General features: G+C 64.8%; 29 protein-coding genes, 1 tRNA gene, 1 other RNA gene and 1 pseudogene. 22 read left to right on the top strand and 10 right to left on the bottom strand.

The window, feature by feature from the left end:
- Positions 1 to 480: 480 nt before the first annotated feature.
- Both FJ222_02790 and FJ222_02785 read left to right on the top strand, forming a co-directional pair.
- Positions 481 to 557, top strand: a tRNA-Pro gene (locus FJ222_02790).
- Positions 558 to 580: 23 nt separating this feature from the next.
- Positions 581 to 1,171 carry a 2-dehydropantoate 2-reductase gene (locus FJ222_02785; GenBank protein MBM4163354.1) on the top strand — a complete coding sequence of 197 codons (591 nt, stop codon included), beginning with the start codon at positions 581 to 583 and terminating at the stop codon, positions 1,169 to 1,171.
- On the opposite strand, the gene FJ222_02780 is transcribed toward FJ222_02785, so the two are convergent.
- Genes FJ222_02780 through FJ222_02765 form a run of 4 tightly spaced genes read right to left on the bottom strand, consistent with a single transcriptional unit; the run spans position 1,163 to position 6,074 of the window.
- Positions 1,163 to 2,314 (bottom strand): PAS domain S-box protein, encoded by a 1,152-nt coding sequence (locus FJ222_02780; GenBank protein ID MBM4163353.1) that lies wholly within the window; start codon positions 2,312 to 2,314, stop codon positions 1,163 to 1,165. The two genes, FJ222_02785 and FJ222_02780, sit on opposite strands and share 9 nt — an antisense overlap.
- Before the next feature lie 43 nt (positions 2,315 to 2,357).
- Complete coding sequence (locus tag FJ222_02775; GenBank protein ID MBM4163352.1) at positions 2,358 to 3,443, bottom strand: hypothetical protein; 1,086 nt, start codon at positions 3,441 to 3,443, stop codon at positions 2,358 to 2,360.
- A gap of 39 nt (positions 3,444 to 3,482) precedes the next feature.
- Positions 3,483 to 5,624 (bottom strand): prepilin-type N-terminal cleavage/methylation domain-containing protein, encoded by a 2,142-nt coding sequence (locus FJ222_02770; protein ID MBM4163351.1) that lies wholly within the window; start codon positions 5,622 to 5,624, stop codon positions 3,483 to 3,485.
- A 30-nt stretch (positions 5,625 to 5,654) separates the two neighbouring features.
- Positions 5,655 to 6,074: a hypothetical protein gene (locus FJ222_02765; GenBank protein ID MBM4163350.1), complete on the bottom strand. Its 420-nt coding sequence runs from the start codon at positions 6,072 to 6,074 to the stop codon at positions 5,655 to 5,657.
- A gap of 174 nt (positions 6,075 to 6,248) precedes the next feature.
- Between FJ222_02765 and FJ222_02760 the strand changes: the two genes are divergently transcribed.
- The 5 genes from FJ222_02760 to FJ222_02740 all read left to right on the top strand — a co-directional run bounded on the left by FJ222_02760 (position 6,249) and on the right by FJ222_02740 (position 11,094).
- Positions 6,249 to 7,256, top strand: coding sequence for a hypothetical protein (locus tag FJ222_02760; protein ID MBM4163349.1), 1,008 nt, complete (start codon positions 6,249 to 6,251; stop codon positions 7,254 to 7,256).
- A complete protein-coding gene (locus FJ222_02755) occupies positions 7,253 to 7,897 on the top strand; it encodes a hypothetical protein (protein MBM4163348.1) in 645 nt (214 codons plus the stop codon). Before FJ222_02760 ends, FJ222_02755 begins: the two co-directional genes overlap by 4 nt.
- Positions 7,894 to 8,493 (top strand): hypothetical protein, encoded by a 600-nt coding sequence (locus FJ222_02750; protein MBM4163347.1) that lies wholly within the window; start codon positions 7,894 to 7,896, stop codon positions 8,491 to 8,493. Before FJ222_02755 ends, FJ222_02750 begins: the two co-directional genes overlap by 4 nt.
- An 11-nt stretch (positions 8,494 to 8,504) precedes the next feature.
- On the top strand, positions 8,505 to 9,167 hold the full coding sequence (locus tag FJ222_02745) for a hypothetical protein (GenBank protein MBM4163346.1): 663 nt from the start codon (positions 8,505 to 8,507) through the stop codon (positions 9,165 to 9,167).
- Between the two features lie 91 nt (positions 9,168 to 9,258).
- The gene (locus FJ222_02740) at positions 9,259 to 11,094 is read left to right on the top strand and encodes a hypothetical protein (GenBank protein MBM4163345.1); all 1,836 of its coding nucleotides are present in this window, start codon (positions 9,259 to 9,261) and stop codon (positions 11,092 to 11,094) included.
- A 282-nt stretch (positions 11,095 to 11,376) separates the two neighbouring features.
- Here the strand turns inward: FJ222_02740 and hemC are convergent, their stop codons facing one another.
- Both hemC and FJ222_02730 read right to left on the bottom strand, forming a co-directional pair.
- A complete protein-coding gene (gene hemC, locus FJ222_02735; GenBank protein MBM4163344.1) occupies positions 11,377 to 14,043 on the bottom strand; it encodes a hydroxymethylbilane synthase in 2,667 nt (888 codons plus the stop codon).
- A gap of 30 nt (positions 14,044 to 14,073) precedes the next feature.
- Positions 14,074 to 16,215, bottom strand: coding sequence for a nitrite/sulfite reductase (locus tag FJ222_02730; protein ID MBM4163343.1), 2,142 nt, complete (start codon positions 16,213 to 16,215; stop codon positions 14,074 to 14,076).
- A 65-nt stretch (positions 16,216 to 16,280) separates the two neighbouring features.
- On the opposite strand from FJ222_02730, the gene FJ222_02725 reads away from it, so the two are divergent.
- The 11 genes from FJ222_02725 (at position 16,281) to FJ222_02675 (ending at position 40,138) form a co-directional block, all read left to right on the top strand.
- A complete protein-coding gene (locus tag FJ222_02725) occupies positions 16,281 to 17,483 on the top strand; it encodes a hypothetical protein (GenBank protein ID MBM4163342.1) in 1,203 nt (400 codons plus the stop codon).
- Between the two features lie 6 nt (positions 17,484 to 17,489).
- Positions 17,490 to 19,742 carry a hypothetical protein gene (locus FJ222_02720; GenBank protein ID MBM4163341.1) on the top strand — a complete coding sequence of 751 codons (2,253 nt, stop codon included), beginning with the start codon at positions 17,490 to 17,492 and terminating at the stop codon, positions 19,740 to 19,742.
- 60 nt (positions 19,743 to 19,802) lie between these two features.
- Entirely contained in the window at positions 19,803 to 21,284 is a 1,482-nt protein-coding gene (locus FJ222_02715) for a hypothetical protein (GenBank protein ID MBM4163340.1), read from the top strand.
- Between the two features lie 64 nt (positions 21,285 to 21,348).
- Entirely contained in the window at positions 21,349 to 25,278 is a 3,930-nt protein-coding gene (locus FJ222_02710) for a hypothetical protein (GenBank protein MBM4163339.1), read from the top strand.
- Positions 25,279 to 25,298: 20 nt separating this feature from the next.
- Positions 25,299 to 27,677 carry a hypothetical protein gene (locus FJ222_02705; protein ID MBM4163338.1) on the top strand — a complete coding sequence of 793 codons (2,379 nt, stop codon included), beginning with the start codon at positions 25,299 to 25,301 and terminating at the stop codon, positions 27,675 to 27,677.
- A gap of 87 nt (positions 27,678 to 27,764) precedes the next feature.
- Positions 27,765 to 28,772: a MoxR family ATPase gene (locus tag FJ222_02700; protein ID MBM4163337.1), complete on the top strand. Its 1,008-nt coding sequence runs from the start codon at positions 27,765 to 27,767 to the stop codon at positions 28,770 to 28,772.
- 95 nt (positions 28,773 to 28,867) lie between these two features.
- A complete protein-coding gene (locus FJ222_02695; protein MBM4163336.1) occupies positions 28,868 to 29,794 on the top strand; it encodes a DUF58 domain-containing protein in 927 nt (308 codons plus the stop codon).
- The gene (locus tag FJ222_02690) at positions 29,791 to 31,908 is read left to right on the top strand and encodes a VWA domain-containing protein (GenBank protein ID MBM4163335.1); all 2,118 of its coding nucleotides are present in this window, start codon (positions 29,791 to 29,793) and stop codon (positions 31,906 to 31,908) included. Before FJ222_02695 ends, FJ222_02690 begins: the two co-directional genes overlap by 4 nt.
- A gap of 3 nt (positions 31,909 to 31,911) precedes the next feature.
- Complete coding sequence (locus tag FJ222_02685) at positions 31,912 to 34,527, top strand: hypothetical protein (GenBank protein MBM4163334.1); 2,616 nt, start codon at positions 31,912 to 31,914, stop codon at positions 34,525 to 34,527.
- Positions 34,527 to 38,726, top strand: a complete 4,200-nt coding sequence (locus tag FJ222_02680) for a hypothetical protein (protein MBM4163333.1) — start codon at positions 34,527 to 34,529, stop codon at positions 38,724 to 38,726. The genes FJ222_02685 and FJ222_02680 overlap by 1 nt, the downstream gene beginning before the upstream one ends.
- A gap of 2 nt (positions 38,727 to 38,728) precedes the next feature.
- Positions 38,729 to 40,138 carry a terpene cyclase/mutase family protein gene (locus FJ222_02675; protein MBM4163332.1) on the top strand — a complete coding sequence of 470 codons (1,410 nt, stop codon included), beginning with the start codon at positions 38,729 to 38,731 and terminating at the stop codon, positions 40,136 to 40,138.
- Between the two features lie 20 nt (positions 40,139 to 40,158).
- Here the strand turns inward: FJ222_02675 and FJ222_02670 are convergent, their stop codons facing one another.
- Complete coding sequence (locus FJ222_02670; GenBank protein ID MBM4163331.1) at positions 40,159 to 41,034, bottom strand: prepilin peptidase; 876 nt, start codon at positions 41,032 to 41,034, stop codon at positions 40,159 to 40,161.
- A gap of 216 nt (positions 41,035 to 41,250) precedes the next feature.
- Between FJ222_02670 and FJ222_02665 the strand changes: the two genes are divergently transcribed.
- Positions 41,251 to 42,789: a metallophosphoesterase family protein gene (locus tag FJ222_02665; protein ID MBM4163330.1), complete on the top strand. Its 1,539-nt coding sequence runs from the start codon at positions 41,251 to 41,253 to the stop codon at positions 42,787 to 42,789.
- 44 nt (positions 42,790 to 42,833) lie between these two features.
- Here FJ222_02665 and FJ222_02660 read toward each other — a convergent pair whose 3' ends face one another.
- Complete coding sequence (locus FJ222_02660) at positions 42,834 to 43,358, bottom strand: thymidylate synthase ThyX (GenBank protein ID MBM4163329.1); 525 nt, start codon at positions 43,356 to 43,358, stop codon at positions 42,834 to 42,836.
- A gap of 227 nt (positions 43,359 to 43,585) precedes the next feature.
- Here FJ222_02660 and FJ222_02655 point away from each other — a divergent pair, with 227 nt between their 5' ends.
- Both FJ222_02655 and ssrA read left to right on the top strand, forming a co-directional pair.
- A complete protein-coding gene (locus FJ222_02655) occupies positions 43,586 to 45,925 on the top strand; it encodes a glycoside hydrolase family 95 protein (protein MBM4163328.1) in 2,340 nt (779 codons plus the stop codon).
- 102 nt (positions 45,926 to 46,027) lie between these two features.
- Positions 46,028 to 46,382: a transfer-messenger RNA gene (gene ssrA, locus FJ222_02650) on the top strand.
- 382 nt (positions 46,383 to 46,764) lie between these two features.
- On the opposite strand, the pseudogene FJ222_02645 reads toward ssrA, so the two are convergent.
- Positions 46,765 to 46,848: pseudogene (locus tag FJ222_02645) on the bottom strand (RNA 2'-phosphotransferase).
- A 281-nt stretch (positions 46,849 to 47,129) separates the two neighbouring features.
- Here FJ222_02645 and rpoN point away from each other — a divergent pair.
- Entirely contained in the window at positions 47,130 to 48,629 is a 1,500-nt protein-coding gene (gene rpoN, locus FJ222_02640) for an RNA polymerase factor sigma-54 (protein ID MBM4163327.1), read from the top strand.
- A 22-nt stretch (positions 48,630 to 48,651) separates the two neighbouring features.
- On the opposite strand, the gene FJ222_02635 is transcribed toward rpoN, so the two are convergent.
- A complete protein-coding gene (locus tag FJ222_02635; GenBank protein MBM4163326.1) occupies positions 48,652 to 49,884 on the bottom strand; it encodes a hypothetical protein in 1,233 nt (410 codons plus the stop codon).
- Between the last annotated feature and the right edge of the window lie 273 nt (positions 49,885 to 50,157).

The following is a 50,157-nucleotide window of genomic DNA, read 5'->3' as shown; positions in this document are numbered from 1 at the left end:
GGGTCGTGGGGGGTTGGGGGCGGGGGGGGGGGGACTGTGACCGTGTGCGGGTGTGTGGGTGCGTGAGTGGGTATGTGGCCGCGCGAAAGCGGGTAGGGCGGCGGCGTCCCGCCGCGCCGAAAGCCAAAGGTATGCGCGAGGCGGGGTGGGTGAGTGGTCAGAATTCCCTTGAGGCTCTTGCATAACCCACCGTGGCACGGGCGTCCCGCCCGTGAAACACGGGCAAGATGCCCGTGTCACGCCCATACTCGCGAGGTTTTGCAAGAGCCTCTTTATCCATTCGCCTGCGGCGTGGCGGGACGCCGCTGCCCTACCTCGCGCTTCGCGCAGACACCTATCCCACCCACCCACACACTCACACGCACTCACGCACCCCCACACTGTCCCACACCCCCGTCGCTAACCGATTACCAGCGGATCTGTCATTTCATTTGACCCCGCGCGCAATCACTGGTATCTTACAACCGTTTTCTTCCCCGTCGGGGCGTAGCGCAGCCTGGTAGCGCGTTTGCTTGGGGTGCAAAAGGTCAGGAGTTCGAATCTCCTCGCCCCGACCATTTTCCAGACGATGCGCATTTACGTGGATTTTGACGACGTGGTGTGTGAGACCGCCCGGGCTTTGTGCGGGCTGGCCCGCGCGTTGTTCGGCGTGTGCGTGAGGTACGAGGACATCCGCTGGTTTGACCTGCGCCGCTCGTTCGATCTGGACGCCGGGCAATATGAGCGGCTGATGGAGCGGGCGCACACGGATGACGCGATCCTGGGTTATGCGCCGACGCCGGGCGCCATCGGGACGCTCATCCGCTGGCGGCGTCTCGGCTGGGAGGTGGCGATCGTCACGGGGCGCCCCGTCGCCTCGCGGGACGTGTCTCAGCGCTGGCTGGAGCGCCACGGAGTGGGCGACGTGCCGCTCGTCTTCGTAGATAAATACCAGCGCGAACCGCCGCCGCAACCGGGAGCCGCCCGCGCGCTGACGCGCGCTGACTTGCGCGCGCTGTCGTTTGACGTGGCGCTCGAAGACGCCCCTTCCGCTCTCGATTGGCTGGGCACCCACACACCCGCCCGCGTATTTGTCTTTGACCGTCCCTGGAACCGGGCCTACACCCCGCCGCGCGGGACGGTCACGCGGGTGGGCGACTGGCCGGCCTTTGAGCGGGCGCTGTCAGATTGACGCGTCGAGCGCGATGATCGCCGTCGCGGGCGCCTCGGTGGCCGAAGCGAGATAGGGGACCGCCTTGTAGACGTCCATTTCGTTCAGCTTGCGGAGGATCTGGCGGATCTCTTCGGCCGCGGTCATGCTCATCTCCAACAGGGACTTGACGAGGGCGGGGTCTTTGTTGCCGGCCAGTTGCAGCATCTCGATGCTCGAGAGCAGCACCGTGGTGGGCTGTCCGAGATGGTGGCAGACGGCGCCGAGGCTCTGCGCCATGATCTGGTCGCGTTCGCGCAACCGCTCGATCGCATCGGCGCGGAAGCGGTCGCTGACATCCACGAACGACAGCACCACGCCGGTCGCGACATTGTCGGGGTCGGTGTTGGCCGCCGCGGAGATCTGGATCCAGCGGGGGTCTTCGGTGTCGTGATGCACGGGAAGCTCGTGCGTCCAGGTCGGCGGCGCGTCCGGCTGGACGACGGTCATCACCGCCTCGGCGACCGGCTCCCCCAGCAATGCGGCCAGGGTGAGCGTCGGCGCGTCGGCGTCGGCGATCCGCCACATCCGGCGCAGCGCCGGGTTGGTATGCACCAGCCGGCCGTCCAGGTCGGCAACGGCGATCCCCGTCCCCGCGTTCTGCATGGCGTTGTGGACGGTGCGCAGAGCCTCCTCGTCCCGGCGCTTGACCGTTTCATCGCGGATGAAGAAGCACAGCCAGACCTCGCCGGCGTGCTCCAGGCGGGTCACCGCGATCTCCGCCGGGAACGGCTCGCCCTCGGAGCGGGCGCACCAGGCCGTGATGCGCATGAAGCGCGCGGTCTGCAACCCCGCGTTGATCGAGGCCAGGACCGACTCGTCCATGCCGGAGACGATGTGCTGGACATTCATCTCCTGGAGGGTCTTCTCGTCGCAGCGCAGCAGCCATTCGGCGCGGGCGTTGGCCACGATGATCCGGCCGTCCTCGTGCGTCAGCAGGGTCGCGTCGTAGGCATTCTCAAAAAGAAAGCGGTAGTCCGCCACGTTCAGCAGGGTGCGGCGCAAGGCGCCCGCATCCCGGCCCTTGTCGCCGGAGGCGTCGGTGTCGGAAAACCGGGGCAGGATGTCTATGCGGATGGTTTGGGCGAGGTTCCTGGCGGAGGGGAGGGGGGTCGCTGTGCTCACGAGACGATCTCCAGGGGGTGGGATGACGGGGGGGCGGGGTGTGTCACTGCCAGGCGACCACTTCCACGGTGTCGCGCGCGTCGGGGGTGTCGGGCGGCCGGATCTCGAGCGGCAGGTAGTTGATCTTAACGTTGCCGCTGTCCGGCAGCCCGCCCATGATGAAGAGGCTGCCGTTGATCGTGGGCGTTCCGGCGGCCTTGCCCATGGGGGCGTCGCCGCTGAGCGACACCACGAACCCGTTCACCTCCGGCGTGCCGGTGATCGTGATCGAGCCGTTCAGGCTCACCAGCACGGGGTAGGTGCCCGGCCGCAGCAGCCTCGCGTTGCCCGATATACGGATGTTCTTGGCGGAAATGATCATGCATTGAATCGTGCCGCCGCTGATGGAGACGTCATTCGGACTGTACACGATGGTGTTGGCGGGATAGCTCGAGAACGCCCGGCCGTCGTGGGTGACGGCCTTGGAGGTGTACTTGTCCATGGAGAGCACGGCGCCCCAGTTGATCGAATAGCGCGACGGGTCGCTGGTGTTGACGCCGCCGGTGAACCGGTTCGCACGGCCGCTGAAGTCCGGCGCAAACCCCGTGCCGGTGACATTGAAGGCGTTGCCCGATGTCGAGATCCGGGTGGCCGAGGCGATGTCGCCGACGACGGTCGGGTTGCCGTTCAGCACGATCTGCTTCTGACTGGTCAGGGCGTTGACCAGGACCTTGTCGAGATCGGGATTGCCCGAGGTGTTCGTATTGTGGATGTGGCGCACCGCCAGGGACGCCCGCGCATCGGCGATGCCGCACCGGCCGACGCTGGTGAGCCGCAGCAGGCGGGTCCGGCCATCGGCGGAGGTGCTGACATTCGTGATGGTCACCGCATAGGTTCCGTCGCCGAACGCCATCGGGGCTCCGTTGTACCCCGTCACGAGATCCACATCCCCGCGAATGTCGTTGAAGGCGATGTTCAGCCCCGTCTCGGCGATCACCTTGGCCTTGAGGTAATCGCGCGTCCGGCGGGCCGCGTGCATCTGCTGCTGGCCGAAGGCGAGCACCCCGGTGGCCACCAGCACCATCAGCGCCAGGAATGAAAGGGCCACGATCATGGCGAAGCCCTGCCGGCCCTGTTTTTGTTTTCTCATGGCATCCCCCTTTCCCTGAATCGCGTCGCGCGCCTGCAACTAACGTCCCGTGTTGCGGGGTTCGACCTCGGCCACCATGGACGAAGTCAGCCGCTCGGATTTGTAATTGATCGTTGGAATATCCCGGAACAGGGTCAGCTCCACGCGGACCGACCGCACCAGCGGCTGGCCGTCAACCAGGAGTTCGAACGCGCCGCGGTCGGGCCCCTTGTACAGCACGCCGCTCAGGTTGACCAGCGCGGGCGGCGCGTCCCAGCGCAGGCGCACGTGGTGCAGGATGGGTGAGAGCGAGGAGAGGGCGTCGCTGGCCAGCGTCGCCCGGAACTGGACATAGCGCCCGCTCGTGGCGAGCGCGGGCGCCGTGTCCCTGGCGACGGCCGTCCAGGCCACGTTGGTCAGATTCGGGGACGCGCCCGACCGGAGCCAGAGGGCGAGGGCGGCGTTGGTCGTGGCGACGGTCGTGTAGGCGGTGTTGACGACCGCGTTGGACCACGTCACGTTGGTATAAGCGGGGTTGGCGAAACCCGTGTCATAGACCTGCGAGCAGAATTCGCCGGCGGGCGCGAACGACGTGACCAGCCGCATGAGGCCCACGACCTTGGCGCGCGTCGTGTAGGTCCCGTTGGACCACGAAGCAGCCAGCAGATTCTGCGCGTTCGGCAGGTCGTTGGTCGTCAGCGTGCGGATGCGGGTCGGGGGCAGGCTCTTGTAAGAGGGGTGGGCCCAGTTGGCGCACCACGGGTCGGAGGCGGTCGGCTTCAACCAGAAGCTCACGACATAGCGTTTCGCGGTGGAGATCGGGTAGGTCGCACCGCCGACGTACCACCCATAGACCATGTAGCCGCTCCCCGACGTATTTCCGGCATGCGTGCGGCTCAGGAAGATCGTCCCCTGCGTGCCGGGCACGATCTGTCCATCGCTGTCCACTTCGGCGATCACGGCGTTGGTGCCGAACGTCGTATCGTAGTAGATGGCCATTTCCAGGCAGCGGGTGCTGATCGAGCGTCCGGCTGCCGCGGCGGCGGCGGCTCCGGGAACGCGATAGAGCGAGCCGGAGCGGACGAGGGTGCCGACATTCGTTCCGCCGAACTCGACCCCCTCCAGCGGCACCCGCACCAGGATGCCGTTGGCCGAGCGCATGTCTTCCCAATATCCGGTCACATCATCGGTGTGGTTGCCGACGGTCCACGTGTCGCCGACGCCCTCCAGGACCACCGAGTTGTCGAGCTTGGCGCCGAAGGCGGTGTAGACGGTGTTGCTTTGGCGCACGTCGGCCGCGCGGAAATTGGATTCCACCCATTCGTCATTGCGGAAGGAGACGAGCATCGTCTGATTGGTCGAGGTGGCCGGGAAGTTGAGGTAGTTGTTGCCGCTGCAGACTTCGGGAACGGTGGTCACAACCGTTGCGGCGGGGGTGGCGCTCGACACCGTCAGCGCCTCGGCCTCGATCTCCCCGCCGCTGAACGCGGGCCGGAGGGTGTCCAGCGCCACCCGGTAGCTCGCGGTCGTGTTCAGGCTGTTCTTGTCGGTGGTGCGGAACGACAGCGTGTGCGTTCCGGGCGCCAGCACATAACTGCCAAAGGGCGTGGGCACACGCTCCTCGGCCGGGCTGTAGCCGTCGAACGCCGTGCTTTTGGACGAGAGATTCCATTCGAAGAAATTGCTGAAGATGCGCGTCGTCCCCTGATACGGCTCCAGCTCGTAATCGGCGCCGTGGTCGGGCTGCTCGACGACCCGCCGGAGCTGTTCGGCCCGCTGTTCATTGGAGAGGGTCTTGTTGCGCGGCTGGAACGTCGTGCGCAGCAGTTGGTAGGGCGATTGCTGCCAGATGTGATAGACCACCGTCTGCCCCCACAGCACGTTGGTGCCGCCGGGTTCGAGGTCCACGAGGCCATTCCGGTCCCAGTCGACCACGGCGGGGTAGCTGATGGCCCGATGGGGCGGGGTGTTTGGCGGGTAGAAGACCACCTGGTCGATCGTGGTGAGCCGCAGTCCCTCGCGCAGGATCTCGATCGCCTTGCGCACGTCCATGTCGAGCTGCGCCACCTCCGATCCCCGGCGTTCGGCGTGGATGAAATGCAAATAACCCACGGCCGCCATGGTCATCACGATCAGCAGGATCGTGATCGTGACGATGAATTCCGCGATCGAAAAGCCCGCTCTGGATCGGTGTTGCCACACAATGGATATCCCGTCTCTCTCGCCAATCGCTTAATACGACGTGTAGGCCATCATGGTATTCTGTTGCGCGCCGATAAAACCGCCGCGCCGGCGGTCGGCGATCTCGACCGTCACCGTGACCTGGGTCATCCCCGCAGAGGGAACATTCTGCTGTACCACCACCGAGCGGCGGAAGTGGCCGTCGGCGGTCGGCAGCCCCTGGTCGTTCACGACCCGCCCCGTGACCGCGAGGAGGGGCAGCAGCCCCACATCGAGATTGCGCGCCTGCTCCAGCGTCGCGAGAGCGATCGTCGTCGCCACGTAATGATCCCGGCCGAGGCGGATGGCATGACTGGCCTGGGTGATAACGGGACTTGCCGAGGCGAGTCCGATCAACACAACCATCAACGCGATCATCGTCTCAATCGTGCCAAACCCTGCGCGCCGTGCCTGAGCAGAGGAAATTTTCATGGTTATTCTCCTGGTCCTCTTCCGGGGTCCCGCAGACGCCGCCTGCGCCCCGTGCGCCGTCTTATAATTGCATGGAATATGCCAAACAATCACGGCGCCGTAAAACACCGCTTCTTTTCGATTCTCAAAGCAGAAAGCCATTGCAACTGGCACCATTTCTGCTAAAGTACCCGTATGGATTTTTCGGGCATCAAGGCGGCGTTGTCCCTCGGTGGCGGCTTTCTCAGAGATGTGGTGGGGATTGATTTTGGCACCACTGGAACCCGTGCGGTGCGGGTGTCGCGCATGGGGGGCGGGGCGTGGTCAATTGTGCGCGTCTGGAGCGGGCCTGCGACGGGTTCCGGCGCCTGCGTGTTGCCGCGCGACATGCGCGCCCCTGCGGGTGCCCTGGCGGTGTCGCATCCGGGAATCGTTTCGAAGCTGCTCTCCATTCCGAGGCCGTCCAACAAGCTGGACGATGTGCCGATTGCCGAGTTGCTCGGCATTACCGACCCCAAAGCGTTTCGCATAGCGATTGAAATTCAGGACTCCACGGCGGGCGAAACCCACGCGCTGCTCGCCGCGCTTCCCGATGCGGTGGCTCGGGCCACGCTGAGCGCGTTCGTTCAGGGCTTTCCAGCCCCCCAGTCGCTCGAGGTCGCGGGGTTGGCTGCGATCAACGGGATGGTCTTGAGCATCCCGGGCAACCGTGATCAGGGTGTCATTCTGCTCGACCTCGGCGCCGAGACCGCCACCGTTGCGATCATCGTCGCCCGGAAACTCGCATTTGCGAGACAATTTCGCATTGGTGCGAATGCGATAATGCGAAAGCTTGGGGAAAGCCTCGGGATGGATGCCGAGACGGCTCTGGGAGCCGTCGGTGAAGGCATCGTTGACGCCGAGGGTCAGACCGGGGCCGCATTCGAGCCCCTCGCCCGCCAGATCATCCTCGGCCGTGATTTTGTTTCACGGCGCCACAACGTCCGGCCCGGGCGTCTGGTCGTCTCGGGCGGCCTGTTTCAGACGCCGTGCTGGGCGGAGCCGCTGGCAGCCGCCCTGGGCGTCGAAGTCACGGTTTGGAACCCCCTGGCCGTCCTGCCGGCGGCGCCCGATGCGATCACACCGGGGCTTGCCGCTCAAGGGTGCCGTTTTGCCGCCGCCGCAGGCGCCGCCGTCGCGGCCTTGGAGGCCAAAAGACCATGAATCTGCGTGTCAATCTGATTGACGAACACGAGATCCGTGACTGCAGCGTCATCACGTCCCGCTTTCTCATCTTCGTTCTGGCCGGTCTGGTCCTCGCCGTCATCCTCTCTGTTCTCGGATGGGCGTTTTTCACATCCCAGCGTAACGCTACGGCGCTCAAGGAAGAAACGTGGAAGTGGGGGCGGATTGAGGCCGATTTCAAGCGGGCGCAGACCCTCGCCACACGGCGGCAGGCCATCGAGCGCGTGGCGTCAGATCTGGACGGCTGGCGGAACGCCCGGATCAGCTGGCGGGATGAGCTGACCGCCCTCGCTACCGCCATGCCCGAGACCTTGCAACTGACCGATCTGAGGATGATGAGCGAGATCAGCGTTTCGCCTGCCGCCGCGCCCGGTGCCGCGCCCGCGAAGCCGCCCGAGCTCAGCGCATCGCTGCGGCTGATCGGCAAGACGTCAAGCCCGACCGCCGAGGCCGATGTCGCCCGGTTGCGCGATGTCTTCTCCGCACACCCCTTCACCAACACCGTCGACTCGGCCGTCATTCCGCAGGGCGCGTTCCGCCTGGATCCGGCATCGAACGCCGGTCTGGCGGGGCGTCTCTTTGAAATTGTCTGCACCTATCGTGTCAAAACACTGAAATGAACAAATCATTCACACCCAAAGAGAAGCAGCAGCTGGCCGTGATTGGCGCGCTGGTCGCGGTCGCGGTGATTTATGGCCTTTGGGCGCTGGCCTTTGTCCCAATGCGGAAGGACGCGAACGAGCAGGCGGCAAAATGCGCCGAGATGGTGAAGACGAACGCCCTGGCGCAGCAGGCCGTGGCCGAGATCCCGGCGCACGAGGCCCGCATCCAGACGCTGAATGCCACGCTCAGGCACATCGCCGAGACCTATGCCTTGCGCCCCGCGCTGGGGGCCTCGTATCAACTCGGGATGCGTCCGCGGTTTGATCCGCTCGCGGCAGCGTCCGGCTTCGAGGTGCAGAGCATGACCGTCCAGGATCCTGTGCCGCTGCCCTGGAACCGCCCCGGTGCGCCCCTCTCCCGCTGCTCGGCTGACATTGTCGGCTCGGCATCCTACCAGCAGATCCGCGACTTCCTCGCCGCGATCGAAGCCGACAACCCCTATGTTTACGTGACCGGCCTGACCCTTTCAGCCAATCCGGGCGATGTCCGTCGCCACCGCGTCACGATCCGCATCGAGTGTATCAGCGCTCCCACCGAAATCACCCCCTTGTGAGGTTCGCCGTCATGATCGGTCTATCCCCATCCACCAGGCCAGGAGCCCGGGTTCGCGGTTCGATGCCCGTCGTCGTCGTCGCGCTCGCCCTCGCCAGCGGCCCGGTGCGTGCCCAGGATGCCGTGGAGACGCCCCCAGCAGCCGAGATGCCCGCCGCCGGGATCGCCCTGGCTCTCGAACCGGTTGCGCCTGTCCCGGTGGAGGCGGAACCGGCCGCGCCTGCCCCGACACCCGCCGACACGGACGCGCCCGACACGCCCGACACGCCCTCCGCCCTGACCCCCATCGTTCGTGATCCATTCTGGCCGCCGGGCTTTGATCCCAATCCCCCGGTCGTGGACGCTGCGGCCCCCCGGGTCGAGACTCCTACCCCCTCCGGACCGCCGCCCGTCAGGCTTCCCGATCCGGGCCCGGCCGACTGGGCTGCGGCCGTTGGTCAGATCAAGCCCCGCGTTGGCCGCAGCGTGGATCCCGAAGGTAAAGAGGTGTACTTCGCGCTGTTGAACAACCGTCTGCTGGCAATCGGGCAGACCGTTTCGGCCAGCACGTCGCTGTTTGCCTGTTCCTGGCGCGTCGGCGGCATCACCGCCGCCGGCGTTGAATTGATCCCGGCCGAGGCCCGGCGTCTCAGCGACGGCAAACGGTTTGGACCACCCAAGCGAGAAACAGATTGACAGGTATCCAACCTTAGCGTTATCTTCCCCACAATCATACAACTGTCCAGTTGGCGAAATCCGCCCCAAACAAACCCGGAGAACTCAAACCATGAAACGTTTACTGCTGCTCGCGTGTGCTGTTGCGGCCGTTATGGTGTCGACGGCTGTCCGTTCACAGAATGAGGGGGCCCCCATTGAGCCGCTCTTGAAAGATCTGGCTCCGCCGGTGACTCCCGCTCCGGCTGCGATAGCGGATCCCGCCACTCCGGTCGCCGATCCCCATGCCACGGCCCTTCCGGCCGCGCCGGCCCCTGCCGTCAAAGAAACCGACCCGGAGCTTCCGGCCGCGCCCGCGCCCGCCGTTCAGGAAGCTGCCCCGGCTCTTCCGCCCGCGCCCGCCGTCAAGGCGCCCGCGCCGGCCCCCGCCGTCAAGCCCGCCGCCCCGGCAGTCGCGAAAGCCGCCCCAGCCGCAGTCCCGGTCACGGTTGTGGCCGCCTCGGAGGAGATTCCAGAAGGCCTGACCGAAACGGCGGATGGCCTGATCAGCGTGCGCTTCGAGAACCTGCCCATCTCCGAAGTGATCAAGCTGTTCTCACAGCTCTCGGGCGCCAACATTATCGCCGCCACGACCAATCTGGGCGGCTCGGTCAGCGTGAGTCTCAAGAACGTCGGCTGGAAGCCCGCCTTTGAATCGATTCTCGGCCGCTGCGATCTGCTGCTGATTGAGAAGCCGACAGGCTCCGGCATCTTCATCATCGAATCGGGCGTCGCCGGCCAGGAGCCCCGCGTGACCGAAACGATCCAGCTCCGCTACGCCAAGGTTGACAAGATGTCCGAGCTGATCAACACCATGCTGGAGAAATCCGGCACGGCCACCCCCTTCCCCGACGGCAACGCCATCCTCGTCCAGGCCCCGTCGAGCCGGATCCCCGAGGTCAAGCGGATCGTCGAAACCCTCGACATGCCGCGCGGCCAGGTCTACATCGAGGCCCGCTTCGTGGAGCTCTCCGCCGCGGCCAGCCGGAAGGTCGGGGTCAAATGGTCGACGTTCCAGGGCGACAGCCTGATTAATTACAATATCGCTCCGGGTAATTATGCGGCAGCGTCGACGCTGGAGAACGCCGTGAGAAATGACACGGCCAACCCGATCAATCTCGACAAGTTCTTCAAGAATTGGGGGGCGTTGACCAGCACCCAGTTCAAATGGGTGATTGACGCCTTTGAGGGGGTGGACGGCGTCTCCCTGATCTCCAACCCCAAGATCATCGTGGCCAACGAGGAGACGGCCATCGTTGACATGACCGTCAAGGAACCCTATGTTGAAGTTAAATCCGAACCCACAAGCCTGCCGGACGGCAAACAAGGCAATCCCATCGTAACGACGCAACTCCAGACCATTCCGGGCAAGGATGGCGGATTTTGCGTGGGCGACGCATTTTTCAGTTACGGCGTGAACCTAAAAGTCACACCTCGGGTCAGCAGCTCGGGCGTTATCACCGTGAAAATCGAGCCTTCAATCAGCGAACTGGATACAACCAGGGGCGAGGGTGGCTATTACAAAGTCGAAGAGGCGGTGAATCCGGATGGCAGCAAACAAGCCCGGACCAAATATCCGATCATCAGCATCAAGAAGATCAACACGATCTTCTCCATGCTGGACGGCACGACCGCCGTGATCGGCGGTTTGACCACGAGCAAAGAGAACAACACCGACAACGGCATCCCGCTGCTGCGCGATATTCCGTGGGTCGGCCCGCGCCTCTTCGGCTGGAAGAGCCGCGCCAAGGATCAGAGGGAGGTCATCATCTTCGTCACCGTCGGCATCGTTGACGCGGAGGAGGCGATACCCGAGAACGTCGGCCTGCCGAAGAACGCCGTCCTCACGCGCGATTTCGACGAGCCGGGCGACCGGCCGGCTGCAGACCTGATGCGCCTGAAGAAGTAGGGGCAGGGGGCAGGGTTCAGGGAACAGGTTTCAGGGTTCGGGTGTCAGGAAGAAACGCCTGCAACCACACAGTATTGCGTCTTCCTGAAACCTGAACACTGAAACCTGAAACCGGCGCTTGCAGGGGTTCTGCAAGCGCCTCAGTATTCAGAATTCAGAATTGGAACTCATGTTCTCATATTCTGGCTCCTGTATTCTGGCTCCTGACTTCTCTCTTGCAAAAACCAAACCACCCCACGGAGAAAACCAGGAGCACGCTCGTCGTCCCGTCAGCCCCCGAGCTCACGGCCCAGGCGGTGTTTCCGTCTCTTCCTCCATCGCCCGACGCACGTCGTGCAGGGCGAGATCGCCGACGCAGGCCGCGACGGTCGGTTCCGCAGCCACAACATCCACCGGAATGCCGGCTTTCGCCAGTGCCGCGCACGCCGATCCCGGAAAGGCCGCCACACGCTTTCCCGTCAAGGCCTCCCGCCCCCACTGCGCGAGCAGCGATTCCACCGCCGCTCCGCTGGCGAAGACGGCCATGTCAAATCGCGGCTTGCGTGCGTAGACCATGGGCTCATTCCGGTACAGGACAACGTCATCCACGCGCAGCCCGCATCCCCTCAGCGCATGCGCCAGGCCGGCGCCGGCCCGATCCGACCGCAGGCGCAGCACCCGTTCGCCAGTTGTCAGATGGCGGCGTACCCATTCCAGCACGCCCGCACAGCCGAAGTCCGCAGCCGGCTGCGCATCGGCCTGAATACCGTAAGCCTCGAACCGCGCGGCCGTTCCAGGGCCCGCAACCAGCAGCCGCGGCAGGCTTCGCAGGTCGGTCATCGTCTGGCGTAACGTCTTCATCAGACAGTCCACCGCCGAGGGCGACGTGACCACGCTCCAGTCGTACTGTCGCAGATCGCGCAACCAGCCGCGTTCGTCCAGGCGGGGCGAGAGACAGACCATCGGCCTGGACACGGGGACTCCTCCCCAATCCCGAACCTGTTGCGCGGCATGCTTGAGCAACGCCTCGCTGAACGTGAGGAGGACCCGCTGTCCGCGCAAAGCGCCCCCACCGCCTCGAAACCGATACCCGGCCGCGTCGCCGCAGATCAGGAGAGCCGGGTGGTTGGACGCATCCTCGTCCAGCACGTCCATGCGGGACGTCAGATCGGTGAGCGTGCCCGATACCACCGCTTCGTCATCGGTCCCCGCCGCCAGGATCACGGCCGCAGGCGTCGCGGCCGCCCACCCATCGCTCAGAAGCTGTGCCGTGGCCGATGCGATGCTTTGGCCCGCCATGAAGAAGACGACGGGGAGGCGGCTGCGCGCGGAGGCCGACACATCGGCCGGCTTGCCTCCCGCCGCCCTCGCGGTGATCGCGCAGAATCCCTGCGACACGCCGCGGCGGGTCAGCAGCATGCCGGTGCCGGTTGTGGCCGCGTTCAGACTGCTGACGCCGGGAACAACCCGGAACGCCAGGTCCAGGGCCTCGAGCGCCTCCGTCTCTTCGGCCAGGCGGCCGAAGATTCCCGGGTCCCCGCCTTTCAGCCGCACCACACGACGCCCTTGGCGGGCATAGTCCAAGATCCGATCCGTGGTTTCGGCCTGCGCATGCGCAGGGTCCCCGGCGCGCTTGCCCGCATCGATGCATTGCGCATGCACCCGAAGCCCGGCGAGCAGAGCGGGGTCGATCAGCGCATCGTGGATGCAGACATCGCACGCTTCCAACTCCGCGAGTCCATCAACCGTGCACATCCCGGCAGATCCGACGCCGGCACCGACAAACGCGACAGGCCGGACAAAGAGTGATCGCAGCCGAATCAGCCGCGCGTCGCCAGCCCGGAACGCGAGGCCGAGCGCGCCTTGTCCGGGCGGCGTGGGCAGTTCCTCCAGCGGGATCCACTCGGAGATCCGGGTTTCGAGGCCCAGGCGGTTCAGGGCGGCGCCGGCCATGACAAGGGCATCGAACCGGCCTCCATCGAGTTGCGCCAGCCGGTCCTCGATGTTGCCGCGGATGGGCAGGAACTGCGCGTCGGGGAAGCGGCACCGGCAGTAGGCCTCTCGCCGTTCGCTGCTTACGCCCAGGCGCGGGCGTAGCGGCATCGCGGTGTGCGACCTTCCCGCCGGCAGCACGAGGCAGTCGCGCGGATCGTCGCGCCACGGCAGCCAGAACCAGTCCAGCCCCGGCGTAATGGGATTCGGCATGTCCTTGGCGCTGTGAACGGCGAAGTCCAGATCGCCCCGGAGAACGGCCTCGTCCAGATCACGCGTGAAGAAGTCCGCCGGGCTTTCGCGAAGATCCATCGCGCGATCCCGATCACCGGGCGAAGAGCGCGGATGGACGTCAAAGGTCCAGCCCGGCAGCAGCCCGCGAAGGCGCTCGACGACCTGACGGGTCTGGGCCCGAGCGAGGTTACTCGTCCGGGTGCCGACGGTGAACGTTGTGGATACGCTGGTCATACCCGTCCCGATGACCAGGAGATCGGCTGTGTCCACGCCGGCAAGATGGCGCGCCAAGCGGTCCCGAACCAGGCGTGCGCGCCGGCAGGATCGGCCGCCAGTGGAAACCGCCACCGTCAGGTCGTCCGTGCGTAACACCGCCGGGCTGATCAAGTCTCCCTCCCGCCAGTGGAAATCGACGCACCCGCACAGGATGCCCTGACGGCGGCAGGCTTCCAGCACGCGGAGGTTGGCATCGGCATCGTCTGTGGCGGCGAACACCAGCGCGCACCCCGTCATGTCTTGTTCGGCAAACGCGCGCTCTTCCAACCGGATGGCGCCGGATGCATGCAGGCCGCAGACCGCCGCTGAGGCATGCTCGCCAACCACGGTTACCCGGGCGCCCGCTTCGATCAGGTGTCCGGCCTTGCGGGCCGCCACCTTTCCGGCGCCCACGACCAGACAGGGCCGTCCCGCCAGAAGCAGCGCAACCGGCAGTATCGGAAGGCCTGGTGCTGATGTCATAGCCATGTGACGCTCCGTTTCCTCTCACTGTTCGGATCACCCGGCGTTCAATGCCCCGTTTGATCGCGCGGCCGGCGGGGTAGCGGCCTGCGCGGCCTCAGGCTCGTGAAAGCGGAGGTCTGCGTCCAGGGTGGCGTACAGCTTTTGGATCCGATCGAGCAGGCGACGGATTTCTTCCCGGCAACCGGCCACGGCATTTCGCCCGCCCTCCAGGTACCCGCGCGCGCGCGCCAGCAGGTTGCGGAAACCGACATCCACCAGGCCGGTCTCCACGAAGTGCGTCTCGAACGAGCGGAGGATAACATCCGGATCCTGAGAGTCGATCCCGCGGGTGATCAGCAACGCGCGCACGGTCGCCAGCAGGCCGCGGAAAAGCGCCGCGCCGGGCTCCGCGTCCGTCTCTGCCTGATCCAGCGCGCGGGCGGCTGCCGACAGATCTTCCGAGATGATTTCGAAGACGCCCGAGCCGCATTCTCCCGCGCCGCGTCCGGCCAGAGAAAAATCCTCGTCTCGTCCCCAATCGCGGTAGAACGTCGGGTCGTCGGTATCCGTCGGCACGTGGGTGTGCCGTTCCAGAATGGTTTGAAAATGGCGCATTCCCTTGCGATCAAAGGCATCCGCAAACGATTCGTTGGACGCATGATCGGCCTCATAATCGCGCAGCACATCTGCGAGAAAGGCTGGAAGCGCGCGCGCGGGAACAGCCCCCGCGAGTGTGCCCAGTCGGGTCCTTCCCTCACCCCGCCTGGCGCCCACCAGCACCCGGTAAGCGGGGATCAGGCGTTCGCCAATCCGTTGCGCGGCTCCAAAAAGGCCGATGGTTCCGATGGGATGCTGCCCGCAGGCATTGGGGCAGCCATTCATCCGGATGTCGACAGCCCGTATCGTGGACGGGGCCAGGCCTGCGCCATCGAGCGCCTGGGCACAGGCGACGGCGGCAGGCTGCGACAGGCACAGTCCCAGGCGGCATGTCGCCGCGCCCGTGCAGGTTGTGAAGGCCCGCTTGGCGCCAGGACGGGTGGCCTCGGGGCCCAGAACGCCTTGAAGCGCTTCACGCAGGGGTCCGATATCCGGCTCACGCACGAAAGGCAGGAGCAGGTTCTGGTCTTGAGTGGCGCGCAGCATCTTCTCGGAACTGAACCGTTCCGCGAGATCGGCCAGCGCCGCCAGCGCCCGCCATGCAATTTTTCCCAACGGCAGGTATAACGGCACGGCCACGTATCCCGGTTGGCGCTGCGGCAGCACGTCGCAGTCCCCGGTTTGCGTGAGCAGGGCGCGGTAATCCCCCGCCGGTTCGACGGGTGATCCGCTGCAGTGGAGCGGACGTTCACACGTCGGGGCGCCATCGGCAGTTGCGACCTGTACGGCTTCGCGCACCAGTCTGCGGAACGCATCGGCCCCGACCCGTTCAACGGCGAAGCGGAGGCGGGCCCGCCGCCGGTTGCGGCGATCGCCCAGGCGGTCGAACAGCCTCCGCACCGCCTCGGCCATGCGGATGACTTCGCCTGCTGGCACCCAGTCCTCGATACGATCCGCCACGCGCGAGTCCGTGCCCATTCCGCCGCCGGCATAGACGCTAAAGCCCGGTTGTCCATCGCGACTATGCGCGATGAAGCCGAGGTCATGGACCTGGGCCAAGGCGCAATCGGCGCTGCAACCGCTGAACGCGATCTTGTATTTCCGGGGCAGGTTGTAACTGCCGGGCAGGCCGATCAGGTACTCGGTAACCGCTTCGACGCAGGGGGTTACATCGAATTGTTCTGCGGGGCAGATGCCGGCATAGGGGCAGGCGGTGATATTCCGCACCGAATTGCCGCCGCCGCCCTTCGATGTGAGTCCGGCCCGGAACAGTTCCCGCATGAGGTCCGGCGTCTGCCCGATCGCCACGTCATGAATCTGGATGTCCTGGCGCGTCGTCACGTAAAGCGTGCCGCTGCCGTATCGTGAGGCTACGCCAGCCAGCGCCCGCGCCTGGGCGGCGCCGAGCGTACCGCCCGGCACGCGCACACGGACCATGTAGGCGCCGTTTTGCCGTTGTTCATAGATACCGCGCGGAACGCGCCGGGATTTCAGGAGCGAAGCGGACAGTTCGCCCCTGAGGAAACGGCCCACGTCGAGGGCGTGCTGTTCGATCTCTTGCGCCAGCTCGGACGGCCAGCGGCAGGGTGTTGAGGTCATGTCTTGTCCTCCGGCTCAAGGGCTCGCCACACAAAACGGAGACACTTTACAACTAATACTACTGTATGTCAATCGATATTGTTTGTATTTTTTTAGAATGTCCAAAAGCAAGTCGTAACGGGACTCGGAAAGGGGAGCGTGTCATTCGCAAAAACAGCTTGGCATGCAAATTGCTTAAAAAAAATGGACTCTTCTTGCCACTGGGACAAAAACGAGGGGTATTCATGAAAAACATTATTCACAGTTTTGGCCTCATGCTGGCCATCGTCGCTCCGCACATTCACGCGGCGGATTCCTGGCAGCAGATCACGCAGAAGACGCAGCCTTTGTTGCCGGGCGATGAGATCCAGATGCTCAAGCTCGGGCCGGAAAAAGGGCACGTCTTCGTCGGCACGCTCACGGGTGCCGCCAAGATCGAAAACGGCGTGTTGCATCCGATGAAGCAAGCCAAAGACTTGAAGGTCTGGGAGATCACGCAGCGTGCGGCTGGCGGGCTGTGGATTGGACACAGCAAGGGCATCCTGTTGGTGGAGGGTGATCGCACGGTGCCCATGCTCACCGGGGTGAACGTGTCATTAATCCAGGCGGTCGGCACGCAGGTGTGGGCCATCGCCAAGAATGAATCGATTGATCGCAATACGCTGATGCAGGCTGCGGGCGATGACTGGGTGGTGGAGCCGGTGTTTCATGGGCTCAACGTGTTGGATTTGGTGCAGGATTCCAAGGGCATGATCTGGTTGGTCATTGATGGCGACGGCGTCGCGGAGGTCGATCCTGCGAAGGGTGCGGCGGCAGCCCGGCGTCATCTGTCCCGAATGAACATCACCGGCATCATGACCGACTCGCAGGGGCGCACCTGGTGCGGCATGATGAGCGGCGGCGTGATGGTGCGGCAGGGCGAGGAGTGGAAGCGCAAGTTGGATCGCGAGAACACGGCGGTGCTATCGCTGCTGGAAGACGGCGACGGCAAAATCTGGGCGGCCACCAGCGGCAACGGAATCTGGGTGTATGATGGCACCGACTGGAAGGGTCTGCTGCAGGACGAAGGCGCGGTCAATCTGATGAAAATGTCGTCCGACAAGCGTATTTGGGTCAGCACGCAGAGACGCGGCGGCTTGCAGTACTGGAACGGCGTTGAATGGAACGTTTCGCTGGAAAGCCCCATTCCGTTGCGCGGTTTGGTGGAACTGCCGAACGGCGCGCTGCTGGCGGGCAGCGTGCTCGATGGTGTGTATGTGCTGGGGGATTACAGCATCAAAGGAGAATGATCATCCATGACCTGTTGCTCACTTCTTCGGAGACCTGCGCTCTCGTGTATGCAGGGATGGGTGTTCGCCTGTGTTTTGCGGGTGACGGTATCCGTGGCGTCCGCTCAGATGGCGGACGCGCCCGAAGACGAGCCGCTGGAGCCTCCGCAGGCGCCAGCCCGAGAGGCGCCGGCCGTTAGGCAGGAGGGGTTGCGGATTGACCAGGTGACGCTGGCGCAGGATGAGAAGACGGCCCGCCTGAGCTTCGACATCCGCTGGGCCCATTCGTGGTCTCGCGGGGTTTTTCATGATGCCGCCTGGGTGTTTTTCAAGGTTCGGGCCGACGAGAAGTCGGAGTGGCGGCCGCTTCGGCTGGTGGCAGACCAGGTGTTGAATCCGGCGGGTTATGGCCAGGCACAGGGCGGCACGCCCCTGGCATTCGTTGTGCCGGACGGCGACGACGGATTCACGGGGCTGTTTGTGCGCCGCGCGACCGACGGGGTGGGCCCGGTGGCGGCTCGCGGCGTGACGGTTGTCGTGGAACAACCGGACCCCGAACCCCGCGCGACGAAACCGGAAGTCCGGGCCTTTGGGATCGAAATGGTGTATGTGCCCGAGGGTCCGTTCTTCGTGGGCCTGGGGGCGGAAGAGCCTTTCCCGGGCGCCGGTTACGGCTTTGGCGGCGCGGAGCAGAACTGGCTGTACCAATACACGCGCAATGACGGTCGGGATTTCGTCGCCTCATTCCTCTATTCGCGAGTCGGGTATGTGCCGGCGTGGATCATCGGATCCCCAGAAGACAAGCTTCCTGCGTACCAGGTGAAGGGTCCCGGCCCGATACCGACGGGATGCCAGAAGGGCAGTCTCTGGGCCGTGGACATCAAGCCGGAGAATCAAGGCGAGATTCCGGCGGCCTTTCCGAATGGCTACGCGGCCTTCTACTGCATGAAGTTTCCGTGGATTACACAGGGGCAATACGCCGATTTTCTGAATACGCTGACGGACGCACAGGCCAAACCGCGCTATTGGATCGAAGGACATGGCGCGGCCCTCGGCGGCGGTGGCCGTGCGGTCACGCGGGTCAGGCGAGAGGCGTCCCGATCAGCGCCAGACGTCACCTATGCGGCCACGAGCCCGGACCAACTGTGTCCCTGGATCTCGTGGCAGGATGCCATGAGCTATGCGGCGTGGGCCGGCTTGCGCCCCATGACGGAACTGGAATTCGAAAAAGCCCTGCGCGGCCCGGAGTTCGCGGTGCCCAATGACGCGAGTCCCTCGTACTGGGGCGTCAACGGCATGCAGGCGCTTCGTCTCTTTGAGCGCACGATCTCCCTGGGTGACGCGGTTGGGCGCGCGTTCAAAGGTTCGCACGGTCGCGGCACGTTGGAGCTGCCGTCGGACTGGCCGGTCACGCATTTTGAAGGGGTGATCCTGCGTGGCGATGCGGTTCCTTCCGTCTGGTCGCCGGCCGGTTTCGTTCCGACCCACCTGCTGATTGCGGGGCGGACGTACCCGCTCTATGCCGACTCGGATCAAAGCAACGATCCCTATCCCGGTTGGCGCGGGGCTCGTTCGGCGCCGACACCCACGGGGTCAGCGATAACGGGTCAGACGGCGAAGGACACCGCCCTGTCGCCCTTCCTGCGCCCGGAGGCGCAAACGTACCGGCTGCCCCGCATGAAGCAGGCCATAAAGCCGGATGGCGCGTTGGACGACTGGGAGAAGCCGACGGTGACGTTGAAAGACGCTTTCTTAATCCAGCCGAACCACATGCGGTTTCCTTCCACAGACAACACGAATGCCTGGCGCGGTCCTGCGGACATGAGCATCCAGGTCTATCTGGGTTGGGATGGCGAGGCGTTGTGCGTCGCCGCCGAGGTGAAGGATGATGTGCAGTTCAACACGAACAGCGTGGACAACCTCTGGCATGGTGACGCGATGAACTTTGGGGTGATCGACGCAGACGCCAACCAGACGGATCTGTGGCTGGCATTGACCCCGAACGGAGAGGTGCTGAATGCGCTGTCAGACCCCACCGAGATGCTGTCGAAACTGGCGAAGCGCGCCGTTGTCCGGGACGAGGCCGCCCAGATCACGCGGTACGAACTGCGCCTGCCCCTGGCCGGGTTCAAGCTGAAGCCGGGCACGGACTGTTGCTTCTATCTCCGATTTTTTGATAACGACGGCGGTGCCGCCGCCCGCTACCGGTTCCAGTTGGCGCCGTTGATCACCGAGCCGTTCAAGGCGAAATTATACGCGAAGTTTGTGTTGGTGGAGTAGAGCGTCAGGGTTCGGGTCAGCGTCTTCGGGCAGGTTCGACAGACGGAAAGGATAAGCACGATGAAGCAGCAAGCAGGGGGTAGGACATTCGTCCCGGCAGGCGCGGTGGCGTTCGCCGCATTGCTGGCCGTCGGCGCGGCACGTGCGCAGATTCAGGGCACCCATGTCATGGATTTCGTGAACGATCCTGCCAGTCGCGACGTGACTTGCAAGAACGTTCGGATCGCGCCTCGCGACCCTGAGACCGCGACAATCACGGTAGACCTCGCCTGGCGCCCCTCCTGGAGGAACGGGGAGAATCACGATGCGGCCTGGATCTTCTTCAAGGTCCGCGCCGAGGGCGCCACGGACTGGCAGCACGTCCGGTTGAAGGCGGATCGGGTGCTGAATCCCCCGGGCTACGGCTGCGCACAGAGCAACAAAAAGATGGATTTCCTGGTGCCGGACGGCGCGGACGGATTCACGGGCCTGTTCATCCGGCGGGCCACCCAGGGGTCCAAGAGTTCGGTCGACATGCAGGGTGTGACGGCGGTCTGGGACCTCGCGGGCACACCGGGCATCACCCCGGAGACGAAGGTCCAGGTTGGAGCCTTCGGGCTCATCATGGTTTATGTTTCGGAGGGGCCGTATTTCCTGGGATCCGGCGGCACGGAATCATACGGGTTCTACCAGTACACCGACGGCAAGCAGGTTGCGATGCCCTACCGGGTGACCCATTCCGCCGCGATTCCGACCGGGAAGCAGGCGGGCCAACTCTGGGCGCGCGGAGCGGAACCGCAGGACGGCGGCGAGATTCCCTCGACGTTCCCGAACGGCTATGGGGCATTCTACTGTGCGTACAACCCGCTGTCGGGCAGCCAGTATACCCATTTCCTCAACCTGCTGACTCCCGAGCAGGCCACAGAACGTTACCACGCATCACCCGAGGATGTCGGCCCGGGAAAGACGACGGGTCATTACATGCCCTGGACGGGCGAGATCCATCGCACGGGAACGTCGTCGAACTACACTTACAAATTCGTGCATTACCGCCCGGACGCCCGGATGAAGCATACCGGAATACGCTGGCTTTCCTGGGCGGACAGTGCGGCTTATATGGCCTGGGCCGGGTTGCGGCCGATGACCGAGCTGGAATATGAGAAAGCCATGCGCGGTCCGCGGCGGCCCATTCCGGACGAGGCGCATAACTCGTACTACGAAATCCCCACACGCGGGGTTGGCCAGTCGGGGCGGCCGCGCGAGCGCACGGTCACGGCCGCGACGATCGAGGGGTGGTCGCCGGCCACGTTTCTGGCCACGCACGGGCTCGGCACCGTGACCCTGCCTGCGGACTGGCCGCAGGCGAATGCGGTCGGTATCGGGTTCCGCGGCGGCTACTTCAACGGCTATGACGGGGATGCGCTGGGCGGGATGGAGTTCTCGCGCACCTCGAATCGAAAAGCAGCGGCTCTGGTTGATGCGGAACGCAGAGGCGGCTACGGCATTCGTGCGGTCCGCACGGCGCCGCCGGAAGCGGCGCGGTATTCAGCGGAGGCGCAGTGAGGGATCCCGATCAACCGCTGTCGGCCGCCACGGACAGGATCCGCCTGACACAAGGAGAAGCCCAATGAATCGAGCCCGATTTTATGTCCTGTTCAGCCTCGCCCTCGCCGGTGCGGCCGCAGGCCTGCTGGCTCAGCAGGAGCCTGCAGCGGTGCCGACGTCCTACGGTGAAGCCAGCAAAGTGGATGAGCCCGTCTTGCGGGTGCCGTTCCTCAACAAGCCACCCGTGATCGACGGCGTCATGTCGCCGGGCGAATGGGATGACGCCTCGGCGCTCTCCGGATTCTGGTACGACTGGGGGTTCGGCAATTTCAAGTTCATGGCCCCGCCGCAGACACAACTGCAGATCTACATGGGCTACGATCAGAAGAACCTGTATATCTTGCATTCCTCGCCGATCTATCCGGTCGATTCCTGGCTTAAAGCGCGCGGTCGTTTTCCAGACGTCCTCATGCATCCGCTCTACGGCATGCTCTCGGATGATCATGCCGAATTGGAGATTCGACCGATTGAGGACATGACCCGCGGTTTCAAGATGGGACTGCTGCGCTGGGATGTGAACCCGATCGGCGCGATTTGCGACTGGCATTGGAGCCCCACGGGCGGAAGCGATTACAAGTATACATCAGGAGCCAATATCCGCTCGGTGGCTGACGGTAGTCGGTGGATCATCGAATACGCGATTCCCCTGGAGTCACTGCGCTACGGGCAATACGATGGGAAGGAAGCGGATGGGCGGCCGATCGTTGAAATCCCGCCTCGGGACGGCACGATATACCGGGCCTGGTTTGCGCGCGGGATCGGAGGCAACGGGGCCTTTTTCAATGGGTTCGATGCGCACGGGTGGAACGTGACCAAGATGAAGCTGGTGTTCGACTCGAAGGCGCCCATCTTCCAGATCAACGAGCTCGGTCCGCTGATGGACGGCATCCTGGACACCCAGATGACGGTGAAGAATCACAACACGCGATCCGAAACCGTGCGTCTCGGGTTCCACATCGAGAGCGGCGACGGGCCCTTGTATTCGGTCTACGAGTCGGCCGAGGCTCCGGGTGGGCTGCTCGAACTGAAGCCGGGCGAAACGCGCACGATCAAACTGCGCAAGCAACTGCCGAGCATGACGACAGGCGGCAACGTCCTCTGGTTCGATGTGCGCAGCGCCGGTCAGCCAGCCAAGACGATGTTTCTCACACGCCTGATCAATTTCCACACGATGGATGCCGGTGGTCCCGATGGCGGCACGTTCCGCGAAACGCGCGTCGACGCCATCGAGAAGCTGCGGCCGCCGCGCAATCCCGATTTCGACCTGCGGGTGGAGGTCGATCCCTACACCAAACGATTGGCCGCCGTGATCGACTGCGGCATCGAAGGCGTCCGGGATGAGGTGAAGACCGCCGTCGAGGCGCGTCTGATCGTCAAGCAGGTCGAGTCCGGAGAGCAGACCGACATCCACGAGTTCTCCGCCAAGATGGTCGGTAATTTCGCGACCTTTCTGGGCGAGGCCACCAACATCGCGCCCGGCAATGTGTATCAGGTGACGGTTCTGCTTTTCGACGAAAACATGAAGATCGTGGCCGAGCAGACCGAGACGAAGCCGTTCGTTCATCTCACGGCCGCCAGCACGACGGACAAGCCCATCACGGGCGAAAAAATCCAGATGCAGCCCTGGCTGAAAGAGAAGACGAAGAATGACCGGGCGTTGAAGATCCTCGTCCGCGAACCGCCGCGCGGGACACGCCGCGAGTCGTATCAGAAGGCGCCGTGGATGGAGAACACGATCGGGCTCTCCGATACCGTCTGGGAGCCGTTCACGCCGATCGCCGCGGACGACAAGGGATTCAGCACCCTCAAGCACCGCTTCACGGTGGGCGCCTCGGGGCTGCCGACGCAGATCGACATCCGGCCCGACAGCCGCGAGCTGCCGCTCGAACTGCGGGGGGCGGACGCCAAAGTGCCGGCCGAGACGCTGCTGGGCCTTGGCCGCGGCCCGCAGTTGCGCGCGCCGATGCGGCTGGAGGCGGTCATTGGCGGCAAACGCGTGCCCGCGAAGGTCATCACGCCGGCGAAGGCCGTTCGGACCTGGAAGAGCGAGATCGAGTATGCCTCCACACTGCAGATCGGCCCGATCCAGGCCGAGTTGCGGATGCAGTACGACTGCGACGGCTCGATGCACGCCACGCTGAACTGGGGCAGCGACGCGCCCGCGAAGATCGACCGGTTGGAGATGGTCACGGAGATCGCCGGCACGGTGGATCTGGCGATCTCCCAGTGCATCTCCGGGGGTGGGGACCAGGTGGGGGCCGACCGGTGGGAGTGCAGCCTGCCGAACACACCGGGCGTGGTGTGGGACAGCACGATGACGAGGCTGGAGCTGTTCTACAGCAGATTCATCCCCTGGATCTGGTTCGGTAGCGCCGATCGCGGCTGGTCGTACTACAGTAAGAACGACGAGGGCTGGATTCTGGACCGGGAGGGCTCGGCCATGCAGATCGAGCGCGACAAGGCCGGCAATGTGACGTGGCGGGTGATCTTTGTGAACCATCCCGCCGAGGTGAAGGAGAAGCGGACGATCACGTTCACGCTCCTGACCCACCCGGCCAAGCCCAAGCCCGAAAACGCCCGGCTCTACGCCTGGCAGTACAACGCTGGCGAGGAGTGGCAGGTGTCGACCCCGCAGCTCTTGCAGAGGCCGATTCCGGCTTGGAACGGCGATGGCTCGAAATACACGCTGCGGAAGGATCTCAATGATCCCGTGTATCTGTGTGGCGAGGAGGAGTTGAAGAAGGCGTGGTGGACGGCGTCGGGCGCGCCGACGAGCCTCCCCTATGAGAAAAGCGGCGAATGGCGGCAGGACAAGCCGCCGTACTGGCGCTACCTGTTCATCGGCGAGGCCACCTTTATGAACCTGAAGGAGATGAACCGGTTGTACGAGGACAAGGCGATCTTCTACCTCGAGCGCCTCGTGCGCATCGGCCGATGGGTCGGCTGGTTTATGGATCCGTACCAGCCGGCGCAGGTGTCCCAGAACGTGGCCATGGGCGATGCGTGGTACCGTCCGCTGGCCGCTGTCGGGACGAACGAATTGCCGTGGCAGGCTGGCTTCACGATGCCGTTCATGCGCAACGTGTACAAGCGCCTGGCCCGCGTGCACGCCGAGAACAACGTGCCGCTGCGGCACCATGTGCGGGCGAACAACTCGGCGCGCATGCTCGAATCGTTCCTGTGGAACACCCTCATGCTGCAGGATTGCGGGGCCACGTTCCGTTCCTACGACATTGACCTGATCACGGCGTATCCCAACTCGCTCTATCGCGCGATGTCGATGAACTACTCCGGCCTGACCGCCACGATGGTCCCGGCCGAGGCCCCGACGGGCTCGGGCGACAACCCGCGGTTCGACCGGCAGATGCTCGGTCTGGGGCTTCTGCACGACTTCGGCGTGACGCGCGGCGGCGAGCTTATCGCCGGCGCGTCGCTCGGTCTGGTGCACATGGAACACCAGGAGCAGGCCGTGCGGCTGCTCGGCGCACTCGCGCGCTTCGGATTCTTCAAGGATGCCGGCATCGAGAAGGTGCCGTTCTGGCGCAACGATGCGCAGGTGCGCATGGGCGACAAACCGGGCGACGAGAGTCGGGTGCGTGTCACGGTCTATCGCCGGCCGATGGATACCGGCAAGGGGTACAAGGCGATCTTCGTGATTCTGAACGAGTCCGACGCCGATGTCGAACTCCCGCTCGATATCCGCGATCCGAAACGCATTCTCGGCGGACCGAACACACAGAAGGGCCGCGATAGTATGAGCCGCGTGGCGATGCCCGCGAAACTCGATGCGGCATGGAAGGCCGTCATCGACCAAGCGGCGGACCTGCCGGTACTGACAGACCTGGAGACGGGCGAGTTGATTGGCCGGAGCGGAACGCAGGGCGAGCGTTACGGGCCGGTGCACGTCCCGTATCATGATTACCGGATTCTGTACGGGGAGTGTGCGAAATGATCACGGAGCGCAGGCGAATCATGACTACCACAACGACGCCGGAACGGTGGATTGTCCGGTTCATGGTCACAGGCTTCCTGCTTGCAGCCACGGCACGCGCCGACATCACGCTGTCGAATCGCGTCGTCGTGACCCCGCGGCACCAGTTTACCGTGGACGACACCGGCCTGCCCGCACAACTGGAAGTCCGGGCGTTGACGAATGATATCCCACTCGCCTGGCGGGCGAGTAAAGAGCGGCCGGCGAACCTGTTGCGGCGGATCGGCCGCGGCCCGCAACTGGCGGCGCCGGTTCGACTCGAGGCGGTCATTGACACCGTGACTGCGGGTGCCAAAACCGATGCGCCCGCTGAGTTGGGGAAGACGGACACGGGTATCGAGGCTGCCGGGACCTGGCAGGCCGGGGCGTTGAAAGGCCGTTTGCGCATCCGGTATGCCGAGGATGGTTCTCTGACGGGAGAGATCGCGTTCGATCCGAAAGGGCTGGCGCTGGAACGGCTCGACCTCGTCATCGAAGTGAGCGGACCCGTCGATACGGCTATTTCCGGGAACCCGGCGGAGGCCGTGGCCGGGCCACCGCTTCCGGCGAACTACGGCAGCCTCGATTCCAAGCCCGGCATGCTCTGGCGTGATGGGGCCAGCCCGGTGGGTGACGGGAGCCTGCATACGGGGCGCCTGGCGCATTTCTTTCTGGGCAACGGTGACTGGGGGTTGACATGGCTGGCGCACGCCGCCGACGGCTCCCTCATCGGTGGCCCCGCCGCATCCATGAGTGTCGAGCGCAAAAGCGAGGGGATCGTCATCTGGCGGATTGCGCTGGTCAACAGGCCCGCCAAGGCTGGCGAGCAGACGATCGGCTTCACGTTGCTGACGCATCCGGCCCGCCTGCGCGAGCCCGGTCAGCGTCTGCTGCAGTGGCAGCCCTGGCTCGATCAGACGATCACGCCGGCCTTATCGGCGGCGGATCGCGCCGCGTTCGGGGGGAGCAATCTCCTGGTCCGCGCCGAGGCCGGGTCCGTGTACGAGACGGCGGCCACGCGCGCCGTGCTGGAGGGTATTGCCGGCGGCGCGGCGTCTGATGCCAACGCGACGCTGGCCGATCGTTTTCCGCTGGGGCTGTTCCGCTATCTCAGCGCCTCCCACACCGCCGTGTCGGCGCAGCTCCGCCCGAATGCCGCCGCGCTAACCTCAGCCGGCGCATCGCCGGGATCTGACCGCATGGCGCTGGGGCGCGCGCTGTTGCACGACATCGGGGTGGACATCAGCGGGCTTGCCCGCCGGATGGAAGCGGCGAATGTGCTGCGGGCGCTCGATGCATTCGGATATTTCGAAGATGACGGCCAGACCGAGTTCCTGCCGTATTGGCGCACAGAAGGGATCTTCCAATTCGGTGAGACGTTCGAGGGCGATGCCGGCTTTGCCGTGACGGCGGAGAGCCCGACTGCGCGAACGAAGGTGTCGGCTTTCATCCGGCCGACCGAGGTCGTCGTGGTGGACAAAAAGGCGGTCGTCCGCCGCAAGACGCTCTTTGTGCTCGTCAACGAAGGGACCAATGCCGTGCGGGAAAACCTTTACGTCTGGAATCCCAACTATGTGTTCGGCGGCCCCAACCGTCTGCAGGCCGAACAGATCTATTCCCAGCTCGATTTCTCGGGCATCGCTCCGGACGGCGACTGGCAGCGCAACCGCGTGGAACGGACCCTTCCGGAACGCGTCAAGAGCCGGACGGGACGTGCCACCGGCCTCTCCATCTCGAATGGGCAGGTCTCTCGCCACCACATGAGCGAACTGATGGATGTTGAGTCGGGCGGCATCGTGCGTTTGGCAGAAGGGGAAGTTCAATTCGCGAAGAAGTTCTACGGCGATATGCTTGTGAAAAACGGGTTCCAATTGTTCGGGCCGGTGTACATTCCGCCGCGCGGCATGCGCCTGCTCTTTGGCGAGGGGATTGTGGATCTGCCGCACGGCGTCGCCGGGCGGGTGGTGGATCAGAAGACCGGCAAGCCGCTGTCCGTGCCCGTCCATCTTGTCCTCAACGGAGAGGTCAATCCATCCGACACGTTGGATTCTTTAAAGAGCGGGAAGCACAAGATTGCGACCGTGCAGTCGGACGCGGAGGGATACTTCATCTACCCCGGTTTTGAAAAAGGCGTGATACTTGCCGAGGTCGATGGTAAGCTGTTCTCTCCGCCGCCTCAGGTGCGAATTCGCAACGATGGGACAGTGGTGGGGCGCGAAGAGGCGTCGGCAGCAGAAGCGGAGGGCGGGGATTCCAGGGCCTCCACGAGCCTCTATCAAAACTGGTCCAATCCGAATCCCGGGTCGGCCGGTAAGTGGGTGGACGTTCTCATCGAGGTCGGTTCGCCCGGCCGAGCACGGGACACGGACGCGGGACGCTGACCGTGTCGGCGCACATGCGCCGGATGCCGCAGGCGAGAGGGTTGGATGTGTCGGGAGATGACCGCAAAAAAGTGAGGGGGAGCAGCGATGGAAAACACCAAGATTGCACCGAATGTGGCCGAGGAATTTGGCGCGCTGATAGCCACTGTGAAGCGCGAAATCCACAAGGTCATTGTCGGCCAGGAGGGCCTGGTTGATCTGACCTTGCAGTGCATATTCTGTCACAACCACGCCTTGCTGATGGGGGTGCCCGGTCTGGCGAAGACGCTGCTGGTAACCACGATCTCCAAGGTGATCGGCGTGAGCTCGCAACGCATTCAGTTCACGCCCGACCTGATGCCGTCGGACATCACTGGCACGGAGATCATTCAGGAGGACCCGGTCACCGGGCGCAAGCAGTTTGTCTTTGTGCCGGGCCCGATCTTTGCCAGCATGGTGCTGGCGGATGAAATCAACCGGACGCCCCCCAAAACCCAGGCCGCGTTGCTGGAAGCGATGCAGGAGAAGCAGGTCTCCGTGGGCAACAAGCGGTATCCCCTGACGCTCCCGTTTTTTGTGCTGGCCACGCAGAACCCGATCGAGCAGGAGGGCACCTACAACCTTCCCGAGGCCCAGCTCGACCGGTTCATGTACATGATCGTGGTGGATTATCCGGAGACGCAGGATGAGGTGGAGGTGCTGCGACGGACGACCACGAACTACCGCAACGACCCGGAGGTGGTACTCAATGCCGAGTCCATCCTGAAGTATCAGAAGGTGGTTCGCGATGTGCTGGTTCGCGATGATCTGTATGAGTATGTCGTGAGGCTGGTGCAGGCCACCCGCGTGAGCACGCCGCACGCATTGCCCTATGCGAAGGAGTGGGTGGCGTGGGGGGCGGGGCCGCGCGCCTGCCAGAATCTCATTCTGGGCGCGAAAGCCCATGCGTTCTTCAACGGCCGGGCTCATATCACTGTGGACGATATCCGCGCCGTGGCCACGCCGGTGCTGCGGCACCGGGTCATTGTGAATTACGCCGCCGTCTCGGAAGGCATCAAATCGGAGAGTGTGGTGGCCCACCTCATCAAGGAAATTCCCGCGCCCGGCAATCGCTAATATATGCTGAGGCGGTGGTTGGAACGGCTTGCGGCCGGTGCAAAGCAGGCGTGGATCCTCAACGGCGAACATCACAACAGGCGCAGGGTTGAACGATGGCGGTAGTGACGGAAAAAAAACTGACGTTGGACGTCGTCCTTCCCGCTGAAGTCCGGGATGCGATCCGGAATTTGGAGCTCTTGGCCCGCAAGAAGGCGGAGGGCATCCAGCACGGGGCGCACCTGAGCCGCCGCAAGGGCGTCAGCACGGAATTTGACCACCACAAGCAGTACATGCCGGGCGATCCGATCAAGCATGTGGACTGGAAAGTGTCCGCCCGGCACGATCGCTATTTCGTCAAGCGCTACATCGAGGACACCGCCCTGAGCGTGCAACTGGTCGTGGACAACAGCGCCAGCCACAAGCAGGCTTCCGGCGGCATCAGCGTCTGGCGGCAGATCTCCCAACTCTCCGCCTGCCTGACCTATCTGGTGCTCCGGCAGCGTGATTCCATTGGCCTGGTCATGGCCAACTCGGACCGGACCGTCTGGTTGCCCGCCTCCTCGACGTCGACGCAACTGGTGCGCATCCTCCAGGCATTGGTGACCACCGGCGCGAGCGCCGCCGATGCGTTGAACGGATCGCTGCGCGGCGTGCTGGAGCGCGTCTCGCGGCGCGGCCTGGTGATCGTGGTCTCCGACCTGATGTTCGATCCCGACGCCATCCGCCTCGAACTCCGCAAGTTGCAGGCCCGCGGCCATGAGGTGCTGCTCTTTCACGTGCGTGATCCCGACGCGGAGCACTTTCCGTTCAACCGCTGGATGCAGTTTGAATCGCTCGAGCGGGCGGGGGTCCGCCACCGCGTGGACACCGTGCCGCTGAAGCGCTTCTACCTGGAGGAATACCGGGAGTTTATGGAGGGCTGGAAGGCCTGGACCCGCAAGCATGACGTCCATTTCGTGAGCCTCCGCAGCGATGAGCCGGTCGAAACCGCGCTGGCGGCATACCTGGCGCGCCGGGCCGGCGGAGGGGGCGGCGTATGACGTTCGTCCATCCGGCGGTGCTCATCGGTTTGATCCTGGGGGCCATCCCCATCATCGTGTATTACCTGATGCGGTTCAGGTCGTTGCGCGTGCCGTGGGGTGCCGACTACATTCTCGAGCGCGCGCTGGCCCGCTGGCGCAAGAAGCTGTACTGGGACCAGATCATCCTACTGGCGCTGCGAGCCTTGGTGGTGATGGCGCTGGTGCTGGCCTTCGCCCGCCCCCAGTCGCGCGCGGCGCGTTCAACCGGAACCGACGGGGCCGTGCTGCGCGTCCTGCTGGTGGACGGCTCGTACAGCATGCTGGCAGGCCGGAGCCCGCCAACCCTTTTCGATGCGTCGCTTGAAATCATGCGCGAACTGGTGTCGAGCTGGGAGCGGGGTGAAATGTGGTCGCTCTACGCGCTGGACAGCCGCCCCCGCTGGGTGGTGGACCGCGCCGCCGTGGTGGACGCCGATCATAGTCGCGCCATTCTGGACACTCTGAAGGTGGAGGAGACGGCGGTCTCGCTGGCCGCAGGCCTCAAGGCGGTGCTGGCTCACGGCGCCGGACAACGCCGGGAAATCTACATCGTGGCCGATGACCAGGCATCGAACTGGGCCGATGTGGATCAGGCGATTGCTGACGCGGATGAGCAGACGCGCGTATTCTGGATTCATCCGCCGCTTGCCGACCGCCGGAATCTGGCGGTGACCAGGCTGGAGGCCGGCCATGAACGCGTGCTGCGCGGCTTCTCCTTCCCCGTGTATGCGGATGTCCGCAATTTCAGCGCGGAGGCGGTGCGCGATGCGGAACTGAGTGTTTTGGTGAACGGCGCGAAGACCGGCGCGAAGCGTGTCTCCCTGCAGCCGGGGCAGAGTGTGCGCCTCGCCCTGAACCTGCGCCTCGACACGGCGGGTCCGCACCTGATCACCGCACGGCTGAGCGACGATGTGCTGCCGTTCGACAATGCGTTGTCAGCAGGCGTGGAGGTGGCTCCTGCGGTTTCGCTGCTGGTCCTGCGCGACGCCGGGCGCACCGGCAAGTTTGAATCCTCCGCCGGGTTTCTCGGGCTGGCGGCCCGCATGCTCGCCGGGGGCTCGACGAAGGAGGCCGAAGGGCCCCTGCGGATCACCGATTATTCCGATGCAACGTGCGCCCTTTCCACGCTGCAGAAGCACGACGCAGTTGTGCTCGACGGCGGACGCACGCTGACGCCCGATCTGGCGGAGACGCTGCGCCAGTATGTGGAACAGGGCGGAGGGCTGATTCTGGCGGCCGATGCCTCTGCGGACCTGGCCGCCTGGCGCGGTCTGCTGGGACCGGCGAATCTCCTGCCTGCCGTCCCGGCGCGCCTGCGCAACGAGGCGCTGGCCGGCCCCGTGTTCCGCCAGTTGAGCCGCACGGGCTTCGACCTGCCCGCCCTGCGCGATTTCGAGAACGATGCCGATGGCGACCTCTCCCAGGTGCGGTTCTTTTCCTGGGTCGAGTGTGATACGCCCGCGCCGGGCGCCGAGACGCTGGCGCGATTTGACGATGGCTCGACCTACGCCTGGCGGCGACGCCTGGAACGCGGGAGCGTTCTGATGCTCGCCGCCGGCCTGAACTCCCATAACAACAACCTGCTGGTGCGCGAAACCGTCTATCCGTTCCTGCTGCACCTCTTTGCCGAAGCCGCCAGCGCCGGGCAATACACGCGTCGCGTGGCGCGGAACGAGCCGGTGCGCTATCTGGCCACAGGCGATCCGCCACCAACCGGGGCCGTGTTCGGACTCGATAACGCGGAACCCGCGCTGGCCTCCCTGACGCCACAGGCGCAGGGCATGTTCGTGGAATATGCCCCGGGGTCGAGCCGGAGCGGACCGGCGTCGCTGCTGGTGTTGCGCGAGAACAGCTCCGAGCGCATCTGGATCGGGGTGCAGGGCGAGCGGACGGATTCGAGCCTGACGGCGATGGCGCCCGCCTATCGCGAACAACTGGCCGAAACGCTGGCCTGGACTGAGGCGGGTTCCGCGCGGGAACTGATGGATGCGCTGGAGGCGGACGGGAGCGGGGCCGAGCGGTATGGATGGGTGTTGCTTGCCGTGCTCCTGTTTGCAATGGGCGAACTGCTGATGGGCTTGAGGTTTGTATAGGGTATGGAAGCGTTAAGAACAGTGGAGTATGCCGTTCGGTTTGCCGCTGCCTGGTCGGCTGGGTGGCTCGTGCCGGCCGTGCCCCTGGTGGCGTGGCTCGGCGTCGAGATTTACCGCCGCCAGTCGCGCGCCATTGCGCGCGGCCATGCCTGGGGGCTTATCGGGCTGCGGGTCGTCATCCTAATCTCCGTGGTGGTGCTGGCCTTCCGCCCCAGCCTGATTCGCCGCGAGACGTCCACCTACCCGGGGCGGCTGCTGCTGATTCTGGACGATTCCGCCAGCATGGGCGTTGCCGACCCGGCCCTGCCGGAGGGCGAAGCCCTGAAGATCGCCCGCCAGGCGCCGGGCAATGTGGCGGGCCGCGAGGCCCCGGCGGCCGGTCTGCGCGAAGAGATTCTGGCGGTGGAGCGGACCCTCATCCGCTTTGAGCAGGTCAGCCGCAGCCTGGATCGCAGCCTCGATGCGTTCTGGCGCGAGGCCGAGCGCGTTCAGATGCAGGTCAATGAGCGTCTCGAAGCCGTCGCGCAGCGGGCCGCGGACTTGGCCAACAGCGCCGGGGCCGCGCCCCGACTGCAGGAGATTTCCGGACGCTGCCGCGAGTTGAATGCGTCGCTCAAGCCCCTGTTTACGGGCGATCAGGTTCCGTCCGGCGAATCGGTCTTGAAGATGCGTGCCGCGCTTTCCGAGCTGGTCGCCCTGCTGGACGAGACGCAACAGGAGTCGGACCGCGCGGCCATTGCCGCTGGCGACTCGGCGCTGGCGGCGGCGGCCGGGGCCGTGCGGCAGGCACCGCGCATCGACCTCGCGTACGCCTGGCTGAAGGACCATCGCGACGCGCTGCTCGGCGCGGTTGATGGCGCGAGTGTGTGGTTGCTGCCGCTCTCGCAGCGGGATCCGATTCGCTTCTCGAAGCTGGACCCTCACGTTCCGGCCATCGCCGCCGGCGAAACGGACCTCACCGGGACGCTGCTGAAGCTTCTGGAGAGCGACAACCCGTTCCCGCTGGCCGGCCTCGTGATCTTCAGCGACGGGCGCAATCTGGGGGACACAGCGATGGATGCCGTCACGCGGGCCGCGACGATGCGATCGGTGCCGATCTTCTCCGCAGGCGTGGGGGGCGCGGAGGAGCCGCCGGATATTGCGGTGTGCGGGGCGTATTACCCGCCCTTTGCGGTTCTCGGAAAACCGGTCGGCGTGCGCGTCGATCTCAAGACCGTTCTGCCCAAGCCTGGAAAAGTCGGATTGGAGCTGTTGGGTCCGGCGGGTCCGGCGATCACCAATCAGACGCTGGAGATTGCCGGCGATCCGGCGATTCAGCGGCGGCTGACAGTCACACCCGAGACGGAAGGTCTGCAGCGGTTGACGGTGCGTGTCGGCGTCGCGGCAGGCGAAGTGGTGCCGCAGGAAAACAACAGTCTGGATCTGGCCGTCCGCGTTCGTCCCGAGCCGGTGCGCGTGCTGTTCCTGGACTGGAAACCCCGCTGGCAGAGCCGGTTCATCAACAACATCCTCACCCGGTTGGGCTATCTGGATATCAACTCCATCACCGTGCTGGCGCAACCCGATCAGGTGCTCAAGCGCGGCGTCGGCCGGGGCTTCTGGCCGGAAAACGCCAGCGCGCTGGTCCTCTATGATCTCATCATCCTGGGCGATCTGCCGTCCGATATCCTGACGCCGGACGAGTGGCGGCTTCTGGCGGACTATGTGGAGGGGGGCGGCAGCCTGGCCCTGCTCGGCACCGGCCGTCGCGATCCGCTGCCGGCCGTCATTCAGAATTTGCTGCCCACCCAGCCCCGTGGCGCCGAGACCGTTCCGCCGGCCGATTCGGAGCCCCTTCAACTGCCCCGTGCGGGACGTCATCACCCCGTCACCCGATCACTGGCCGGCCTCCTGCCCGACGCGGAAGCGGCGGCCGCCGAGCGCCGTCGGGATGACGCCGTGGGGCTGTTGCAGACCCGTGACGGACGTCCGCTCATCAGCACGCGGTTTTCAGGCAAGGGCAAGACGCTCCTGATCGATACAGACCGCCTGTGGCGGAGGCTCAACGCGACGGCGCTCGAGGCTCATGCCGGGCTGGTGGCGGGCATCGTGGATTGGGCCGTCGAGGCGGGCGCCCCCGCCCCCCGCGGGCCGCGTCCCGATCTGTATCGCTACACCAGCCGCGAGTCCGTGCAGATCTGGACGGATGCGGCGGGTGCGACGAATCTGGTGATCGAGTTACGCGCCGGCGAGCAGATGCTGGAGGCGCCGGCGGTGCCGTCCCATGCGGGCGCGGTATGGGCCGCCGCTGTCTTTGAAAACGTGCCCCCGGGCGACTGGACCGTGACGCGGCGCGGCGGCGGCGACGCTCCGGAGCCGCTCTGCGTGATGGACCGCAGCCGCGAGTTGCACGCCTTGTCGCGCGACGAGGCCTTGCTGCGCGCGCTGGCCGCCAATACGGGGGGCGGCTCCGCCGGGCTTGCGGATGCCGCGCGACTGTTCAACGACATCCTGCCCCGCAGCCGCGTCGAGCATCAGGAGCGCGTGTGGCGGGTTTGGGACTCCCCGTGGATGCTGGGCGCGCTGGTGGTCATGCTGACGATTGAGTGGGTCTGGAGAAAACTGGCGGGACTTGTGTAATGCAGGCGAAACTCAAACATCTGCCGATGCCTGTGGTGAGGACGATTCTGGCGTTCTACCGCCGGAAACGGGTTTACGAGTTGATGCGGGCGCTGCTGGTGCCGTTGCTGGTCTATGCCGTATTGGCGGTGATCGCCACGCATCTGGATCGGTTCCTGTTTCTCGATACGCCCGAGCGGGTGTGGATCAGCGGCGTGACGCATGGGATGACCCTCCTCGCCGGCGTGATGGCGTTGGGGACTTTCGCGTGGCGGCGTTTTTCGGTTGGCGGTCTGGCCTACGAGATGGAACGGCTGCTGCCGGCTTCAACGGCGGAACGGTTGGTCACGCTAAACGATGTGCTGGCCGGGGCCGGGGCAGGTGCCGGGCCGAACAGCGCCGCCCGTGTCGCATTGGTGGAGCAGTTGACCCGGGAGACCGTGGCCCTCTGTGAACGCACCCCGCACGCCGCGCGGTTGGCCCGCGACCGCCGCCTCAAGCGCCGGACCGGGGCGCTGGCGCTGCTGGCGGTGGCTTGGGTGGGGCTGTTCGCCATGCCCTCCTACCAGTTTTCGCTGATGCTGCAGCGGCTGGCGCAGCCCACCCGGAATCTTCCGAAACCGAGCTTCATGCGATTGACGGTGACGCCGGAAGCGGCCATGGTCGGGCGCGGCGGCGAAGTGGTGCTGCAAGTGCAGGTGACCGGTGAGATCCCCCGGCTGCTCCAGCGGCCGCTGCGCTGGCTGGGAGCCGACGCCGGAGTCTGTCTGCTGGCATCCGCCACCGGCTTTGTCTCACGCCTGCCGGTTGCCGACGACGCCCGCCCGATGAGCCGCGTGCAGCGCCGCCTGTTCGTGACCACGCGGAACGACCTGCAGGAGAGTTTCAGCTACCGCGTCCGCTGCGGCGATGCCCAGACCGACATCCGCCGGGTCCGCGTCATCGCGCAGCCGCGGGCCACGGGCGTGACGGTGGCGGTGGAGCCTCCGGCCTACACGGGCATCCCAACCGCTCGCGTGGAGGATCTGCGCGATCCGATTCCCGCTTTTGCAGGCAGCCGCGTGCGCATCGAATTTGCCTCCGACCAATCGCCGCTGAAATCCGCCCGCCTAATCGGCGTTCCGGATGGCGCCGCTCTGGCCGAGCTGCGGCCCGACCCGACAACCGGAGCGTATCGGTACGAGTTCGTGATGGCGGATGCGGTCGAGATGGAGGTCGTCCTCGTCAACGACTTGGGTTTTGAGAACACCGAACGGGTCCGCCTCTGCCTGACGCTGCGCGAGGACCAGGCGCCCAGCGTGCGCCTGGACTATCCGGCCGGCGACCTGACGGTCGCGCAAGGCGAACTGGTGTCGATGCACATGGAGCTGGCCGATGACCTGGGCCTGCTCGAGGGTGCCATCTGTTACCAGATCAATCCAGGCCGGAATCAGGAGGCGCCGGACCGCGAGATCCCCCTGCCCGTGCAGGAGAAAAGCCTCGCGCAGACCGTGTCCGCGAACTTCGATCTGGCGAAGGTCGACGCCGTTCCGGGCGACCAGATTCTGCTGGCGGTGCGGGTGCGCGACACGGGCCGCCGGGACGAGCGCTCGCAGTCCGTTCGTATCCTCGTCTCTGCCCTGGCGGGCAACGAGAATGAGCGCCGGCGGGTGGCTGCGCTTCGGCTGATCGCTCAGATTCTGGCGATCATGGAGCCGGCGGCCTCCGACCCCACGGCGCTCGCTCTGAATGAAGCCGCGTATGAGCCGATCGCGGCCTCTGCCAAGGCGCAAGGTCTGGCGTTGAACAGCCGGCCCGCGCTGGACAGTCTGCTGGATTTCATCGAAAGCGAACACCACTTCACCGATGGCGCGGATGGCGCCGATGAGGCGCGGATGCTCTATGCGGTGATCTCCGGGCTGTTTTACAAGCCGCCGATGCCCTCACCCCACAGCCTCGAGGCGCGCCAGGCCGCCCTGCGACAGCTCACGACCGAGATGATGCCCGCCCTGCTGCGCGAACGGTGGGCGCGCGACCTCATCCGGCGCGCGTTCAATCTGCGTGGCGAGACGCTGGGTGCCGCGGGCCTGGCGGATGCCGCGGCTCGCGCGTCTCCCGCCTCGCGCGAGCGGCGGGTCGACCTGCTGCTGGAGGCCTTGGACACCACGGGCGCCGATCTGGCGGCGCTCGCCCGGATGTCGCCCCAGATCGATCTCGACAAGCTCCTCGCCTGTACCCGGCAGATCAGCCGCAGCGGCCGCGATCTCAGGCACGCCGACCCGGCCCTGCAGCAGGCCGCCGGCAAGACCATGGCGGAGCAGATTGACGGCTGGATCGGGCTACTCCTGCCGCCGTTGCCGGAATGGAAGACCCAGCGACTGGCGGCCCGTGACGCCCTGCGCGTGCGCTACAACCAGCGCCGCGAGGAGCTCTCCCGGTCGGGGTCCGCCGCACCGCATGCGTCGTCTGTCGAGCTGGCGCGCTGGGGGAGCGCCGATGCCCGCATGGTCGAGCGCAGCGCCTTCCTGGGTCTGGGCGAGCGGCTCGCGGTCGTCGCGCCCGGCCGCGCTGCGGGAGGCGCCAGCCCCGACACGGGGGCCGCCCTGGCCTGCGAAGCCGAAGGCCTTGCGCGCGCCGCCTTGGACAACGAATATGCGGATTGGATGAATGCCGCCCGCGTGACCCCTGCGGAAAGGCGCCTGGCTGACGCGCTCAAAGCCCTGGATCTGGCACGTGACGCTGCGGAGCGCGCTGCGGCCGCGGAACGGGTGCGGACGCTGGATGTTGACGGACGCTCAGAGGCTGAAAACGAAACCGGGCTGCCGCCGTTGCCTGCGGGCCTGAATGCGGCGCTTCCCGGGCTCACACGCGCCGTCGCCGCCATTCGGGAACCGGTTGACACGGCACTCGATACCCTGGCGGGTCGGTCGGCCCGGTTGCTCGACGGCTTGACCGGCCTCGCGCCGTCGTCCGATGGCGGCGGCATGCCCGCCATGACCCCGGTCCTCGCCGCGCTTGAAGCCGGGTTGACGGAATGGGAAGCGGATGCCCTGCGCCTGGCATACCGGATGCATCTCGACCTGGCCTACAGCGATCCGGGCCAGGAGACGAACGACCGGCTTGCTGCGGCGCTGGCCGGTCTGCGTGCGGCGCTCAACCGCTACCGGGTCTTCGTGCCGCCGCTGCTCAGCCGGATCAGGGCTCGCACGGGGAGCGCGCCGAGAGCGGAAGTCGCTGCGACCGTGACGCTGGATCTGGAGGAGCTGTCGCGATCGGTGAAGGCTCTCGGGATCGGGTTGGCACGGGCGGCCAAGCTCTTGCGCGGCGAAGAGTCGGCCGGCAACGAGAGCGCGGCCGTGCGCGAACTCAGACGCTATTATGTGGCCGCCCGCAAGCTGGCTGAGGCGAAGGATCCCGGGGCGGTGGCCGAGGCGTTTTTTGCCGACAATCCGGCGGCCGCAGCCCTCGTGATCCAGACGCGCCTGCCCCTGATTCACGACCTGCGGAATCGTCTGAGAGAGGCCGGCGGCGCGTTGCAGGGCGGGACGGCTGCAAGCGCGGAGTTCCGGGAGGCGATGAGTCAGGCTGCGCGGCTCACCGGCGATTTTCTGCAGGTGCTCGAACGGTTTAAAGCGCTGGATGCGAATGGGTCGGTGAGCGCGCTGGCCGGGGAGATCCGCACCCGAGCCCTGACGCTGGCCAGTCCCGATCGCCCGGCGGGCGCCGACACGCTGTCCCGCGACAAGCTGGCCCTGGACGAGCTGTCGCGGCAGGCCGAGCAGGTCGAGAGCCAGGCGCGCGAACTGGTCCTGAAGCGCGCCCCGATCACGCCGTCGGGCTGGTGGGGAGCGCCCGCCGGCGTGTGGGACGGGGTCGGCCGACGCGATGCCGAACACGCCCGCCGGCGCATCATGGCCCAGTTTGACCGCGCGCGGCGCGATGCGGTGCAGGGCTTTGATGCGGTGCTGGCCCGGCGCGGCTCGCCCGGGGCCGTGCTGCCCGATGCGCCGCTGGCGGGTTCGCTCTTTGCCTGGCGCACGCTCCATTCTTCGCTCGGCGGAGAAACCTTTACGCCGCCGCCGCCGCCGCCGCCGCCGCCGCGGGACGAGCAGCTCGTGCGCTATCTCTTGGACGAACTGGACAAGACCAGCAAGGCCCTGCGTCGCGCCGGAGGCGCGCGTCGCTATCAGGAGCCCACGTTGCGCTGGGTCGATTCGGCTGCCGGCTATCTGAGGCATTGATTATGAAACTGATGCTCCTGTTCCGCATGGGCGGCGCGACGCTGCCGCTGATCGTGTTGCTGGCGCGGATGCCTGTGCCTGCGGCTGGCGCGGAGGCTCCGGGTGCACCCGTCCCGGCGCGTGTGGATCCGGCCCGTCTGGAAGGGGCCGTCGCCGGGGGACTGCGCTGGATGGCGGAACATCAGGTCACCAACGGCCCCTACGCCGGCTCCTGGGTCGTCAATTCCCCGAACTACCGACCGGCCATTGCTTCGCTGGCCGGGCTGGCCTTTCTGGCCAACGGACATCTGCCGGGGGACACTGGTCCGTACGGCACGAATGTGGCGGCGGCTTTGAAATATGTGATGAGCGCCATGGCCCCCGACGGCTACGTCGGACAGAGCGACAAGTCCGGCATGTACATCCACGCTATCAGCTCCCTCTTTGCGCTCTCCTGTCTCGGCATGCAGGCTGACGAGAAACTGGAACCCGCCCTGGCCGACTGGTGCCGCCGGAGCGTGGACGTGATCCTCCGCGCCCAACAGATGGCCAAGGCGGCGGGGCAGCAGGGCGGCTGGCGTTATGATCCCTACACAACCGACAGCGATATCTCGGTAACCTGCTGGCAGCTGCTGGTGCTCCACACGGCCCGTCAGGCGGGATTCGAGATGGAGCCCTCGGTTTGCAACTCGGCGCTGGGGTATCTCAGACGGTCCTACGCCGTGGTGCCGTCGGCGGAGTCCGGCACAGGCAGTCCGGACTATGGTTACTATTATCCGGATCGCCGGGTCGGCGGCAAGGCGGAGCGTTCATCCACGGCGCTGGTGGTCTTCATCCTGTCGCTCTTTGACGTCGGCGACGAACAAAACACACGCGCGGCGCTGGCCTATCTGCGCCGCTATCCGCCCACCTGGGGCGGCCTTCAGTACGGCGGCTTCTTCTACTTCAGCTCATTCTATATGGCCCAGGGCATGTTCCAGATTGGCGGCCAGGAGTGGCAGGATTTCGGACCTCGCCTGGCAACCGTGCTGCTCGACCATCAGGCAGGCGACGGCAGTTGGCCCTATCCGGCTGACAACGCCGAGCCGGCGACCCTGAGGGGGACGGGTCCCGCGTATCCGGCCGCGATGGCCGTCCTGCTGCTCTCGCTCGAAAAACAGTACCTGCCCATGTATCAGCGGCAACGCCGTCTCTTCGACGGCGGCACCACGGTGCTGCCGCCTGTCGCAGATCCCGCAGGCAAGGTCGGTGGAACACGTTCCCAACCCGATCTGGATCTCCCCGCCCCGCCGCCTGACGACCCATACCCAGAGCCGACCGACCCTGCAGATGGCGGAAATGAAGGCGGCGAAGCCTATGACGGAACGGGAGAATGGGACGGCGACGAAGAGAGCCCGGCTGTGCGCCCCATTGGAAGTCCGCTGTTCAACTGAACCGGCCGGGGGTTGATCGCTTACATGGCGGGCAGGAAGATCTCAATATAGCCGTCGAGAATGCGCTGGCCCCAGAAGATCCAGATCAATGCTCCCAGCGAGAGATAGGGGCCGAAGGGAATCCGCCCCTGAAGCTCGGTTTTCTTGAGCAGGATCAGGGTGACGCCGACCACGCTGCCGACCAGCGATCCCGCGATCAGAACAAACAACACCGCTTGCCAGCCGAGAAACGCCCCCACCGCCCCCATCAGTTTGACATCGCCGAAGCCCATCGCCTCTTTCTTGAAGACCTTCGCCCCCAGCTCAGCCACCAGGAAGAGCAGCCCGAAGCCGGCGATTTCGCCGATCCCGGACGCGAGCAGGCCCTGATACCACACGGTCTGGCCGTGGTGCATCGCCGGAACCAGTGTGCTGAAGATCGGCCCCGCAATCATTCCACCGAGGGTCACACTGTCGGGCAGGATCATGTGGTCGAGGTCCACGAATGTTCCGCACACCAGCGCCGACAGAAAAATCCAGTAGATCGGAATCAGCGCGGCGTCGGTGAGCGGGACCATGCCCAGCATGGGAGTCTCAAAAGCGTACTGGAGGAACACGACGCAGAACAGCGCAGCCGTCAGCAGCTCGACGCCAATGTAGCGCGCGGAGATCGGTTCGCGGCACCAGCGGCAGCGGCCGCGCAACATTACCCAGCTCAGAACCGGGATGTTCAAGTACCAGGGGATCAGCCGATTGCACGCCGGACAGTGTGATCGGGGGGTCACCACCGACTCGTCCCGCGGGATGCGCCAGATGCAGACGTTCAGGAAACTGCCGATGCACGCCCCTAAAACAGCCGAGAAACAGGCCAGCACACACACCAAGAGCGGCCCCTCGTCAATAAAGAAATCCAACATAGGCGATGTCCCCTAACGCCCGGGCCGCATGCGCGGAACCGGTGTGGTTGCACGAGTCTTCCAAAAGCTTCGACACGCTTCGGATGTCTCCAGTTGGAGGCGATTATGATTTGCGGGTGATTCGACGTCAAGCCTGAACAACCGGAACAGCAATTCTAATGATGGCCTCCGCCGTCAGGATCCAAAAGAGAGAAGCCAAGCGTCAGAAAAAGGGGATTGCTAGTTTTTGCCGTTCCGTCTTACTATGTTCCGAATCTGAACCCCGAAAGGCAGCCCGTGCGCTACGCCATCGTCTCTGACATCCACGCCAACCTGCAAGCCTGGAACGCCGTGCTGACCGATATCGCCGCGCAACGTGTCGGGCGCATCCTGTGTCTCGGGGACAGCGTCGGCTACGGCCCCAACCCCTCCGAAGTGCTGGAATCGGTCTATCGCCACGTCGATGCCTTCTGCATGGGCAACCACGACGCGGCGGTCTGCGGCAAGCTCGACCCCGCCCTTTTTAACGAGCGCGCCCGGCGCCTGCTCGACTGGACCCGCACCCGCCTGTCCGACAAGGCCGCGCGTTTCCTCGCGGCCCAGCCCCTCACGCTCGCCGGCCCCGGGTTCCGCTGCGTCCACGGCGATTTCACCGAGCCCGCCGCCTTTAACTACATCGAGGATCACGCGGACGCGGCCCGCTCCTGGCCCGCCGCGACCGAGCCGATCCTCTTCACCGGGCACACCCACCTGCCCGCCCTCTTCGTCATCGGCGCCAGCGGGGCCACTCACCACCTGCCCCCGCAGGATTTCGTGATCGAACCCGGCAAACGCTACCTCGTCAACCCCGGCTCCGCCGGCAATCCCCGCGCGGACGAGGCGCTCGCCTCGTATTGTATTTTGGATGACGATGCCGGCTCGGTCGTCTGGCGCACCGTACCGTTCGACCTCGACGCCTACCGCGCAGCCCTGCTCGCCGCCGGGTTTGCCGAAACCGACACCCCGTTCCTCGAGCGCGACCCCCGCAGGCACCTCTCCGCCATCCGCGAGGCGGTCTCTTTCTCCCCGGCAAGTACCCCCGACCAACTCGCCCATGGCGTCACGCCAGTCAGCGAACTCACCCGTCTCAGCCGGGTCGCGCGCCGCTGGAAGCGCATCGCCCTCGTGGCGGCTGTCACGGGTTTCCTCGCGGGGGCGGCCGGACTCGGAATCGCCCGGATGCGCCCACCAGCCGCCGCCGACGGCCCCCTCATCCTGCCCGCCAGCGAGCTGTCGGCGGTCGCGCCAACCTCACCCAAAAACCTCCTGCCGGCGCTTCCCGTCTCAACGGATGGCGCCTCGCTCTCGGGATGGCGTGTCCGGCTCGACAATCCGCGGGCGACCACCCTCGCCGCGATGCGGGACGGCATCGCCGTCACAGTCACCAATGGCCCGGCCCGTTTCCGCATTGAATCGCCGCCGGTTCGGATCGCCCGCGCTGACGCGAAAACCCTCCAGATCAAAGTCCGCTTTCTCAAGGCCTCAGACTTCGCGGGTCATGCGGTATTCGTCATTGAACAACTCGGGGAATCCGGCTCCGGTGACCACCCCCTAGTGGTGCGGGAGATCCAGGATCCGCCGAAAATCAAGCGGGATCGGGATGGCTGGACCGCGATGGATCGAAAACTGGAGAACAGCCTGCGTCCGCCAACGCGATTCATCCGCCTGGCCATCGAAGGCGAGATCGCAGGCACGGTCACCTTCGCAGACCCGGTGCTCGAACCCCTCACCCAGTAACCCGCAGACGGGCATCCGCGCCCGGCCGAGGAGCGAGCCTTCCGCTATCCGGGGTCGGGGCTGGCTCCCCGATAGGCGGTGAGCGCCTGCCGGAAGGCGGGCGTGTCGGCGTACCCGCAACTTTTAAACTCGGGGCAGAATCCGCGATAGACGCACTCGGGAACGCAGACTCCGTGGAGCTCGGGTTCGATTGGCCGCACCTCGTCGAGCACCCGTTGCCAGGCGGCGGTCGTTTCCGGCGAGGCCTGACGGCAGAGCCGTTTGCGTGAAATAAAGATGAGCGCCTGGGCGTTGGCGAGGCATTCATGCATCACGCAGGCCGATTGGGGGATCGCCTCGCGATTGAGGCCGGTCCGATCGGTCCGCTGTGTGCTGACGAAATGTTCGATGCCGATCTTGTGGCGGACGAAGTGGACGCTGACCCAATAGGGCAGATTGACCCATTTCCACTTGAACATGATCTGCCGGATGGGCGAATGCTCGGCGAGGAGCACCCGTCGTTTCCAGTCACGACCGGGCTCCTTCACGCCTTCTTCCTTCCGCACCGTTGTGCGCGCCGCGTCTGCCACATCCCGCCAGCTAAAACGGGCTTTGAACGAGCTGACCCTGACCGGTTGTTCCGCCATCCCCAGACACCCTCTATCGAGACGAGACGCGCGTTCCAAACCCGCGTCGAATGCATTCCAGACAGTACTACACAGCGGCACATCGCACAAGGGTATTCTGCGTGGAATCTCTTTGCATCCTGGCCCGAATGCGGGTAACATAGCCTTTTTTCACTTTCGACTGAATAACTATGCAAACATCCACCCACTCATCCCCGGTCCGCCTGTGGTATCGCGTGCATGCTTGGAATTGGCATCACGCGCTGCCGCTGGGCAATGGCCGTCTCGGCGCCATGGTTTTTGGCCGCGTGGCGCGCGAACGGATTCAGATTAACGAGGAGTCGCTCTGGGAGGGCACCCGCATCGACCGCAGCAACCCGCTGGCCGGGCAGGCGCTGCCGCAGATTCGCGCGCTCCTTTTCTCGGGCCGCAATCAAGAGGCCTATGATCTGGCTGAGAAATCCTTGCTTTCGCCCGAACGTAACATCGACCCCTACCAGAGTGCCGGCGAACTGGTGATTGACTGGGTCGGTGGCGGCGCCCGGCCCAGTCACGAGTCAAACTTCTTCAATCCCGCTCCCGGAGGCGCCTGGTGGCAGACCGCCTATGCCACCTACGACTATGAGCGCGCGCTGGACCTGTCCACCGGCATGGCCACCACGACGTTACGCTATCGCGGCGTTCGCCAGCAGCGGGAGCATTTCTGTTCGGCTCCGGATCAACTGATCTGCACCCGGATCGCGTTTGATCCCGGCCGCGGAGACGTGGATATCAATCTGCAGCGCGAGCAGGATGTGCAGTCGCGTGTGGCCACACCGGACGGGCACCTCCTGCTGACCGGACGCCTGACCCGCGGCGGCATGCGCTTTGCCCTGCTCCTGCAGGCCCGTGTGACCGGCGGCAGGCTGATCGCCGATGAAGACTGCTTGCGCGTGCGCGGCGCCGATGCCGTGGAACTGCGTCTGGCGGTCGCAACGTCGTACGTGGCGCCCGGCGATCTGTCTGCCGATGCCGTCGGCCGCTGCCGCGCGGTGATGACGGCTGCCTCTGGTAAGAGCTGGGAACAGCTTCGCGCCGACCATATCGCCGCGCACCGCCAACTCTTTGACCGGGTCCGCTTGGAACTGCCCGCCTCGCCCGGCGATGCCTTGCCGACCGACGAGCGCCTGGCGCGCGTGAAGAAGGGAGAGGAGGATCCCGGCCTGGAGGCGCTCTATTTCCACTACGGACGCTATCTGATCATGAGTGCCAGCCGTCCCGGCTCGCTGCCTGCCAACCTGCAGGGGGTCTGGGCGCACCAGATGTCACCGTCGTGGGACAGCGACTATCACACCAACATCAACATGCAGATGAACTACTGGCTCACGGGCCCGACAAATCTGATCGAGTGCCAGGAGCCGTTGTTCTACTGGATGAGCCTGATTGCGCCCGCAGGCCACGAAGCGGCCCGCAAGCTCTACGGGTGCGACGGCTGGGTGGCTCACCACGTGTGCGATGTCCATGGCTGCGTCGAGCCTATGGACGGCGCGTGCGGCATCTGGCCCATGGGCTCAATCTGGCTCGCCACGCATTGCCTCGAGCATTACCGCTTCAGCGGCGACCGGAAATTGCTGGCCGACCGGCTGTGGCCGCTGATGCGGGGCGCCGTGACCTTTGCCTGCGACTTCCTGGTTGAAGCGCCAGCGGGCACGCCTTGCGCCGGGAAACTGGTGACCAGCCCCAGCCACTCACCCGAAAACACCTTTGTCGCGGCCGATGGTTCGCACAGCATGTTCACCTATGGCGCGACGATGGATCTCGCGCTGATCGCGCAACTGATCGATGATTGTCTGGAGGTCCTGGCGCTGCTGGACCTCGACGAGCCCGCCTTTGCGGCTCGGTTGCGCACCGTCAAGGCGAATCTGGCACCCGTCAAGGTCAGCCCGCGTCTGGGCATTGTGCAGGAATGGATCGAGGATTACGAGGAATGCGAGCCGGGGCATCGTCACATTTCGTCTCTCATCGGCCTCCATCCCCTGACCCAGATTACCCGCGGGCGGACGCCGGCGCTTTTTGACGCGGCTCGCGCCACGGTCACCCGCCGCCTCGCGCATGGCGGCGGACACACCGGCTGGAGCAAGGCTTGGCTCATCAACTTCCTGGCCCGTCTGGGCGATGGCGCGGCGGCCCACACCCATATCCTCGGACTGTTGCGGGAAAAGACGCTCCCGAATCTGTTCGACGACCATCCGCCGTTCCAGATCGACGGCAATTTCGGCGCGACCGCCGGCATGGCGGAGCTCCTGCTGCAAAGCCATGACGGGCTCATTGACCTCCTCCCGGCCCTGCCGCCGGCCTGGAGCTGCGGGGCGGTGACCGGGCTGCGCGCCCGCGGGGGGGTGACGGTCGATTTGCGCTGGCAGGACAGGCGGCTGATCGCCGCCACGCTGACGGCCGACCATTCGGGGTCGTATCGCGTGCGGCTGCCCGACGGCACCCTGCGCGAGATACAGTTGCAGGCCGCCACTAAAACCGAACTGCCGGTTGTGTAGCCCCGTTCCGGACACCCACACACACATACTCACACACTCACACACCCACACACAGAACACTTGCATCCGGCGGAGCAACCTGCTATTCTTTAACCAATCACTGGGGGCGACCGGTTTCGACGGGATGGTTGCAACCCAAGCTGCGCGCCGAGGAATCCTGCTTGGCCTCGTAAAACACGCGGGAAAAAACACAACAGCCAACCAAGACTTGGCTCTCGCGGCCTAAGTTGCCGCGACGTGGACACCCTGAAGTCTGCTAGGGGCTGTCTGCGTAATAAAGCAGGCCCTGTTGGCGTCCGGGTGGCCGGGGCGTCACGCTTGTAATTTCGTGGCCGCTGGCGGTAGGGGCAGTTGGCTCGGGGACGTTCCCTGCCGCGAGATTAAAGCACGGGACACGCGCGTAGATGCTTGGAGGAAGCCGTTTCGGACGGGGGTTCAACTCCCCCCGCCTCCACCATTCTATGCAATCGTCATGGCCATCGGCGCAGTCGCGGGCAGTTGATCGGCAACAATCGCGACTGCAGACGAGGACAGGCTTTGCGCTGGCAGCGCTTCTTGTTGTCAGCGCGGTTTTGCTGTTCACAATCGTAATCCTAATCTTGATCTTAATCTGCTGTTGATCGTTCTTGACACGAAAGGGCTGGCGCTATACAGTGACGCCATCCTTATCGCACTTGGGCTTCAACTTGGGCGCATATGGATGGCCGCTGGCAGGTGTCAGCGGCGAACAAACACGTAACAAGAAGGGTGGTAGCGATGAAGTCATTGTTGAGTCTGCTGGTTGTGTGTGCGGTGACCGTCGGTTGCTCGAGCGTCCCCAAGGTCGAGGCCCCGAAGGTTGCGGTTCCGAAGGTCGAGGCCCCGAAGGTTGCGGTTCCGAAGGTTGCGGTTCCGAAGGTTGAGGTTCCCAAGGTTGCGGTTCCGAAGGTCGAAGCTCCCAAGGTTGCGGTTCCGAAGGTAGAAATCCCGAAGTAAGACGCGGAATCTTAGAAAGAAGAACCTCGGAATTAACAAATCCGGGGTTCTTTTTTTTTGCGCTCTCGGGTGTATTGGGGGATAGGTGACGGTGCTATTTTTGCGGTCTCAAAGGCCGCATTCGGGATGAATCATCCCGAGAAAAACCCGGAGGGACAGCGCTTCTTGCTGGCGCGTTTCGTCACGGGTTTTAGCATTTTTCACGCCAAGAAGTGCTGCTTATGCTTGCATGTCCGCTGCGCATCGCCTATCATGGGAAGCGATTCTAGAGAATCGACCTATGGCTGCACTCTCCCTCAGTCTTAATCAACAACAGCGCCAGATGATGATTCTGGCGCCGCAGTTGCGTCAGTCCCTCGAGATGCTCCAGATGCCCCTCCTCGAGTTGCGGGCCGTGATTCAGAAGGAGATGGAGCAGAATCCGGTGATTGAGGACGTGCGGGACCCATCCGAAGTCTCAATCGAAGCGGAACAGCCGCAACCGGAGCCGGTTGCGGCCGCGGACGCGCCTCTGGATTTTGACTCGGAATTCGACGCGCTGACCAAGCTGGACGACAATTGGCGCGACTATTTCTTACAGGGCATGGAAAACGCGCCCGCTTCCGAGGATGCTGAGGAGCGGCACCAGTACATGCTCGACTCGATCCGGCAGCCGGTCTCCCTGCAGGACCACCTCCTCGACCAGATCCCGCTTGCCGATCTGAACGACGACGACGTCCGCTTGGCTGAACTGATCATCGGGCATATCGAGGAGGACGGGTATTTCAAATCGGATCTCCCATCACTCGCCTTTCAGGCCGGCACCACCGTCGAGAAACTACAAGCGGTTCTGGATGCTGTTCAGCACTTCCATCCGATCGGCATCGGTGCGCGCACCCTCCGCGAGTGTCTGCTGCTGCAGTTGCGCGCCCTGCCGGCCACGCCAGACCACCTGCTGGCGCGCGCCATTGTCGACGCCCATCTGGAGGACCTGGCGGCCAACCACCGCAGGGCCATTATCAAGTCCCTCCGCACCGATCCGGAGACCTTCGAGCGGGCCGTGACGCTGATCCGCTCGCTCGACCCCCGCCCGGGTTGCGCCTTTTCCACCGAAACCACCGAATATGTCGAACCCGAGGTGGTCATCCGCAAGGTCGCCGGACGTTTCGTGGTCGTCGTCGACGACGACCGGCTCCCCCACGTCCGCATCAGCGCCCACTACCGCCGTCTACTGGAGAACCCCGAGGTCACAGCCGAGGTCAAGTCCTACATCCGCGAGCGGATCCGGGCCGGCGTCTTCCTGATCAAGAGCATTCACCAGCGGCAGCGGACCATCCATCGCATCGCCTCGGAAATCGTCGCCGCACAGCAGGAGTTTCTCGACAAAGGGGTCGGGCATCTCCGCCCGATGACCATGGCCGCCGTCGCCGCCACGGTCGGCGTCCACGAGACAACGGTTTCACGCACGGTCGCCAACAAATACATGCGGACGCCGGTCGGCCTCTTCGAATTGAAGTATTTCTTCACGACGGGATTGAAAACCGACGCCGGAACGGACATCTCCAACCGCACCGTTCAGGACAGGATCACCCAACTCGTCGCCGCCGAAGATCGGATTAATCCGCTTTCCGACCAGGCGATTCAGGACGCCTTGCAGAAAACGGGGATTCAGATCGCGCGCCGGACCGTCGCCAAATACCGCATCTTCCTCAAGATCCCGCCCTCCCACCTGCGCCGCCGGCGGACCTGAGCACGGGTTCGGGGTGCCCGGTTCATTCGCTTGGCAGCGCTACCGGGGCAAGGGTAAGAAGCGTGCTGGCGGACACCGCCTGAAAGATCAACGTCTTGTCGGCTTCGTATACGCTGACGACAATCCCATAGAACGTCCTTCCGCTCTTGTACGTGTAGGAGGATCCGTACAGGGAGCTGGACTTGTAGGAGGACCGGTAGATCGAGGCATCGGGAAAGTCAAGCCAGACGCCCAGCGTGTCAACCTTGGGGATTGTGACGCGTCGGAACAACATCTTCTCCGGAGTGATCTTTCCAGAGGTTGACTTCACTTCCTTGCTGTAGTACTCAACCACCACAATGAGATTTGACAACACCGAGCCCGATGCCATGGACTTCAGGCCCACGCGGGCCCGGCAACTCGTGGTTCCGGACGAGCTCTTGTACAACCCGTAATAGTCGCCGCTGCTGACCCCGGTCTCAGAGGAATCCGACGTCATCAGGGCCGACACACTCAGCTTCCGTTTGACCCCCATCGCTGGCGTCTGGAGAAGCCGCAAGGGCTTGAACGTGCTGTCTGCAGACACGGGGGCCTTGCCCACGTACGTCACGACATCGACCGCCTCATTTAACGGAGCAGGCGCCTTCACCGCAGGGTCGCTTCCGACAGGCACGGACGCATCCTCCGTGGGCGGCAGGCCCTTCCCATCGTGCATCGCAGGACTCGACAGCTCAAACTCGGCCATCACCACCTCGGCACTTCCCTTGACACGCTTGATCTCGGCGTTCACGACAAGCGCCTCTTCCATCCGTCCCTGCTTGGTCAGGGTCGTCTGCAGAGCCGTCAGGCTCGCGATATACCGCTGGCTGAGGGCCACGATTTTCTGATTCTTGTCCAAGGCCAATTGCGAGGGAACATCCCGAAACTTCGTCTGCAGCGCCAAAAGCGCATCCACCCGCGAAATCGCGTCGGGGGGAATCCCCGGCTTGGCATCGGGATCGGCGTTTATGCGGGCCAATTCATTCTCCACAGCGGTCCACCCATCAAAATCGCCGGTTTTCTGGAGTTTGACCTGAAGGGTTTTCAAGGCGGCGATATAGCTGCCGGTCCAGTTCTTCACGGCCCCTTCGTAATTGGCGATGATCGCCTGCAGGCTCTTCTCAAAAGAGGCCTTCAGGGCCGGAACCGCTTGGGATGAAACCTGACCAAGCGCCGCCCAGACCGGCATGCCCACTAACAGACCGCCGAGCACCGCATACCCTATACACTTTCTCATAAGACCCTCCGTGGCACCGATCGTGGCGATAATCAAACCGCATATCGCCTGATCGAGACCGGCCCGAAGCAGCGTCTCCGACGCATGATCAGAGGACATGAGGATGCCCGAACAGATCAATAATGTCAAGCGGACTTTTCCCTGATCGACACACCCCGCACGGGGCGCATGGCAGTTCTGATGAGGGTTACTTAATCGTAATCATAATCGTAATCTTGCTTTGCTCCTGCATGTGATCATAAAATGTCACCCATGCAAACGGTTTTTGATCAT

The sequence above is a fragment of the Lentisphaerota bacterium genome, from assembly GCA_016873675.1.
GTDB lineage: Bacteria > Verrucomicrobiota > Kiritimatiellia > RFP12 > JAAYNR01 > VGWG01.
This window is presented reverse-complemented; position numbering and strand designations above follow the sequence as displayed.

Excerpts from the sequence above, each read along its gene's own strand:
- FJ222_02745 (MBM4163346.1), top strand. The coding sequence starts at position 8,505 with ATGATCGGTCTATCCCCATCCACCAGGCCAGGAGCCCGGGTTCGCGGT.
- FJ222_02755 (MBM4163348.1), top strand. The coding sequence starts at position 7,253 with ATGAATCTGCGTGTCAATCTGATTGACGAACACGAGATCCGTGACTGC.
- FJ222_02685 (MBM4163334.1), top strand. The coding sequence starts at position 31,912 with ATGGAAGCGTTAAGAACAGTGGAGTATGCCGTTCGGTTTGCCGCTGCC.
- FJ222_02705 (MBM4163338.1), top strand. The coding sequence starts at position 25,299 with ATGACTACCACAACGACGCCGGAACGGTGGATTGTCCGGTTCATGGTC.
- FJ222_02690 (MBM4163335.1), top strand. The coding sequence starts at position 29,791 with ATGACGTTCGTCCATCCGGCGGTGCTCATCGGTTTGATCCTGGGGGCC.
- rpoN (MBM4163327.1), top strand. The coding sequence starts at position 47,130 with ATGTCCGCTGCGCATCGCCTATCATGGGAAGCGATTCTAGAGAATCGA.
- FJ222_02715 (MBM4163340.1), top strand. The coding sequence starts at position 19,803 with ATGAAGCAGCAAGCAGGGGGTAGGACATTCGTCCCGGCAGGCGCGGTG.
- FJ222_02670 (MBM4163331.1), bottom strand. The coding sequence starts at position 41,034 with ATGTTGGATTTCTTTATTGACGAGGGGCCGCTCTTGGTGTGTGTGCTG.
- FJ222_02655 (MBM4163328.1), top strand. The coding sequence starts at position 43,586 with ATGCAAACATCCACCCACTCATCCCCGGTCCGCCTGTGGTATCGCGTG.
- FJ222_02750 (MBM4163347.1), top strand. The coding sequence starts at position 7,894 with ATGAACAAATCATTCACACCCAAAGAGAAGCAGCAGCTGGCCGTGATT.
- FJ222_02725 (MBM4163342.1), top strand. The coding sequence starts at position 16,281 with ATGTCAATCGATATTGTTTGTATTTTTTTAGAATGTCCAAAAGCAAGT.
- FJ222_02675 (MBM4163332.1), top strand. The coding sequence starts at position 38,729 with ATGAAACTGATGCTCCTGTTCCGCATGGGCGGCGCGACGCTGCCGCTG.
- FJ222_02730 (MBM4163343.1), bottom strand. The coding sequence starts at position 16,215 with ATGACCTCAACACCCTGCCGCTGGCCGTCCGAGCTGGCGCAAGAGATC.
- FJ222_02695 (MBM4163336.1), top strand. The coding sequence starts at position 28,868 with ATGGCGGTAGTGACGGAAAAAAAACTGACGTTGGACGTCGTCCTTCCC.
- FJ222_02765 (MBM4163350.1), bottom strand. The coding sequence starts at position 6,074 with ATGAAAATTTCCTCTGCTCAGGCACGGCGCGCAGGGTTTGGCACGATT.
- FJ222_02760 (MBM4163349.1), top strand. The coding sequence starts at position 6,249 with ATGGATTTTTCGGGCATCAAGGCGGCGTTGTCCCTCGGTGGCGGCTTT.
- FJ222_02710 (MBM4163339.1), top strand. The coding sequence starts at position 21,349 with ATGAATCGAGCCCGATTTTATGTCCTGTTCAGCCTCGCCCTCGCCGGT.
- FJ222_02740 (MBM4163345.1), top strand. The coding sequence starts at position 9,259 with ATGAAACGTTTACTGCTGCTCGCGTGTGCTGTTGCGGCCGTTATGGTG.
- FJ222_02700 (MBM4163337.1), top strand. The coding sequence starts at position 27,765 with ATGGAAAACACCAAGATTGCACCGAATGTGGCCGAGGAATTTGGCGCG.
- hemC (MBM4163344.1), bottom strand. The coding sequence starts at position 14,043 with ATGGCTATGACATCAGCACCAGGCCTTCCGATACTGCCGGTTGCGCTG.
- FJ222_02775 (MBM4163352.1), bottom strand. The coding sequence starts at position 3,443 with ATGAGAAAACAAAAACAGGGCCGGCAGGGCTTCGCCATGATCGTGGCC.
- FJ222_02680 (MBM4163333.1), top strand. The coding sequence starts at position 34,527 with ATGCAGGCGAAACTCAAACATCTGCCGATGCCTGTGGTGAGGACGATT.
- FJ222_02635 (MBM4163326.1), bottom strand. The coding sequence starts at position 49,884 with ATGAGAAAGTGTATAGGGTATGCGGTGCTCGGCGGTCTGTTAGTGGGC.
- FJ222_02720 (MBM4163341.1), top strand. The coding sequence starts at position 17,490 with ATGACCTGTTGCTCACTTCTTCGGAGACCTGCGCTCTCGTGTATGCAG.